At 71.2% G+C, this 57671-nt stretch carries 45 protein-coding genes (2 of these 45 running past the window's edge); 23 read left to right on the top strand and 22 right to left on the bottom strand.

What is annotated here, in order from left to right; translation table 11 throughout:
* Together ACZ6ZQ_RS11185 and ACZ6ZQ_RS11180 are read left to right on the top strand one after the other, a co-directional pair.
* Positions 1 to 863 carry the 3' portion of an endonuclease/exonuclease/phosphatase family protein gene (locus ACZ6ZQ_RS11185; RefSeq protein WP_469768281.1) on the top strand. The gene continues 175 nt to the left of window position 1, outside the view, so the window shows 863 of its 1038 coding nt (coding positions 176-1038); the start codon falls outside the window, past its left edge; it ends in the stop codon at positions 861 to 863.
* Positions 864 to 865: 2 nt separating this feature from the next.
* Positions 866 to 2797 carry an FUSC family protein gene (locus ACZ6ZQ_RS11180; protein ID WP_469768247.1) on the top strand — a complete coding sequence of 644 codons (1932 nt, stop codon included), beginning with the start codon at positions 866 to 868 and terminating at the stop codon, positions 2795 to 2797.
* 321 nt (positions 2798 to 3118) lie between these two features.
* Here the strand turns inward: ACZ6ZQ_RS11180 and ACZ6ZQ_RS11175 are convergent, their stop codons facing one another.
* The gene (locus ACZ6ZQ_RS11175) at positions 3119 to 3520 is read right to left on the bottom strand and encodes an RNA-binding S4 domain-containing protein (protein ID WP_469768246.1); all 402 of its coding nucleotides are present in this window, start codon (positions 3518 to 3520) and stop codon (positions 3119 to 3121) included.
* A gap of 121 nt (positions 3521 to 3641) precedes the next feature.
* On the opposite strand from ACZ6ZQ_RS11175, the gene ACZ6ZQ_RS11170 reads away from it, so the two are divergent.
* Positions 3642 to 5117 (top strand): APC family permease, encoded by a 1476-nt coding sequence (locus tag ACZ6ZQ_RS11170; RefSeq protein ID WP_469768245.1) that lies wholly within the window; start codon positions 3642 to 3644, stop codon positions 5115 to 5117.
* A gap of 113 nt (positions 5118 to 5230) precedes the next feature.
* Positions 5231 to 6190, top strand: coding sequence for a hypothetical protein (locus ACZ6ZQ_RS11165; protein WP_469768244.1), 960 nt, complete (start codon positions 5231 to 5233; stop codon positions 6188 to 6190).
* A 123-nt stretch (positions 6191 to 6313) separates the two neighbouring features.
* Here ACZ6ZQ_RS11165 and ACZ6ZQ_RS11160 read toward each other — a convergent pair whose 3' ends face one another.
* Positions 6314 to 8368 carry a PhoX family protein gene (locus tag ACZ6ZQ_RS11160; RefSeq protein ID WP_469768280.1) on the bottom strand — a complete coding sequence of 685 codons (2055 nt, stop codon included), beginning with the start codon at positions 8366 to 8368 and terminating at the stop codon, positions 6314 to 6316.
* A 286-nt stretch (positions 8369 to 8654) separates the two neighbouring features.
* Here ACZ6ZQ_RS11160 and ACZ6ZQ_RS11155 point away from each other — a divergent pair, with 286 nt between their 5' ends.
* On the top strand, positions 8655 to 10472 hold the full coding sequence (locus ACZ6ZQ_RS11155) for a VWA domain-containing protein (protein WP_469768243.1): 1818 nt from the start codon (positions 8655 to 8657) through the stop codon (positions 10470 to 10472).
* Positions 10473 to 10632: 160 nt separating this feature from the next.
* Here the strand turns inward: ACZ6ZQ_RS11155 and ACZ6ZQ_RS11150 are convergent, their stop codons facing one another.
* Together ACZ6ZQ_RS11150 and ACZ6ZQ_RS11145 are read right to left on the bottom strand one after the other, a co-directional pair.
* Positions 10633 to 11745, bottom strand: coding sequence for a sensor histidine kinase (locus ACZ6ZQ_RS11150; RefSeq protein WP_469768279.1), 1113 nt, complete (start codon positions 11743 to 11745; stop codon positions 10633 to 10635).
* Between the two features lie 62 nt (positions 11746 to 11807).
* Positions 11808 to 12464 carry a response regulator transcription factor gene (locus ACZ6ZQ_RS11145; RefSeq protein ID WP_469768242.1) on the bottom strand — a complete coding sequence of 219 codons (657 nt, stop codon included), beginning with the start codon at positions 12462 to 12464 and terminating at the stop codon, positions 11808 to 11810.
* Positions 12465 to 12565: 101 nt separating this feature from the next.
* Here ACZ6ZQ_RS11145 and metG point away from each other — a divergent pair, with 101 nt between their 5' ends.
* Positions 12566 to 14182 (top strand): methionine--tRNA ligase, encoded by a 1617-nt coding sequence (gene metG, locus ACZ6ZQ_RS11140; RefSeq protein WP_469768241.1) that lies wholly within the window; start codon positions 12566 to 12568, stop codon positions 14180 to 14182.
* Positions 14183 to 14461: 279 nt separating this feature from the next.
* Here metG and ACZ6ZQ_RS11135 read toward each other — a convergent pair whose 3' ends face one another.
* Both ACZ6ZQ_RS11135 and aspS read right to left on the bottom strand, forming a co-directional pair.
* Complete coding sequence (locus ACZ6ZQ_RS11135; RefSeq protein WP_469768240.1) at positions 14462 to 15253, bottom strand: hypothetical protein; 792 nt, start codon at positions 15251 to 15253, stop codon at positions 14462 to 14464.
* Between the two features lie 287 nt (positions 15254 to 15540).
* On the bottom strand, positions 15541 to 17328 hold the full coding sequence (gene aspS / locus ACZ6ZQ_RS11130; RefSeq protein WP_469768239.1) for an aspartate--tRNA ligase: 1788 nt from the start codon (positions 17326 to 17328) through the stop codon (positions 15541 to 15543).
* A 193-nt stretch (positions 17329 to 17521) separates the two neighbouring features.
* On the opposite strand from aspS, the gene ACZ6ZQ_RS11125 reads away from it, so the two are divergent.
* Positions 17522 to 19717 carry an ATP-binding SpoIIE family protein phosphatase gene (locus ACZ6ZQ_RS11125; RefSeq protein ID WP_469768238.1) on the top strand — a complete coding sequence of 732 codons (2196 nt, stop codon included), beginning with the start codon at positions 17522 to 17524 and terminating at the stop codon, positions 19715 to 19717.
* On the opposite strand, the gene ACZ6ZQ_RS11120 is transcribed toward ACZ6ZQ_RS11125, so the two are convergent.
* From ACZ6ZQ_RS11120 to ACZ6ZQ_RS11110, 3 genes are all read right to left on the bottom strand, one after another.
* Positions 19621 to 20763: an AI-2E family transporter gene (locus ACZ6ZQ_RS11120; protein WP_469768237.1), complete on the bottom strand. Its 1143-nt coding sequence runs from the start codon at positions 20761 to 20763 to the stop codon at positions 19621 to 19623. The two genes, ACZ6ZQ_RS11125 and ACZ6ZQ_RS11120, sit on opposite strands and share 97 nt — an antisense overlap.
* Before the next feature lie 179 nt (positions 20764 to 20942).
* A complete protein-coding gene (locus ACZ6ZQ_RS11115) occupies positions 20943 to 21899 on the bottom strand; it encodes a pirin family protein (RefSeq protein WP_469768236.1) in 957 nt (318 codons plus the stop codon).
* 123 nt (positions 21900 to 22022) lie between these two features.
* On the bottom strand, positions 22023 to 22511 hold the full coding sequence (locus ACZ6ZQ_RS11110) for an SseB family protein (RefSeq protein ID WP_469768235.1): 489 nt from the start codon (positions 22509 to 22511) through the stop codon (positions 22023 to 22025).
* A gap of 201 nt (positions 22512 to 22712) precedes the next feature.
* Between ACZ6ZQ_RS11110 and ACZ6ZQ_RS11105 the strand changes: the two genes are divergently transcribed.
* The 4 genes from ACZ6ZQ_RS11105 to ACZ6ZQ_RS11090 all read left to right on the top strand — a co-directional run bounded on the left by ACZ6ZQ_RS11105 (position 22713) and on the right by ACZ6ZQ_RS11090 (position 26760).
* Positions 22713 to 24539 carry an acyl-CoA dehydrogenase gene (locus ACZ6ZQ_RS11105; protein ID WP_469768234.1) on the top strand — a complete coding sequence of 609 codons (1827 nt, stop codon included), beginning with the start codon at positions 22713 to 22715 and terminating at the stop codon, positions 24537 to 24539.
* Positions 24540 to 24676: 137 nt separating this feature from the next.
* Positions 24677 to 26032 (top strand): M18 family aminopeptidase, encoded by a 1356-nt coding sequence (locus tag ACZ6ZQ_RS11100; protein WP_469768233.1) that lies wholly within the window; start codon positions 24677 to 24679, stop codon positions 26030 to 26032.
* Positions 26033 to 26105: 73 nt separating this feature from the next.
* Entirely contained in the window at positions 26106 to 26336 is a 231-nt protein-coding gene (locus ACZ6ZQ_RS11095) for a DUF6458 family protein (protein WP_469768232.1), read from the top strand.
* A 121-nt stretch (positions 26337 to 26457) separates the two neighbouring features.
* Positions 26458 to 26760 (top strand): hypothetical protein, encoded by a 303-nt coding sequence (locus ACZ6ZQ_RS11090; RefSeq protein WP_469768278.1) that lies wholly within the window; start codon positions 26458 to 26460, stop codon positions 26758 to 26760.
* A 48-nt stretch (positions 26761 to 26808) separates the two neighbouring features.
* On the opposite strand, the gene ACZ6ZQ_RS11085 is transcribed toward ACZ6ZQ_RS11090, so the two are convergent.
* Positions 26809 to 28617: an NHL domain-containing thioredoxin family protein gene (locus ACZ6ZQ_RS11085; protein WP_469768231.1), complete on the bottom strand. Its 1809-nt coding sequence runs from the start codon at positions 28615 to 28617 to the stop codon at positions 26809 to 26811.
* 74 nt (positions 28618 to 28691) lie between these two features.
* Between ACZ6ZQ_RS11085 and ACZ6ZQ_RS11080 the strand changes: the two genes are divergently transcribed.
* Together ACZ6ZQ_RS11080 and ACZ6ZQ_RS11075 are read left to right on the top strand one after the other, a co-directional pair.
* The gene (locus tag ACZ6ZQ_RS11080; RefSeq protein ID WP_469768230.1) at positions 28692 to 29408 is read left to right on the top strand and encodes a hypothetical protein; all 717 of its coding nucleotides are present in this window, start codon (positions 28692 to 28694) and stop codon (positions 29406 to 29408) included.
* A 179-nt stretch (positions 29409 to 29587) separates the two neighbouring features.
* The gene (locus ACZ6ZQ_RS11075; RefSeq protein ID WP_469768229.1) at positions 29588 to 30535 is read left to right on the top strand and encodes a CAP domain-containing protein; all 948 of its coding nucleotides are present in this window, start codon (positions 29588 to 29590) and stop codon (positions 30533 to 30535) included.
* Positions 30536 to 30664: 129 nt separating this feature from the next.
* On the opposite strand, the gene ACZ6ZQ_RS11070 is transcribed toward ACZ6ZQ_RS11075, so the two are convergent.
* Positions 30665 to 31480 carry a carbon-nitrogen family hydrolase gene (locus ACZ6ZQ_RS11070; protein WP_469768228.1) on the bottom strand — a complete coding sequence of 272 codons (816 nt, stop codon included), beginning with the start codon at positions 31478 to 31480 and terminating at the stop codon, positions 30665 to 30667.
* A 134-nt stretch (positions 31481 to 31614) separates the two neighbouring features.
* Here ACZ6ZQ_RS11070 and ACZ6ZQ_RS11065 point away from each other — a divergent pair, with 134 nt between their 5' ends.
* Positions 31615 to 32439, top strand: a complete 825-nt coding sequence (locus ACZ6ZQ_RS11065; RefSeq protein ID WP_469768227.1) for a maleylpyruvate isomerase family mycothiol-dependent enzyme — start codon at positions 31615 to 31617, stop codon at positions 32437 to 32439.
* Positions 32440 to 32530: 91 nt separating this feature from the next.
* Here ACZ6ZQ_RS11065 and ACZ6ZQ_RS11060 read toward each other — a convergent pair whose 3' ends face one another.
* Together ACZ6ZQ_RS11060 and ACZ6ZQ_RS11055 are read right to left on the bottom strand one after the other, a co-directional pair.
* Positions 32531 to 33844, bottom strand: coding sequence for an MFS transporter (locus tag ACZ6ZQ_RS11060; RefSeq protein ID WP_469768226.1), 1314 nt, complete (start codon positions 33842 to 33844; stop codon positions 32531 to 32533).
* A complete protein-coding gene (locus ACZ6ZQ_RS11055; RefSeq protein WP_469768225.1) occupies positions 33841 to 34494 on the bottom strand; it encodes a GntR family transcriptional regulator in 654 nt (217 codons plus the stop codon). The genes ACZ6ZQ_RS11060 and ACZ6ZQ_RS11055 overlap by 4 nt, the downstream gene beginning before the upstream one ends.
* 333 nt (positions 34495 to 34827) lie before the next feature.
* Here ACZ6ZQ_RS11055 and ACZ6ZQ_RS11050 point away from each other — a divergent pair, with 333 nt between their 5' ends.
* The gene (locus ACZ6ZQ_RS11050; protein ID WP_469768224.1) at positions 34828 to 35772 is read left to right on the top strand and encodes a D-alanyl-D-alanine carboxypeptidase family protein; all 945 of its coding nucleotides are present in this window, start codon (positions 34828 to 34830) and stop codon (positions 35770 to 35772) included.
* Positions 35773 to 35862: 90 nt separating this feature from the next.
* On the opposite strand, the gene ACZ6ZQ_RS11045 is transcribed toward ACZ6ZQ_RS11050, so the two are convergent.
* From ACZ6ZQ_RS11045 to pdhA, 3 genes are read right to left on the bottom strand one after another with little or no spacing between them, the layout of a single operon-like run.
* Complete coding sequence (locus ACZ6ZQ_RS11045) at positions 35863 to 37287, bottom strand: dihydrolipoamide acetyltransferase family protein (protein ID WP_469768223.1); 1425 nt, start codon at positions 37285 to 37287, stop codon at positions 35863 to 35865.
* 10 nt (positions 37288 to 37297) lie between these two features.
* Positions 37298 to 38278, bottom strand: coding sequence for an alpha-ketoacid dehydrogenase subunit beta (locus ACZ6ZQ_RS11040; RefSeq protein ID WP_469768222.1), 981 nt, complete (start codon positions 38276 to 38278; stop codon positions 37298 to 37300).
* A 3-nt stretch (positions 38279 to 38281) separates the two neighbouring features.
* The gene (gene pdhA, locus ACZ6ZQ_RS11035) at positions 38282 to 39451 is read right to left on the bottom strand and encodes a pyruvate dehydrogenase (acetyl-transferring) E1 component subunit alpha (protein WP_469768221.1); all 1170 of its coding nucleotides are present in this window, start codon (positions 39449 to 39451) and stop codon (positions 38282 to 38284) included.
* Between the two features lie 323 nt (positions 39452 to 39774).
* Between pdhA and ACZ6ZQ_RS11030 the strand changes: the two genes are divergently transcribed.
* Together ACZ6ZQ_RS11030 and ACZ6ZQ_RS11025 are read left to right on the top strand one after the other, a co-directional pair.
* Positions 39775 to 40434, top strand: coding sequence for a response regulator (locus ACZ6ZQ_RS11030; protein ID WP_469768220.1), 660 nt, complete (start codon positions 39775 to 39777; stop codon positions 40432 to 40434).
* Positions 40435 to 40660: 226 nt separating this feature from the next.
* Positions 40661 to 41710: a phosphotransferase gene (locus ACZ6ZQ_RS11025; protein ID WP_469768219.1), complete on the top strand. Its 1050-nt coding sequence runs from the start codon at positions 40661 to 40663 to the stop codon at positions 41708 to 41710.
* A 19-nt stretch (positions 41711 to 41729) separates the two neighbouring features.
* On the opposite strand, the gene ACZ6ZQ_RS11020 is transcribed toward ACZ6ZQ_RS11025, so the two are convergent.
* Entirely contained in the window at positions 41730 to 43379 is a 1650-nt protein-coding gene (locus ACZ6ZQ_RS11020; protein ID WP_469768218.1) for a protein kinase domain-containing protein, read from the bottom strand.
* A gap of 303 nt (positions 43380 to 43682) precedes the next feature.
* On the opposite strand from ACZ6ZQ_RS11020, the gene ACZ6ZQ_RS11015 reads away from it, so the two are divergent.
* The 6 genes from ACZ6ZQ_RS11015 (at position 43683) to ACZ6ZQ_RS10990 (ending at position 51504) form a co-directional block, all read left to right on the top strand.
* Entirely contained in the window at positions 43683 to 45365 is a 1683-nt protein-coding gene (locus tag ACZ6ZQ_RS11015; RefSeq protein ID WP_469768217.1) for a protein kinase domain-containing protein, read from the top strand.
* A gap of 248 nt (positions 45366 to 45613) precedes the next feature.
* A complete protein-coding gene (locus ACZ6ZQ_RS11010; RefSeq protein ID WP_469768216.1) occupies positions 45614 to 46402 on the top strand; it encodes a hypothetical protein in 789 nt (262 codons plus the stop codon).
* A gap of 130 nt (positions 46403 to 46532) precedes the next feature.
* Positions 46533 to 47147, top strand: a complete 615-nt coding sequence (locus ACZ6ZQ_RS11005; RefSeq protein ID WP_469768215.1) for a PadR family transcriptional regulator — start codon at positions 46533 to 46535, stop codon at positions 47145 to 47147.
* Between the two features lie 117 nt (positions 47148 to 47264).
* On the top strand, positions 47265 to 48014 hold the full coding sequence (locus ACZ6ZQ_RS11000; protein WP_469768214.1) for an ABC transporter ATP-binding protein: 750 nt from the start codon (positions 47265 to 47267) through the stop codon (positions 48012 to 48014).
* Positions 48011 to 50869: an ABC transporter permease gene (locus ACZ6ZQ_RS10995; protein ID WP_469768213.1), complete on the top strand. Its 2859-nt coding sequence runs from the start codon at positions 48011 to 48013 to the stop codon at positions 50867 to 50869. The genes ACZ6ZQ_RS11000 and ACZ6ZQ_RS10995 overlap by 4 nt, the downstream gene beginning before the upstream one ends.
* 98 nt (positions 50870 to 50967) lie before the next feature.
* Positions 50968 to 51504 carry a bacterial proteasome activator family protein gene (locus ACZ6ZQ_RS10990; protein ID WP_469768212.1) on the top strand — a complete coding sequence of 179 codons (537 nt, stop codon included), beginning with the start codon at positions 50968 to 50970 and terminating at the stop codon, positions 51502 to 51504.
* Positions 51505 to 51658: 154 nt separating this feature from the next.
* Here ACZ6ZQ_RS10990 and ACZ6ZQ_RS10985 read toward each other — a convergent pair whose 3' ends face one another.
* From ACZ6ZQ_RS10985 to ACZ6ZQ_RS10965, 5 genes are all read right to left on the bottom strand, one after another.
* A complete protein-coding gene (locus ACZ6ZQ_RS10985; protein ID WP_469768211.1) occupies positions 51659 to 52651 on the bottom strand; it encodes an NAD(P)H-quinone oxidoreductase in 993 nt (330 codons plus the stop codon).
* 206 nt (positions 52652 to 52857) lie between these two features.
* A complete protein-coding gene (locus tag ACZ6ZQ_RS10980) occupies positions 52858 to 53913 on the bottom strand; it encodes a potassium channel family protein (protein WP_469768210.1) in 1056 nt (351 codons plus the stop codon).
* Between the two features lie 20 nt (positions 53914 to 53933).
* Positions 53934 to 55601, bottom strand: a complete 1668-nt coding sequence (locus ACZ6ZQ_RS10975; protein WP_469768209.1) for a molybdopterin molybdotransferase MoeA — start codon at positions 55599 to 55601, stop codon at positions 53934 to 53936.
* Entirely contained in the window at positions 55601 to 56518 is a 918-nt protein-coding gene (locus ACZ6ZQ_RS10970; protein ID WP_469768208.1) for an NTP transferase domain-containing protein, read from the bottom strand. Before ACZ6ZQ_RS10970 ends, ACZ6ZQ_RS10975 begins: the two co-directional genes overlap by 1 nt.
* Before the next feature lie 55 nt (positions 56519 to 56573).
* On the bottom strand, positions 56574 to 57671 hold the 3' portion of the coding sequence (locus ACZ6ZQ_RS10965; protein ID WP_469768207.1) for a dihydrolipoamide acetyltransferase family protein. The gene runs 441 nt beyond the window's last position; 1098 of the gene's 1539 nt are visible here — the last part of the coding sequence; its start codon lies off the right edge, out of view; its stop codon occupies positions 56574 to 56576.

Below are 57671 nucleotides of genomic sequence, written 5' to 3'. Positions count from 1 at the left end.
GGTACACGCCTGTGCCGCAGTTGCTCGCGTTCCTGCCGTGGCTGCTCGTGCCCGCCGGACCGGGGCTTCTGCTCGCCGCTGCCGCCCGGCGCCGGGTGCTCCTCGTCTGGGCCCTGGTCCTCCTCGCCGTGACCGGCTGGTACGCGCGGCCGTACGGGCCCGAGCCAGAACCGCCGCGTGGACCGGCCGTCGCCCGGCTCGAAGTGCTCACCGCCAACGTGGAGTTCGGGCACGCCACGCCCGACCTGATCGCGGCGGTCCGGCGCGAGAAACCGGACCTGGTCTTCGTCCAGGAGTGCGACCGGACGTGCAGCGACGCCCTCGCGGCCGGGATCCCGCGGGCCGACTACCCGTACCGGCAGGTCGTGGCGGGCGACTTCGCGTCCGGCTCCGCGATCCTCTCCGTACACCCGCTCGAAGCAACCGCCGGGATCCCGAGCGAGCTGGCGATGCCGGGCGCCGAGGCGCGGATCGGCGGCCGGAAGGTCCGGGTGCAGCTCGCCCACCCGCTGCCGCCCGTCCCCGGCGGGCTGGGGCCCTGGCGCGAGGAGCTCGGCCGGGTGCGGGCGTGGGCCGCCGATGGCGAGGGAGCACCGACGATCCTCGCAGGGGACTTCAACGCCTCCCAGGACCACGCCGCCTTCCGCCGCGTCCTCGATGCCGGCGGTCTGTACGACAGCGCCCGCCTCGCCGGGGCGTTCCGGACCCCGTCCTGGCCCGCCACCGTGCCCCGACCGCTGGGCGCCCAGATCGACCATGTGCTGGTGAGCGATGATTTCGAGGTACGTGATGCTCGGTTCCTCGACTTCTCCGGCACCGACCACCGTGCCCTGATCGTCGAACTCGCACTGCACAGTGGGTGACCATGGCGGACCGTATACGGCTGGCACCGCCGGCCTGGCTGGTGGCGGGGCTGCGTCCGCAGCCCGCGCCCATCCCCTGGGCCGCGGTCGTCCGCGCCTCCATCGCCCTCGCCGCCCCGCTCGCCGTCGGGTTCGCCGTCGACCAGCCGGTGTACGGGGCGCTGGTGTCGATGGGTGCCCTGTCCGGCGTCATCAGCGACACCGCCGACGCCTACCGGATGCGGATCTTCAACATCGCCGTCCCGCAGGTCTTCGGCGCCCTCGGCGTCACGCTCGGCACGCTCGTGTACGGCGAGGGCTGGGTCGCGGTCGGTGTTCTCACCCTCGTCGCGCTCGTCTCCGGGATGATCTCGTCGATCGGCGCGGTCGCCTCCGTGTCCGGGCTGCTGCTTCTGCTCAACGCGGTCGTCGGGGCCGGGCTGCCGATGCCCAGCCCCTGGTGGAAGGCCCCGCTCCTGCTCGGCCTCGGCGGCGTCTTCGTCCTCGTCCTGTCGCTGCTCGGCTGGCCGCTGCGCGGCGGCGTGCCCGAGCGGTCGGCGGTGGCCGGCACGTACCGTGCGGTCGCCGATCTCCTCGCGGCGGCGGGCAGCGACGCGTACGACGAGCGCCGGCAGGCCGTCACCCAGTCCCTGAACACCTCCTACGACCTGGTCCTGGCCCGCCGTGCCCACGACCACGGCCGCAATCCGTCCCTCGTACGGCTGCTGGCCCAGCTCAACGTCGTCATTCCGCTCGTCGAGGCCGCCCCCGCCGCCCATCAGCAGGGCCGCCCGCTGCCCGACGCGATCCCGGCGGCGGTGCGGGCACTCGCGGACGCCGTCGAGGAGGGCCGCACGGGCACGCCCCAACTCGAACTGCCGCACCCGGACACCCCTGCCGGGCTGGCCGTCGACCAAGCCCTGCGGCATGCGGCGACGGTCGTCCACAAGGCCGACGCCGATCCCTACAACGTGGACGACCGCCTCGGCCGCCCCGCCGCCCTGCGCATCCGGACCCGCCGCACGGCCCGCGATGTGCTGCTCTCCGAGGCGTCCTGGCGGTACGGGCTGCGGCTCGCGCTCTGCATCGGCATCGCGCAGGCGCTGGTCTCACTGGTCGCCGTGGACCGTTCGTACTGGGTCGCGCTCACCGTCACCTTCGTCCTCAAGCCGGACTTCGGCTCGGTCTTCTCACGGGCCGTGCTGCGTGCGCTGGGCACGGCGGCGGGGCTGGTGGTCGCCATGGCGGTGCTGGCGGAGGTGCCGCGCGGCTGGTGGTACGTGCCGGTGATGGTGGTGCTGGCGGCGCTGATCCCGGCGTTCTCGGTGAAGGGATACGCGTTCCAGACGGCGGCGATCACTCCCGTCATCCTGCTCCTGTCCGACCTGCTCAACCGCCAGGGCATCGGGCTGATCAGACCGCGCCTGGTCGACAGCCTGATCGGCTGCGCGATCGCGCTGATCGCGGGCTATCTGCTGTGGCCGGAGAGCTGGCGAAGCAGGATCGGGGACCGGCTCGCGGACTCCGTCGAGCACGCGGCGCACTATGTGGAGCTGGCCTTCGGCGCGGACGCCGACCAGGGCGAGCGGGTACGGTCCCGGCGCCGGCTGTACCGGGACCTGTCGACCGTGCGTTCGGAGTTCCAGCGGGCCCTCACCGAGCCGCCGCCGACGGGCACGCGGGCCGCCGCGTGGTGGCCGCTCGTCGTCGCCGTCGAGCGGATCGCGGACGCGACGACCGCGGCCCGGGTCCGCGTCGACCACGGCGCGGCGCCGCCCGCGCCGGACGAGGTCGCCGCGGTCGTGGGCCAGCTGCACGGGCTCGCGGACGGCATCCGCTCCAGCGAAGAGCTCGTCGAGGTCCGCGCGCATCTGAAGGGCGACGAGCAGAGCGTCCTCGCACCGCTGCGCCACGAAGTCACGGCGGCCCGCGCGATCACGTCGCCCCGTCGCTGACCCCCACCGGGGCCGCACCCGGCCGAGAACCGCCGACGGGGACTTCTCGCCGAACGGCTGCCCACTGCCGTCGGAATCGCCGAATCAGACCACCAACAGCCACCTGGGTGATCCCCGTGTCAGGGAGTCATGACCCGGGTCAAGTGATCATTCGAACTGCGGTCCGACAGGACCGACTCCGGACAGACGAACCTGCGGTAATCGTGCGCTCGAGTGCCCTTCCGGCTCGGCAGCGTACCGGAGCCCGTTGGGGGCGGCCCGGAGTCCGGGGCCCGGGCTCCGGGCGCTGCGGACGCTCCGGGCGCTGCGGACTCCCGGGGTTCAGGCGCCCCGCCCGTGCAGCCGGTCCAGATCCCGCCGCTCACGCTTCGTCGGGCGGCCCGTACCGCGGTCGCGTACACCCATCGGGGCCAGGAACTCGCGCGGCGGGGGCGGCGGGCTGTTGTCCACGTAGCACTGCACGGCCGCGGGCGCGCCTACGCGCTTGCGGATGATGCGGGAGACGACCACGAGCCGCTCCCGGCCCGCGTGGAACAGCCGCACCTCGTCGCCGGCCTTCAGCGCATGGGCCGGCTTGACGCGCTCCCCGTTCACCCGGACATGCCCGCCCCGGCAGGCCGTCGCCGCCTGCGAGCGGGTCTTGGTGAGCCGCACGGACCAGATCCAGCTGTCGACCCGTACGGTCCCTTCCGCCGTCCCCACGGTCCCTTCGCCATCCGTCATACCACCGAGGGTACGGGGGGCGACTACGATGCGCTCCGTCCCGCCGTTGCGGAGTCATCCATTCAGCGCGGCCGACGATCACTGATCCATCGCCACATGCCCTGCCACACAAGGACATTCGATGAGCAGCAACTCCGGCAGAGGGCTTCAGCCCAATGTCCTCGGTACGTTCGACACGATCGTGATGGCGGTTGCCGGCAGCGCCCCCGCGTACTCGCTCGCCGCGACCACCGCCGTCCTGGTCGGCGCCGTCGGCCTGGGCAGCCCCGCCGCGCTGCTGTACTGCGCGATACCCATGCTCGGCATCGTCCTGGCCTTCAGCCGCCTCGGCCGGATCGACGTCAACGCCGGGGCGAGCTACTCCTGGGTGGGCCGCACCCTCCACCCCTTTCTGGGCTTCCTCTCCGGCTGGGCCCTGGTCGTCTCCGCGACGATCTTCATGGTGGCGGGTTCCCTGCCGGCCGGGGCCATGACCCTCGCCCTCTTCGACGCGGATCTCGCCACGAACACCGCGCTCGCCACGACCGTCGGCGCCTGCTGGTTCGTGGTGATGCTGCTGGTGGTCCTCGGCGGCGCGCGGCTGACCGTACGGGCACAGCTGTTGATGTCCGGGGTCGAGGTGCTGGTCCTCGTGCTCTTCCTGCTCGCCGCCCTTCTGCACAAGGGCTCCGCAGTCGCCTTCGACTGGTCGTGGCTGGGCTTCTCGCACTTCGACGGGGCGTCCGGATTCGCCTCGGGCGCGCTGATCGCCGCCTTCTACTACTGGGGCTGGGACGTCACCAGCAATCTCAGCGAGGAGACCCGTAACAGCCGCAGGACCGCCGGCCTCGCCGCCCTCGTCGGCGTCGGCGTCGTCTTCCTCCTCTTCGAGGCGTTCACGATCGCCGTCAACGTCATCCTCACCTCCGAGCAGATCCAGGCGGGCAGCGGAAACGTCCTCGGCGTGCTCGGCGACGCGATCTGGCCCGGCGTCGGCGGAAAGCTGCTGATCATCGCGGTGATGCTGTCGACCGTCGCCACCCTGGAGACCACCCTCATCCAGGTCACGCGCTCGCTCTTCGCCATGGGCCGGGACCGTACGATGCCGGCCGCGCTCGGCACGGTGCACCGGCGCTGGAACACGCCGTGGGTGGCGATCGCCGTGGTCGGCGCGGTCGCCCTCGTGATGTTCGTGGCGGCGACCGCCCTCGGCACGGTAGGCGACATCCTCTCCGACGCGGTCAGCGCGATCTCGCTGCAGATCGCGGTCTACTACGGACTGGCGGGGATCGCGGCGGTCGTCGCGTACCGCAAGATGCTGCTGACGTCCGTACAGAACTTCCTGCTCGGCGGGCTGTGGCCGTCCCTCGGCGCCGTCTTCATGTTCTGGATCTTCTTCGAGTCGCTCGGCGAGCTGAGCACGGCCTCGATCGCGATCGGCCTCGGCGGGCTGGCCGTCGGCGTGGTGCCGATGCTCTGGTACTGGCGGCGGGGAAGTGCGTACTACCGGCCCGCGAAGCTCGACGCGGCCCGGGCGATCGAGGCGGAGGAGCCGTACGACGGTTCCTCCTCCGCACGGCGGGACAGTGCCCGCGATGCCATGGCCACCGACTTCTGACGTGTGACTCCGACGTGTGACTCCGATGCGTGAACTGACATGTGACTCTGCCGTGTGAACTGACGTGTGACTTCTGACTGACTCTGACTTGTGACCGCAGAAAGCAGGCAGACATGGCCGCTCGCCGCCGCTTCGAGCTGGACTTCGACCCGGACTTCGGCGACCGCGCGCTCACGGAGACCCGCCACGACATCGTGATCGGGCGCTGGCAGGGCGTACGGGATCTGCTGCACGCCACCGGCCAGGACTGGCCGCGCCGCACCCACCGGCTGCGGCAGCTCTCGCACGCCGCGGCGGGTTCGTCGGTGGTCGAGGCGTGGCGGGCGGCCGAACCCGACAACCCGGACGCGGCCGTGCTGCGCGCCGCGACCGAGGTGGTCCGGGTCTTCGACCGGGCCATCGCCGCGGGCCGGGGAGCCGTCGTCGACCGCGACCGGATCGACGTGGCGGTGATGGCCTGCATCGGCGCGGCGGAGGCGGCGCCCGCCGACCCGATGCCGTGGGTGTCGCTGCTGACGGTGGCCCGGCTGTACGAGGGCGGCGTCGCGCGGCGCAAACTGCGCGGGTGGTGGGACGAGTTGCGGCGCCGTGACCCGGGCAACATCGAGGGCCATGTGCAGCTGCTGCGCTACTGGTCGGCGCGATGGCACGGCACGCACGGCGCGATGTACGACTTCGCGCGCGACGCGGCGGGTGCGGCGCCGCCCGGCTCCCCCCTGCCGGTGCTCGTACAGATCGCGCGGGTGGAGGAGTTCCGGTACGTCGCCGAGGGCTCCCGGGGCCGGGCCCCGGTCCGCGACTTCGGCCAGCACTGGAAGCACGAGCTGGCGGTGACGGAGGTGCGGCGTACCTGGGAGCGGTGGATCGGCGGACGGGAGAACGGTCCTGTCCTCCCGGAGGAGATCGCCGAGCTCAACTATCTTGCCCACGCGGCCTGTTACGCGGGGGAAACGGAGATCGCCCGCAGGCTGTTCACGATGCTGGGGGCGCGGGCGGCGCGTGTGCCCTGGTCGTACACGGGAGACCCGGCGGAGCAGTTCATACGTTTCCGCAAGGCGGCGGGCCTGGGGTGAACGCCTGACTGCGGGCCCCTGCCTGCGGGACCGGGCTCTCCCTGCGGGGCTGGGCCTTGCCTGCGGGCCGACCCCTCCCTGCGGGTCCGGCGGGAGCTGCCGGACCCGCAGGGGTCACCGGAGTCAGACGCCGATGTCGCGGCCGTCCGTGCGGTAGACGGCGACGACGGACGGGCGCACGATCTTGCCCGGGCCGTCGGGCCACACGGACGCGGGCTTCTCGACAGTGGCGCCGTCGATCTCACCCGGGTGCTGGACGGCGACGATCACCCGGCGGTCCTGGATGATCGGACCGCAGGTCTCGGCGCCCTTGGGGACGGTGAGGAACTGCTTCAGCTCACCGCGCCGCTCGCCCTGCGTGGCGACACCGAACAGGCCGTCGTGCGAGCCGAGCTGGTTGCCGTCGGTGGAGATCCACAGGTTGCCGTGCGGGTCGAAGGCCACGTTGTCCGGGCAGGAGATAGGACTGACCTTGTCCTTCGGGTAGCCCGCGAAGTACGTCGCCGAGTCGGCCGGGTCGCCCGCGACGAGGAACAGCCGCCAGGCGAAGCCGTCGCTCGTCGGGTCGTCCCAGTGCTCGGCGAGCTCCAGGATGTGGCCGTGCTTGTTGAGGTTGCGCGGGTTGGCCTCGTCGGCGGGAGCCTTGCCGGCAGCGCCACGGTCCTTGTTGTTCGTCAGCGCGACGTAGACACGACCGGTGCGGGGGCTCGGCTCGACGTCCTCGGGGCGGTCCATCTTGGTGGCGCCGACCTTGTCACCGGCGAGGCGGGTGAAGACGTACACCTCCTCGGCGGTCATGCCCGGGACGTGCGAGACATCGCCGGTGGCCAGCGGGATCCACACGCCGGTGCCGTCGAACTCGCCGTCGTTCGGGAGCTTGCCGGTGCCGTCGATCTCGCCGGGGGAGTCGCCGGTGAGCTTGGCGACGTAGAGGGTGCCCTCGTCGAGGAGGGTGAGGTTGTGCTCGTGGGCGGCCCGCGAATTGCCCTTCTTCATCCGCTTCGACGAGACGAACTTGTAGAAGTAGTCGAAGCGCTCGTCGTCGCCCATGTAGACGACCGGGCGGCCGTCGCGGGTCAGACGCGGCTGCGCGGCCTCGTGCTTGAAGCGGCCCAGCGCGGTGCGCTTGCGGGGCGTGGAGTCGGGGTCGTACGGGTCGAGCTCGACGACCCAGCCGAAGCGGTGCGACTCGTTGGGCTCCTGCGCCACGTCGAAGCGCTTGTCGAAACGCTCCCACTTGCGCTCGGAGGCGCCGCTGCCGATGCCGTAGCGCTTGTCGGTGGCGCTGGAGCCGTTGGCGAAGTACTGGTTGAAGTTCTCCTCGCCGTGGAGCGTGGTGCCCCAGGGGGTGGTGCCGCCGGCGCAGTTGTTGAGCGTGCCGAGGACCTTGGTGCCGGTCGGGTCGGCGGAGGTCTTCAGCAGGGCGCTGCCCGCGGCCGGGCCGGTGAGCCGGAACTCGCTCGTGGCCGTCAGGCGGCGGTTGAGGTGGTGCCGGGTGACGGGCGTGAGCTTGCCGCTCTTGCGCTCCTCCTGCACCACGACGACGGAGAGGCCGTGCGCGGCCCAGGCGATCTCGGCCTGCTCGCGGGTCGGGTTGGCCGCGTCGTAACCCGTGAACATCAGGACTTCGTCCGTGTACTCGTGGTTGGCCACGAGGACCTGGCGGCCGTGCTCACGCAGGGGCAGCAGGGAGAGGAAGTCGTTGTTGTAGCCGAACTGGCCGGCCTGCGCCTTGGCGGTCTGGTTGTCGGCGTCGAAGGCGGGGGCGCCGCGGAGGATGGGCTCGCCCCAGCGGATCACGACGTTCTGGGTGTAGCCGGTGGGAACGGTCACCTGGTCGGCGGTGTTGGGGGCGACCGGGGTGAAGCGGAGGCCGCGGGCACCGCTGCCGGTGCTGCCGTGGCGAGTGCCGGTCGCGGCGGCGGCCGTCGCGGCCTGCGCGGACGGGGCGCTCTGCGTGACGACGGCGCCGCCGGCGGCGGTGGCGACGGTCACGACGGCGGCGGCGCGCATCATCGAACGCCGGGAGAGGGCACCGGCGATGATGTCGCCGGCGTACTCGTTGTCGCTGGTGTTCGGCACTTCATGGAAACAGGCGTCACCACAGCGGTAACGGCACGTGAGAGCGGACCGGCCGCCCGCGTGGTTCGAGCTCAGGAGCGGCAGCAGTTTGCGCACTTCTTCCCCCATCTCCCCTTCGGCGCACCCCGCGCCGACATCGTGTCGGAATATGTCCGGCCGTGACGCTAGGGGCACACGTGTGCAGTGCGGAGGCGGTGAAGTGAACGGGGGATGAATGCCCGGCGACCGAGGTGGTCCTTACGCCGGAGGGCCTTGCGATGGTGCGGAACGGGCGGCGGCTAACCTTACGTGTCCGCCCTGGCCCACGGTTGCGGCGTTGCCGCCCTTGGACCGGACATTGTTGGACAATGAGCGCACCCAATTCACGCGAAAGGCCTCGCCCATGGGCATTCGGAGCTTGCTGCGCAAGGTGTTTGGACGCGAGCGTACGGAGTCGTCGTCGGCCCCGACCACTACGACTACGGCCCCCGCCTCCGTCCCGCCCCAGGCCGAGGCACCCACCACAACACCCTCTTCCTCGGAGGCGGCTCACGCGGCCGAGCTGGTGGCGGCGGCCTTCGACAACCCCAAGCCGTCCCGCCCGACGATCCCGTCGGCCCGCACGACGGACGACGCGCCACAGGAGCCCACGGCCTCGGTACCGGCGCCGCAGACCGACAGCGAGCCGGCGTCCGCGCCCGCCGTTGCCGACGCGCCGGACGCTGCCGAGGCCGCGGCGGCCGCCGACCTGCCGTCCACGGACGAGACCACCGCCGAGGCGCCCGCCGAGCCGGAGCCCGCACAGGCGGAAGCCGACGCTGTTGAGGACACCGTCCAGCCGACGGAGGCACCGTCGAGCGACGACGCTCCGCAGCCCGAGACCACCATGTCCGACGAGGCGCCCGCCGCGAGCGACACCGCCGAGGACGCGGTCGAGGCGGTCGAGCCCGCCGCGGAGGAAGAAACCCCCGCCGCGCAGACGGTCGCCACGAGCGACACCACCGACGAAGGGGTCGAGCCCGCCGCAGACGACACCGCAGGCGACACCGCCGACCGGCCGGCCGCTGAAGCCACCATCCCCGCCCAGGCAAAGCCCGCCGACACCACCGCGACGCCGGAGCAGGTGGCCGCCGCGGAGGAAGAAGCCCCCGCCGCGCAGGTGCCCGCCGCGAGCGACACCGACGATGAGGCGGGCGAGGTGGTCGAGGCGGTCGAGCCCGCCGCAGAGGAAGAAACCCCTGCCGCGCAGGTGCCCGCCGCCGTGGAGGAGGCGCCCGCCACGAGCGCCGAGACCGACGAGGCCCCGACCGTGCCCGCCGACGAGCCGGCGGAGCCGGTCGCCGCAGCGGCCACAGACACCGCCACGGCGACGCCGGACGACACCACCGTCCCCGGCCCCGCAGAAACCACGCCCGCCGCGAGCGACACCGCCGACGCCCCCCAGGCGGAGGCCGAGGCCGTACCCACCGCACCCACCGCACCCGCCGCACCCGCCGCACCCGCCGCACCCGCGGTGAGCGACACCGCAGGCGACACCGCCGGAAAGCCCGCCCACTCCCTCGCCCGCGTCAAGGCTCGCGCCGCCGGGCTGGTCGGGGCGTACAAGGCGGCCGGGACCGCGCTGAAGGGCGCGGGTGCGGCCGGGGCCCGGGCACGGGTGTATCTCGTGCTGGACCGGTCCGGGTCGATGCGGCCCTACTACAAGGACGGCAGCGCCCAGCAGCTCGGTGAGCAGACGCTCGCACTCGCCGCGCACCTCGACGAGGCCGCGTCCGTGCACGTCGTGTTCTTCTCGACCGACATCGACGGGACCGGGGACCTCGGCCTCGACGACTACGAGGGCCGCGTGGACGAGCTGCACGCCGGGCTCGGACACATGGGGCGGACCAGCTACCACCGGGCCGTCGAGGAGGTCGTCGAGCACTTCGAGAAGTCCGGCTCCGAAGGCCCCGCCCTGGTCGTCTTCCAGACCGACGGCGCGCCGGATGCCAAGCAGCCGGCCAAGCAGGCCCTCGCCGACACCGCCGGAAAGCCGGTCTTCTGGCAGTTCGTGGCATTCGGCGAGTACGACGCCAAGGGCTTCGACTTCCTCCGGAAGCTCCAGGCCGACAACGCCGCCTTCTTCCACGCCGGCCCCGACCCCCGTGAGCTCACCGACGACGAGCTGTACGCGGGGCTTCTCGGCGCCTTCCCGGAGTGGCTGAACAGCCGCAACGGCTAGTGCCGCGACCGGCAATGTCTGCCCGTCGAGGAGCGACGTCCGGTGCGTGCCATCGCAAGGCGGCCGGAAGTCCTTGTAGCGGAGCTACCAGGGCTTTTGGCCAACGCAGCATGGCTGCGTGCCGGGCGGCGCGACAGGGCAAAGCTTGCCGGGAGGGGCACTAGACCCAACCAGGGTTCCCGCCAGGATCACTGTCAGGATCCCCGCCAGGGACGGCGGAGGGCAGGCTCACGCGCACCACGAGCCCGCCCTCCGCACCCGGCTCCGCCTCCACCGTCCCGCCGTGCGCCACGGCGATGGATCGCACGATGGACAGACCGAGCCCCGCCCCCGGCCCCATCCGGTCCCGCCCCTCCCCCCGCCGGAACGGCTCGAAAAGAGCGGGGACGTCCGCTGCGGCGATCACCGGCCCGGTGTTCGCGACCACGAGGTCACCCCCGCCCACCCGCACCTCCACGGCCCCGCCCGGCACGTTGTACGTCACCGCGTTCGCCACGAGGTTCCGCACCAGCTGGGCCAGCAGCAGCCGGTTCCCGCGGACCACGTCACCCCGCGAGGCCAGGACGGCGACCCCGTACCGCTCGCACTCCTCCCCGGCGACCTCCGCGAGGTCGACGTCCTCCTTCTTCTCCAGACCCCGCTCGCTGCGCGCCAGCACCAGCAGCCCCTCGATCAGCCGCTCACTGCGCCGGTTGCTGTCCAGCAGCACCCGCTTCACCGCGGCCAGTTCCTCCGCCGACGCGGACTCGTCCAGACCCACCTGGATCGCCGCGCGCTGCGTCGCGAGCGGTGTCCGCAGCTCGTGCGACGCGTTCGCGACGAACCTCCGCTGGCTGTCGAACGCCGTCTCCAGCCGCGCCAGCAGCGCGTCGATCGTGTCGCCGAGCTCCTTCAGCTCGTCGTCGGGACCACGCACCGCGATCCTCCCCCAGGCTCCGCCCGGGGGGACCCCCACCAGCGTGTGCTCCGACAGCCGCCGCGCCTTCGCGGTCATCTCGTGTACGGGACGCAGGACGCGCCCCGCCATCCACCACCCGACGAACACCGCGCACGCCGCCGTCGCCAGCAGCGCGAACGACGACCACATCAGCATCTGCTGCGAGGCCGCGTCGGACACGTTGTCGGTCAGCCGGTACACGGTGACCGGTTCCAGCACCCGTGTCTCCCGCAGGGCGATCGCCGCCGCCTCGTCCCGCGTACCGGCCCGCGACAGCAGGTTCACGATCGCGAGCAGGCACGCTCCGAGGACCAGGAAGACCGCGCCGTAGACCATCGCGATCCGCGTCCGGATCGTGGAGCCGGGCCCCAGATACGAACCGGCGCCGGGGTACGAGGTCACAGCACGTACCCCACACCCTGCACCGTGCGGATCAACCTGGGCTCCCCCAGCTTCCCCCGCAGCTTGCTCATGCACACCCGCACCGCCCCCGTGAACGGGTCCGTGTGCGCGTCCCACGCCCGCTCCAGCAGTTCCTCCGCCGACACCGTCGCCCCGTCCGCCTCCAGGAGGATCTGCAGCACGGAGAACTCCTTCGGGGAGAGGTCCAGCTCCCGCCCGTCGCGCTCCGCCGTCCTGCGCACACTGTCGAGCCGCACCCCGCACCGCTCCAGCAGCGGCGGCACCGGCGGCCGGGCGCTGCGCCGCCGCAGCGCCCGCACCCGCGACACCAGCTCGGGGAACTCGAACGGCTTGGCCAGATAGTCGTCGGCCCCGAGATCGAGCCCCTCGACCCGGTCCTCCGTCGACGCGGCCGCCGTCAGCATCAGGATCCGGGTCCGGGACGCGCCGGCGACCAGTGAACGCGCCACCTCGTCCCCGTGCACCCGCGGCAGATCGCGGTCGAGGACGACGACGTCGTAGTCGTGCAGCCCCAGATACGCGAGCGCGGCGTCGCCGCTGTACACGGTGTCGACGGCGAAGCCGGCCCGCCGCAGCCCGGTGGCGACCAGTTCCGCCAGTGTCTCTTCGTCCTCGGCGACCAGTACCCGCATGCCGTGTTTCTACAGCAGCGGACGTTTCGGAAACGTCTCCGCCGGGTGGGCGCCCGTTATAGGTGTGAGTCGATCTTCCGGCGGCCGTTAGGATTTCGACCATGGCGGCCACTGGATCCGAGAAGCAGGGGACGAAGGCGTTTTACGTCTCGACCCCCATTTACTACGTCAACGACGCTCCTCACCTGGGCCACGCCTACACGACCGTCGCAGGCGACGTGCTCACGCGCTGGCACCGTCAGCGCGGCGAGAAGGTGTGGTACCTCACCGGCACGGACGAGCACGGTCAGAAGGTCATGCGCACCGCGGAGGCGAACGGCGTCACCCCGCAGGAGTGGTGCGACAAGCTCGTGGAGGAGGCCTGGAAGCCCCTCTGGGAGCACCTGGAGATCGCGAACGACGACTTCATCCGTACGACGGAGAAGCGGCACACCGACCGCGTCCAGGAGTTCGTGCAGGACCTGTACGACAAGGGCGAGATCTACAAGGGCGGGTACGAGGGCCCGTACTGCGTGGGCTGTGAGGAGTACAAGCTCCCCGGCGACCTGCTGGACGGCGAGGGCGAGTACGCCGGGCAGAAGCTGTGCCCCGTGCACAAGAAGCCGGTGGAGATCCTCAAGGAGGAGAACTACTTCTTCAAGCTCAGCGAGTACGGCCCGAAGCTGGTGGAGTTCTACGAGTCGAACCCCGGCTTCATCCAGCCCGAGTCCGCCCGCAACGAGGTCGTGAACTTCGTGAAGCAGGGCCTGCAGGACCTGTCGATCTCCCGGTCGACCTTCGACTGGGGCATCAAGGTGCCGTGGGACGAGAAGCACATCATCTACGTGTGGATCGACGCCCTGCTGAACTACGCGACGGCGGTCGGCTACAACGAGAACCCGGCGAAGTTCGAGGAGACCTTCCCGGCGAACGTGCACCTGATCGGCAAGGACATCCTCCGCTTCCACGCGATCATCTGGCCCGCCATGCTGATGGCGCAGGGCCTGCCGGTGCCCGGCAGGGTCGCGGCCAACGGCTGGCTGATGGTCGGCGGCGAGAAGATGTCGAAGTCGAACCTGACGGGCATCAAGCCGCAGGACCTGACCTCGCACTTCGGCGTGGACGCGTACCGCTGGTACTTCCTGCGCGCGATCGCGTTCGGCCAGGACGGCTCGTTCTCGTGGGAGGACTTCACCGCCCGCTACACGAGCGAGCTCGCCAACGACTACGGCAACCTGGCGTCGCGCGTCGCCGCGATGGTCGGCAAGTACTTCGGCGGTGCGCTGCCGGAGGCGACGGCGGCCGGCGAGGCGGAGAAGGCGGTCCAGGAGGGCCTGGCGAAGGCCGTGGCCGAGGCGGACCGGAGGATCGGCGAGGAGCTGGACTTCCAGGGCGGCATCCTGGCGATCTTCGACTTCGTGAAGCAGGTCAACGGCTACATCACGGAGCAGGAGCCGTGGAAGGTCGCCAAGGACGAATCGGAGGAGGGCAGGGCCCGCCTCGCGACCATCCTGTACACGGCGGCCGAGTCCCTGCGGGCCGTGGCGGTCCTGCTGAACCCGGTCATGCCGGACACCTCGCAGCAGCTGTGGGACTCGCTGGGTGCACAGGCGACGCTGGGCGCCCTGGCGGACCAGCGCGTCCAGGACGCGGCGGACTGGGGCCGGCTCCCGGCCGGCTCGACGGTGACAAAGGGCGCGGTGCTGTTCCCGCGCCTGGAGGAGCCGAAGAAGGACTGAGGCTCCGGCGCAGGAACATGCGGGGGTTCGGGGGTCGCCCCCCGAAAGATGCAGCCCGCGCCTGGAGGAGCCGAAGAAGGACCGAGGCTCCGGCGCAGGAACATGCGGGGGTTCGGGGGTCGCCCCCGGAAAGATGCAGCCCGCGCCTGGAGGAGCCGAAGAAGGACCGAGGCTTCGGCGGAGCCGAAGAAGGACCGAGGCCGCGTGACGCGCCCGCGGACGTGGCCGGAGGGGCCCGGAACCGTACGGTTCCGGGCCCCTCGTCGTCGCTGTCGTCGCTCACCGCGACAGCGACGCCGCGTCCCCCATCACCACCACCGGCTGCTTGTCCGGGTCCAGCCACAGCAGCAGATCCCGCATCCGCTCCCGCGCGAGCGACACGCACGCCTGCGTGGGGCCCTTGTGGTCGACGTGGAGCCAGACCCCGCCACCCCGGTCCCAGCCCAGGGGACGCGGGTCGTCGTCGTAGAGCGGGGACGTACCCACCGTGCGGTTGTAGTTGATGGCGACGACGTAGTCGAAGGAGCCCTCCAGCGGCTCCCCCATGAAACCCGTGCCCTGGGCGTTGAACAGGGAGGTCTCGTGGTACGGGAGCCTCGTGCCCGGATCGGGCAGCCGGCCGCCCGCGTCGGTGAGCCCGAAGACCCCGATGGGCGAGCGGTTGTCCCCGGCCCAGTGCTCGTCGGTCCAGCCCTTGACGCCGTTGTGGGCCGGCCAGGAACCGGAGGCGGGCTTCCAGCCCTTCACCGGGTCGCGCTCGTACAGGACGGCCGCCGAGCGGCTGGAGTCCGCTGCTGCCCCGGTCACGACGACGGCCTGGTCGGTGTCGTCCGGGATGCGGTCGCGCGTCTTCGGGCCGAGGCCCGGGATCCGCGCGGGCGGCGCGTACTCCCGCACGGCCTTCCCCTTGGCGGTCTGCCCGCGGGGCGGGCCGGGGGCGGGAGCGGGGGGCGACGTCGCGGCGGGCGACGGCGCGGTGGGCTTCGCGCAGCCTCCCAGCAGCAGTCCGGCGGCCAGCAGTCCGACGGCCGTCCGTGCCGCCACTGCTCTGGTCAGTACGGTGCTCAGCACTCCGCGGTCCTCTCGTCGTCCGACACCGGCAGTACGTCACCGGTCCCTGCCCTCTCTTCCCGTTCGGGCGGACGGCCGACGGCGGACGCGGCGCGAACGACTCGTAAGGAGCACGAATTACGCGAGAACGCGCCCTGACAACGCGCCAGACGGCGCGTCGGACGACGCGCGGCACAGGAGAACCTGTCGGGGAACGCGCGCGGGGCCCGGAACCTCATCGGTTTCCGGGCCCCGCGCGTACGGCCGTGGGCTCTATGGCCTCACTTGGTGGGCTTGTACGGATGGCCTCACTTGGTGGGCTTGTAGGGCGTCGGCTTCGCCTGCCCCTTGTAGACGCTGATGTGGAGCTCCTTGAGGCGGGCCTCCTCGACCTCCGCGGGCGCGCCCATCAGCAGGTCCTGCGCGTTCTGGTTCAGCGGGAAGGCGATCGTCTCGCGGATGTTCGGCTCGTCGGCCAGCAGCATCACGATGCGGTCGACGCCCGGGGCGATGCCACCGTGCGGCGGGGCGCCGAACTGGAAGGCGCGGAGCATTCCGGAGAACTCCTGCTCCACGGTCTCGCGGTCGTAGCCCGCGATCTCGAACGCCTTGAACATGATCTCGGGCTCGTGGTTCCGGATCGCACCGGAGGACAGCTCGACGCCGTTGCAGACGATGTCGTACTGCCAGCCGAGGATGTCCAGCGGGTCCTGGGTCTCCAGGGCCTCCAGCCCGCCCTGCGGCATGGAGAACGGGTTGTGCGAGAAGTCGATCTTGCCGGTCTCCGCGTCCCGCTCGTACATCGGGAAGTCGACGATCCAGCAGAACCGGAAGACGTTCTCCTCGAAGTGGCCCGCACGACGCGCGGCCTCGACCCGCACCGCACCCATGATCTTGGAGACCTCTTCGAAGTCGCCCGCGCCGAAGAACACCGCGTGGCCGGGGGCCAGGCCGAGGCGCTCGGTGAGGACCTTGACGTTCTCCTCGGTGAGGAACTTGGCGATCGGGCCGGACAGCGCGCCGTCGTCGCCCACGCGCACCCAGGCGAGGCCCTTGGCGCCCTGCTCGATCGCGTACTCGCCGAGCTGGTCGAAGAACTTCCGCGGCTGGTCCTGGACGGCCGGCACCGGAAGGGCGCGGACGTGCTTGCCCGCGAAGGCCTTGAACTCGGAGCCCTCGAAGACATCGGTGATGTCGACGAGCTCCAGCTGGGCGCGCAGGTCCGGCTTGTCGGAGCCGTACTTCAGCATCGCCTCGCGGAACGGGATCCGCGGGAACGGGGAGGTGACGTGGCGGCCGTTGCCGAACTCCTCGAACAGCTCGGTCATCAGCTTCTCGACCGGCTGGAAGACGTCCTCCTGCTCGACGAAGCTCATCTCGATGTCGAGCTGGTAGAACTCGCCCGGCGAGCGGTCGGCGCGGGCGTCCTCGTCACGGAAGCAGGGAGCGATCTGGAAGTAGCGGTCGAAGCCCGCGATCATCAGCAGCTGCTTGAACTGCTGCGGGGCCTGCGGCAGCGCGTAGAACTTGCCCGGGTTGAGGCGGGACGGCACCAGGAAGTCACGGGCGCCCTCGGGGGAGCTCGCGGTGAGGATCGGGGTCGCCATCTCGTTGAAGCCGAGCGCGGTCATCTTGTGCCGGATGGCGGAGATGACGGCGGTGCGCAGCATGATGTTGCGGTGCATGCGCTCGCGGCGCAGGTCCAGGAAGCGGTACTCGAGGCGCCGCTCCTCGTTGACACCGTCGTCCGTGTTGATCGTGAAGGGCACCTGGGCGGAGGCGCCGAGCACCTCGACCGCGGTGACCTCGATCTCGATCTCGCCGGTCGGCAGGTCCGGGTTGATGTTCTCGGAGCCACGGGCGGAGACCTTGCCGTCGACACGGACGACGGTCTCCTTGCTCAGGTGGCTGAGCGCCTCGTTGGCGGGGGTGCCGGGACGGGCGACGAGCTGGACCAGACCGTAGTGGTCGCGGAGATCGATGAAGAGGATGCCGCCCAGGTCTCGGCGATTGTGCAGCCAGCCGCTCAGCCGCACGTCGGTGCCGACGTCAGAGGCGCGGAGCTCGCCGCAGGTGTGGGACCTGTACCGATGCATCGTCGTTCATCCAGTCTTCGCGATGGGGGATGTGGGCAGACCCACCCAGGTTACCGTCCGGCCCAGGATCCCCTTTCCGTATTACGCGGCGCCATCGCGCGGCGGCCCGCGCGGTGGCGGCCCTTTCGGCGCGGGCGGGAGCCGCGGGATACCCAGCGGGTGAACGTGGGCGCATCGTGAATACAGTAGGAAAATGCGCACCGAGGACGTCCTGGCCGCGATCGCGACCGGCCTGTGGCGCTGGGACAACGTATCCGGGACCGTCACCCTCGACGCGGAAGCCGCCCGGCTGCTCGGGCTGCCCGCCGGACCCGGCACCTTCAGCGTGTCCGCCGTGCGCGCCCGCTTCCACCCGGTCGACTGGAACGAGGTCAGCGGCACCGTCCGGCTCGCCGTCGCCGAGGGGACCCTCGCCGAGACACGGATGCGGATCGTCGACGCGGAGGGCCGGGTGCTGCGTACCGTACGCAGCCGCTCCAGGCCCATCGGCGAGGGCGACGACTACTACTTGATCGGCACGCTCCAGGAGGTCGTGGAGCCGCAGCCGGGCACCAGCGCCCGCACCCCCATCACCGGCGACTGGCGCCGCTCCCGCGAGGCGTTCCTGCTGGACGCCGGACGGGCGCTGGCCGAGGCCCGGTCCACGGCGGAGGTGCTGCGGGTCGCGGCTTCGCTGTCGATGCCCGGCTTCTCGCCGGACGGTCTCGTCGTCTTCGGGGCCGAGGGCGGCCGGCTGAAGGTCCTCGGCCAGCACGGGTACGACCCTGTCGACGGCGGCCCGTTCGCCGACATGCCGCTGGACACCGAGTATCCGGCCGCCGAGGTCATCCGTACCGGCCGGGCCCTCTACATCCCGTCCCCCGAGGAGTACCGCAGCCGCTACCCCGTCGTCTGGCCGGTCATCAAGCGCTTCGGCCGCCACTCCTGGGCCTTCCTCCCACTGATCGTCGCGGGCCGCACCATGGGCGCCTGGATGGCGGCCTTCCGTCATCCGGTGACCTTCACACCCGACGAGCGGTCGGTGCTCACCACGGTCGCGCGGATGCTGGCGCAGGCCCTCGCCCGGGCCGGGGCCGCCGAGAGCGAGCGGGAGCTGTCGCGCGGTCTGCAGCGCTCGATGATGCCGAACCTGGGGCCGGGCATCCCGGGGATGTCGGTGGCCGCGCGGTACGTCCCGACCGGCGGCGGGCTGCAGGTGGGCGGCGACTGGTACGACCTGATCCCGCTGCCGACCGGGCGCATCGCGCTGATCATCGGTGACGTGCAGGGCCATGACGTACGGGCGGCCGGACTGATGGGGCAGCTGCGGATCGCCCTGCGGGCGTACGCCTCCGAGGGGCACCGCCCCGACGCCGTGCTCTCGCGGGCATCGCGCTTCCTGGTCGGGCTGCACGACTACGCGGAGAGCGAGGCGTACGACGACGGCGACGTGGTCGGACGCATCGGCCCGTACAGCGGACCGCGCTTCGCGACCTGCCTCTATCTGGAGTGCGACCCGGCGACCGGCACCCTCGACATCGCGCGAGCCGGGCACCCGGACCCGGCGATCCGGATGGCCGACGGCACGGTCATCCTGCGGCCCACGGCCGGTGGGCTGCCGCTCGGCATCGACCCGGACTCGGACTATCCGACCACGCGGATCTCGCTCGAACCCGGCGAGACGATCATGATGTGCACGGACGGCCTGCTGGAGACCGGCGGCCACGACCTGCAGAGCGGCTGGGAGCGGATCCGGGCCGTGCTGGAGGAGCACCGCGGCGAGGGCGACTCGCTGGAGCTGGAGAAGCTCGCCGACGCCCTCGTCCAGGCCGTTCACGGCCCGGCTTCGCACTACACGACCGGGCCGCTCGCCGACCGGCGCGAGGACGACATCGCGGTGCTGCTGCTGTCCCGGCACGGCAGGCCGCCCCGCCGGGCCCCGCGCCGTACCGTCCTCACCGTCGCCCAGGCGGAGCCGGAGCGGCTCGCGATCGCCCGGCAGCAGATGCGCGACCTGCTGCACGACTGGACGGACGGGGAGCAGGTCGACTCGGCGGTGCTGATGGTCTCCGAGATGGTCACCAACGTACTCATACACACCGACGACGACGCGCTGATGGTGGCGGAGGCGGCGGGCGAGCACGGCGGCCGGCGCCTCCGGGTGGAGGTCTCCGACGCGAGCGACGAGCTGCCGCACAAGCGGCAGCCCGGCGAATGGGCGTCCTCCGGGCGGGGGCTGCTGCTGATGGAGATGCTCGCGGACGTGTGGGGCGTGGATCCGCGGGGCGAGGGCAAGTCGATCTGGTTCGAGCTCTACGAGCCGGGTGCCGCGGAGGGCGCTCCCGGCGAGCCGCCACCACCCGCCGGGCCTTCGGCCGGTCCCTCCGTGGGCTCGCCGACCGGTTCGTAGCGGCCCCGCAGCACGCCGATCACGCCGAACGCGGCGGCGGTCAGGGGCACGGCCAGCAGCATCCCGAGGATCCCGGCGATCCCGGCGCCTGCCGTGATCGCCAGCATGACGACCGCCGGATGCATCTGGACGGTACGGCTCTGGATCATCGGCTGCAGGACGTGCCCCTCCATCACCTGTACGGCGAGGACCACCCCGAGCGCCCAGAGCGCGATCACGAACCCCCGGTCGGCGAGCGCGACGAGAACGGCGAGCGTGCCGGAGATGAAGGCCCCCAGGTACGGGATGTACGCGAAGACGAAGACAAGGGCGCCGAGCCCGACCGCGCCGGGCACGCGGAGGATCAGCAGACCGATCGTGATGCAGATGGCGTCGATCAGCGCGATGAACGTCGTCCCTCGCATGAAGCCCTCGACGGCCTCGAAGGCCCGTCGCCCCATCGCCTCCACGATGTCTCCGGTGGAGCGGGGAGCGAGGGAGCGCAGGGCGCCGACCGCGCGGTCGGAGTCCCGGAGGAAGAAGAAGATCAGCAGCAGGGCGAGGACGGCGATCGCGACCAACTCGCCGACGACGCTGAGCCCTGAGATCACCCCCGTGGCGGCCGTCCCGCCGAACTTGGTGAGCAGGTCCTTGGAGTTGGCCGCCAGATCGTCCAGCGAGGTCCCGGCGGCGCCGAAGTGCTTGGTGAGATCCCGGGCGGCCTGTCGGAGCGAGGCGATGATCTGGTCACCGCTCTCGATCAGCGCGCTGACCACGATGTACATGGCCCCGCCGACGACGGCGACCACGGCGGCGCAGGTCAGCCCGGCGGCCAGGGACCGCTGCACCTTCATCTTGACGAGCCGCCGGTACAGCGGCCGGAGCAGGGCCGTACCGAGCAGGGCGAGCAGTACGGGCGTGACGGCGGTCTTGAAGACGATGATCAGCCATACGCCGACCGCGGCGACGCCGGCCACGAGGAGCGCGACGACACACCAGGCCGCGACCCGCTTCACGGGTTCGGGGAGGAGCGGCGGGCGCGTGGGCGTGGGCTGCGACGGGGGCACGGCCCCCAGTCGATCATGCGTGGTGCGCCGCGGCGCGCCCGTCCGGGCCGGACGGGTGACGCCCCATCAGGTGAGTTGCTGCGCCCGGCAGTGCGGGCCGGGCGCGGCATCGACCGTGCGTCGAGCGCGGCATCGGGTCGTCGCTTCGCCGAGCCGTCGAGTCGCAGGCTTACGCGGGCTTACATCCCGTGCACGGCGGGGATGGTGCCCAGCCGGCCCTTCTGGAAGTCGTCGAAGGCCTGCTGCAGCTCCTCGCGGGTGTTCATCACGAACGGCCCGTAGTGCGCCATGGGCTCGCGGATCGGCTGCCCGCCGAGCAGCACGACCTCCAGTTCCGGCGTGTTCGAGTCCTGCTTCTCGTCCGCACGGACGGTCAGCGAGGAGCCCGCGCCGAAGACGGCGGTCTGGCCGCTGTGGACCGGACGGCGGTCCGTGCCGACGCTGCCACGGCCGGCGAGGACGTACACCAGACCGTTGAAGTCCTCGCGCCACGGCAGGTTGATCTCGGCGCCGGGGCGCAGGGTCGCGTGGACCATGGTGATCGGCGTGTGGGTGATGCCGGGTCCCTCGTGGCCGTCCAGCTCACCGGCGATGACCCGGAGCAGCGCGCCGCCGTCGGGGCTGGTCAGCAGCTGGACCTGGCCGCCGCGGATGTCCTGGTAGCGCGGAGGCATCATCTTGTCCTTCGCCGGCAGGTTCACCCACAGCTGCAGACCGTGGAAGAGACCGCCGGACATGACGAGCGACTCCGGCGGCGCCTCGATGTGCAGAAGGCCCGAGCCCGCGGTCATCCACTGGGTGTCCCCGTTGGTGATGGTGCCGCCACCGCCGTTGGAGTCCTGGTGGTCGAAGACGCCGTCGATGATGTACGTGACGGTCTCGAATCCGCGGTGCGGGTGCCACGGGGTGCCCTTGGGCTCGCCCGGCGCGTACTCCACCTCGCCCATCTGGTCCATCATGATGAACGGGTCGAGGTACTTGTAGTTGATCCCGGCGAACGCACGTCGCACCGGGAAGCCCTCCCCCTCGAATCCGCTGGGCGCCGTGGTCACGGCGAGCACGGGACGCGCCTGGGCATCGGCGGGCGCGACGACGCGCGGCAGGGTGAGCGGATTCTCGACAGTCACTGCAGGCATGGCGGGACCTCCTTGTGCGTCCGAGTTTAGTTGAACGCTGAACTTCTTGCCACCCTGAACGCGAAAACGCCCGGGATCAATTCCCGGGCGCACGTCATGTCGGCCATGATCGGCCGCACCGGCTCATCCGTACATACGGCGCATCGCGAAGTCGACCATCTGCTCCACGGCCTTCGCGTCGAACACCATCCGGTGGTCCCCCTCCATGTCGAGGACGAACCCGTATCCGGTCGGCAGCAGGTCGATCACCTCCGCGCCCGTGATCACGAAGTACTTCGACTCCTTGCCCGCGTACCGCCGCAGCTCCTTGAGCGACGTGAACATAGGGATCACCGGCTGCTGGGTGTTGTGCAGCGCGAGGAAACCGGGGTTGTCGCCGCGCGGGCAGTACACCTTCGACGTCGCGAAGATCTGCTGGAAGTCCTCCGCGGACAGAGACCCGGTCGTGAACGCCCGCACCGCGTCCGCGAGCGACGGCGGCGACGGCTCGGGATACAGCGGCTGCTCGCCGTACCCGGCACCAGCGCCGTGCATGCCGGCACCGGACATCGGCTGCTGCGGCGGGGCGGCGTAGTGCTGCTGAGCGCCGGGGTTCTGGTCGTAGCCGTACATGCCCGCAAGCGTACCGACCGGCAGTCGCCTCGCGTCAGGCCCTAGGAACGACCGAGGGGAACCGGCCCGCGGCAGCGAGCCGTGTCACAGATGACCGATAGGGGTTGCACGTTATTACCGGCGGGTAGCATCATCGTAGCTACTTGCTGGTAGATGTACGAGGAACCCTGCCTCCTCCCCGATCCTTACGGAGCCGTCGCCATGGGGCACTACAAGTCGAATCTCCGCGACATCGAGTTCAACCTCTTCGAGGTCCTCGGGCGCGACAAGCTGTACGGCACCGGCCCGTTCGCGGAGATGGACGTCGAGACCGCCAAGAGCATCCTCGACGAGATCGCCCGCCTCGCGGAGAACGACCTCGCCGAGTCCTTCGAGGACGCCGACCGCAACCCGCCGGTCTTCGACCCGGCGACCAACACCGCGCCGGTCCCGGCGTCGTTCAAGAAGAGCTACAAGGCCTTCATGGACTCCGAGTACTGGCGGCTCGGCCTGCCCGAGGAGATCGGCGGGACGACCGCGCCGCGCTCCCTGGTCTGGTCCTACGCCGAGCTGCTCCTGGGCTCGAACCCCGCGATATGGATGTACTCCTCGGGTCCGGCCTTCGCCGGGATCCTCTTCGAGGAGGGCAACGAGGCACAGAAGAAGGTCGCCCAGATCGCGGTCGAGAAGCAGTGGGGCTCCACGATGGTCCTCACCGAGCCGGACGCCGGCTCGGACGTCGGCGCAGGCCGCACCAAGGCGATCCAGCAGGAGGACGGCTCCTGGCACATCGAGGGCGTGAAGCGCTTCATCACCTCCGGTGAGCACGACATGGAGGAGAACATCCTCCACTACGTGCTGGCGCGCCCCGAGGGCCACGGCCCCGGCACCAAGGGCCTGTCCCTCTTCCTCGTGCCGAAGTTCCACTTCGACTGGGAGACCGGCGAGCTCGGCGAGCGCAACGGTGTCTACGCGACGAACGTCGAGCACAAGATGGGCCTCAAGGCCTCCAACACCTGCGAGATGACGTTCGGCGACCAGCACCCCGCCAAGGGCTGGCTGATCGGCGACAAGCACGACGGCATCCGCCAGATGTTCATGATCATCGAGTTCGCCCGCATGATGGTCGGCACGAAGGCGATCTCCACCCTGTCGACGGGCTACCTGAACGCGCTTGAGTACGCCAAGGAGCGCGTCCAGGGCTCCGACCTGTCGCAGTTCATGGACAAGACCGCGCCCAAGGTCACCATCACGAACCACCCGGACGTGCGCCGCTCGCTGATGACGCAGAAGGCGTACGCGGAGGGCATGCGCTCCCTCGTTCTCTACACCGCCTCCGTCCAGGACGAGATCGCCTTCAAGGAGGCCGCCGGCGAGGACGCGAAGACGCTGCACGGCCTGAACGACCTGCTGCTGCCGATCGTGAAGGGCTACGGCTCCGAGAAGGCGTACGAGCAGCTCGCCCAGTCGCTGCAGATCTTCGGCGGCTCCGGGTACCTGCAGGAGTACCCGATCGAGCAGTACATCCGCGACGCCAAGATCGACACCCTCTACGAGGGCACCACCGCGATCCAGGGTCAGGACTTCTTCTTCCGGAAGATCGTCCGCGACCAGGGCGCCTCGCTGAACCTGCTGGCCGAGGAGATCAAGAAGTTCCTCGCGGTCGGCACCGGCGGCGACGAGCTGGCCGGCGCCCGTGACGCGCTCGCCAAGGCCGCCGTCGACCTGGAGGCGATCGTCGGCCGCATGCTGACCGACCTCACCGCCACCGGCGAGGACGTCAAGAACATCTACAAGGTCGGCCTCAACACCACCCGCCTGCTGCTGGCCTCCGGCGACGTCGTTGTCGGCTACCTGCTGCTGCGCGGCGCGGCCGTCGCCGCCGAGGCGCTGGAGACCGCCTCCGCAAAGGAGAAGGCCTTCTACCAGGGCAAGATCGCGGCCGCGAAGTTCTTCGCCGCCAACGTCCTGCCGGGTGTCTCGCTCGCCCGCGAGATCGCCGAGGGCGTCGACAACGAGCTGATGGAGCTGGACGAGGCCGCGTTCTAGTGCCGCGACCGGCAATGTCTGCGCGACAGGGCAGAGCTTGCCGGGAGGGACACTAGGTCCGGCCCCGGCCGACCTCGTCAACGGGGGCTCGCTTCCTTTCCGGGAGCGGGCCCCCGTACCTCGTTAAGGTGAACACCATGAGCAGCAGTGACGCACCGGCCCGCTTCGACCGCGGACACACCGATGACCTGATGTCCTTCCTCGCGGCGAGCCCGTCGCCGTACCACGCCGTGGCGAATGCCGCCGAGCGGCTGGAGAAGGCCGGTTTCCGGCAGGTCGAGGAGACCGACGCCTGGGACGCCGTGACATCAACGGCTTCCGCCGCGGGCACCGGCGGGAAGTACGTGCTGCGCGGCGGGGCGATCGTCGCCTGGTACGTGCCTGAGGGGGCGGAGGCCCACACGCCGTTCCGGATCGTCGGCGCGCACACCGACTCGCCGAACCTGCGGGTGAAGCCCCAGCCCGACATGGGCGCGCACGGCTGGCGGCAGATCGCCGTCGAGATCTACGGCGGCCCGCTGCTCAACTCCTGGCTCGACCGCGACCTGGGCCTGGCCGGCCGGCTCTGCCTGCGGGACGGGACGACGCGGCTGGTGAACATCGACCGGCCGCTGCTGCGCGTGCCGCAGCTCGCCATCCACATGGACCGTTCGATCCACGAGAAGGGTCTGCAGCTCGACAAGCAGAAGCACATGCAGCCCATCTGGGGTCTGGGCGACTCCGTCGGCGAGGGCGACCTCATCTCCTTCCTGGAGGCGGAGACCGGGCTCTCCGCCGGGGAGATCACCGGCTGGGACCTGATGACGCACGCACTGGAGGCGCCCGCGTATCTCGGCCGGGACCGGGAGCTGCTGGCCGGTCCGCGGATGGACAACCTGCTGTCCGTGCACGCGGGGACGGCTGCGCTGGCCGCGGTCTCCGCGCGCGACGACCTGACGTACATCCCGGTGCTCGCCGCCTTCGACCACGAGGAGAACGGCTCCCAGGCGGACACCGGCGCGGACGGGCCGCTGCTCGGGTCGGTGCTGGAGCGCTCGGTGTTCGCGCGCGGCGGTACGTACGAGGACAAGGCACGCGCCTTCGCCGGTACGGTCTGCCTCTCGTCCGACACCGGGCACGCCGTGCACCCCAACTACGCGGAGCGGCACGACCCGACGCACCACCCGCGCGCGAACGGCGGCCCCATCCTCAAGGTCAACGTCAACCAGCGGTACGCGACGGACGGCAGCGGACGGGCCGTGTTCGCCGCGGCATGCGAGCGCGCCGGGGTGCCGTGGCAGACGTTCGTCTCCAACAACGCCATGCCGTGCGGCACGACGATCGGCCCGATCACCGCCGCCCGGCACGGGATCAGGACCGTCGACATCGGTGTGGCGATCCTGTCCATGCACAGCGCGCGCGAACTGTGCGGCGCGGAGGACCCGTATCTGCTGGCCAACGCCCTGGTGGCCTTCCTGGAGGGGCGAACGCGCGAGGTGAGCCCCCCGGGGTGAACCCGCCGTCACGGCATGGCTGTTCCGGAAGCGGGTACCCGGAACAGCACACTGCTTTCAGGAGGCGGACATCATGGGCCTGGGAGGCTGCATTCTGCTGATCGGGGCGGGGGCCATCCTCACCTTCGCGACCGACTGGCAGACCGAGAGCGTCAACCTCGATCTGGTCGGGCTGATTCTGATGGCGGTGGGCATCATCGGCGTCGCCACCTTCACGAGTATCGCGAGGCGGCGGCGCGCGGTCGTCCCGCCGGTCGCGCCGACGTACGTGGACGAGGACGGCACGCCCGGACGCCGCCGCTGACCAACACGGACCGCAACATCCGCGAAACACCCTGCCTGACACGGTGTTTCACATGGTTCTGCTGGGACAGCGGACGAGCCTCGTGCGTCACCGGGGCCCATCGCCAAGGAAGTTGACCACCGTGCTCGCCGCGGCCGTCGTGCTGATCGCCGCGCTCGCCGCCGTACTCGTCCACGAGTACAACGACCGCCCGCCGTGGGGTGACGACATCGCGTACGAGGCCGGGTACGTGCAGGCCACGCGCATCAGGAAGGCCGATGTGTCGGGCGAACTGACGAAGGAGCTGCTGAGCGGGGGCTGCGCGCGGATGGAGTCCGAGGGACTCGGCGGCCGCAGGGCCACCCACAACCCGGGGTTGTGGGTGGCCGGTTGCCTCGACGGCGCGGCGGGACGCCTCTCGGCCAAGCAGGGCCTGTTCCACTGAGGCCGGTGCGGCCCTGGTCCCGGTGGCGGCCCTGGGCCGTGTGCGGGCCTAGGCGTCCATACCCGCCAGCACCAGCGGAAGGCGCGCCGCACCGTCCTGCGTCACACGGACCGGAACGCCCCAGTCCTGCTGGTGCACATGGCAGGCCGGGTACTCGTTGTCAGGGTCGTCGTCGCAGGACGCGGCCATCGCCGAGACGTGCAGCACGCCCTCCGTCACGGCCGGGTCGAGCTCCAGCTCACGGAACAGGTCCGTGCCCGCGCCCTCGCCGGCCGTGAGCAGCTCCGGCGGGGTGGAGGAGACGAGGAGCCGGGTCGAAGGACCGTAGCGGTTGTCGAGCTTCTGGCCGGCCGGGGCCTGGAACACGACGTCCAGCCGCAGCGTGCCCGGGGCGACCTCCGTCGCGGCCCGCTGCGTACGGTGCGCGACGGCCTCGACCCGTACGGCCTCCTCGGGCAGCCGAAGCCGGGTCAGCCGGTGCCGGGCCGACTCCACGACGACGATGTCGTCTCCCACGAGGACTGCGGCGGACGGCTCCCGCAGATCGGTGGCGAGGGTCGTCACCTCACCGGTCGCCGGGTCGTAGCGGCGCAGCGCGTGGTTGTACGTGTCGGACACGGCAACCGAACCGTCGGGCAGCGCGGTGACGCCCAACGGGTGCTGGAGCAGCGCCTGTCCGGCGTCCCCGTCGCGGTGTCCGAAGTCGAAGAGGCCGGTGCCGACGGCGGTGTGGACGACTCCGTCGGTGTCGACCCAGCGCAGCGCGGAGGTCTCCGAGTCGGCGATCCACAGCCGGTCCTCGGTGGCGGCGAGACCGGACGGCTGAGCGAACCAGGCCTCCGGTGCCGGCCCGTCGACCAGGCCCTCGTTGGTCGTCCCGGCGGCGGCCTCGACGGTGTCCGTGGCCGGGTCGTACGTCCACAACTGGTGGACGCCGGCCATGGCGATCCACACCTTGCCCTGCCACCAGGCCACGTCCCACGGTGACGACAGATCCACCTCACGGGCCGGCCCGGACGTCGGCGACCCCTGCCACCACTGCCGCCCGGTGCCGGCGACGAGCTCGATCGCGCCGCTCGCGGGGTCGTACGTCCGCAGCGCGTGGTTCACGGTGTCGGCGACGACGACGCGCCCGTCCGGGAGCAGCGCGAGCCCCTGCGGCTCCCGGAAGTCCCCGTCGCCGATGCGCCGGACGGCCGTCTCGCCGTCCGGCTCCAGCTCGACCAGTTGGTGCCGGGTCGAGTCGGACACCAGGAAGTTCCCGGACGGCAGCAGCACGGCCTTCCCGGGGAAGCGCAGATCGCCGGCCTCGGGCTCCGGCGGTACGTACGGCCCGTCCCCGCGCCGCAGCGTCCCCTTCGCGCCGTGCTCGGCCTCCAGCTCCTCCACCAGCCGCTCGATGGCATGGGCATGCCCTTCACCGGCGTGCTGCGCGACGACGTACCCCTCGGGGTCGATCACGACGAGCGTCGGCCACGCCCGCACGGCGTACTGCTTCCAGGTCGCGAGCTCCGGGTCGTCGAGGACGGGGTGGTGCACCTCGTACCGCTCGACGGCGTCGACGACGGCCTGGTGCTCGGCCTCGTGCACGAACTTCGGCGAGTGCACACCGACGATCACCAGGGTGTCCCGGTGCTTCTCCTCCAGCTCGCGCAGCTCGTCCAGGACATGCAGGCAGTTGATGCAGCAGAACGTCCAAAAATCCAAGATCAATGTGCGACCTCGGAAGTCGGCGAGCTTCAGATCCTTGCCGCCGGTGTTGATCCACCCCCCTTTGCCGATCAGCTCGGGGGCACGGACACGGGCACGTCGGCGGGGCGCAGGCGCGGGGGTGGGCGCCGGGGCGGCATCGTTCATGGTTCAAGCTTGCCATCCTGGTATGAACGTCGGATCACACGCGTACGGCAACGCCTGCGACAGGGGAGCGAAGGTTGGCTGCGGACGGGAACGAGACGGCTGCTGGTGAGACGGCCGGGACGGTACGGGCGTTCATGGCGCTGCCGGGGCGTACGGAGGACCGTCGGGAGCCGTTCTACAGGTGCCTGGCGGACGTCGTCGGGATCCTCGGGCTCGATGTCCCTCCGGAGCCGGACCCCGCTGATCGACGAACTTGGGAGCACCGCGCTCGGGCGGCACTGCGTGAGGCCTGCCGCCGGGACGTGAGCCTTTCCGAGGAGTCCTTCGACGCGCTCGTCAGGGCGGCCGTCCACGACCCCGATCCGAGCTTCAACCGTCAGTTCGTCGAGCCTGCTCTGAACGCTTTCGGGTACAGACGCGTCCAATCCGCGCTGCTCGGTTACCTGCGGACGGGCACGGACGTGGTGCGGGCGGGCGCCGCGCGGGCCTGGTACTGGTCGGCCATGCCCCTGCGGATGCCCCTCGTACGGGCGGAGAATCCCGGTGTCGCCGACCCGGCGGAACCCGATGACGGCTCGGTCGTGTCGGTCGAGTGGCGAGAGGCCGCGCTGCGCGAGTTCGTGACCAACGAGCACGTGGACGTCCGGCGCTGCATCCTCCCCGGACTGCCGCTCCGGAAGTCGGTCTACCCGCCGGAGTTGCACGACCTGGTGGACGCGGCGGTAGCGATAGCCCGGTCCCATCCGGACGAGTACATCCGCCACCGCGTGGAACACCAGGTCGGCGACTGACGCACCACCACGACGACCGGTGGGCCGTGGCCATCGGCTGTTTCCGCGCGGGGGCTCGGTGCTGTCCCACCGAGTAGGGGCGACTTCCGGCCCCGAGGCGAAAAACCGTTATCCCGTATGCCGCACGCCCCTCTCCTCTGTGCCGGACGGACCGGCCTTCCGATGAGAGCGGGGCCCCGATGCAGCGCACGAACAGGCCGACCTGGTTTCCCGAGACCGTGGCGACGTTTCCCGAGACCGTGGCGACGTTTCCCGAGACCGTGGCGACCCAGTCGGTCCGGATTGCGCCAGAGGTACGCGGCGGGCGCCGGCGGGCCGCGGGGAAGGGCCGGCACAGCCGCCGACCGCGGCCGGGGTTCCGGCCGGACGTGCCGGGGCCCGTGGTCGTGGGTGTGGCCGCGGCTGCCGTCCTCGCGGGCGGGATCTTCGCGCTGAGCGGTTCGGACGGGGACGCTGCGAACGATGAGGCCGTGGCTGCGTCCGTGCGGGAGGTGCCCGGGGACCCGGGCGTTGCGCTGGCCCCGGGCGGCGAACTCTCCGGCTTCATACCCCCGGCGTCGCCCTCGGCCTCCCCGTCGGCGGCACCTTCGACGTCTCCCGGGACGACGGACGGCGCGCCCACCGGCACCCGGAACAGCACGGCCGCCGCGTCCACCCCCACGTCCCGGCACCAGGAGCGCACCGCGCAGCCTGCCGCGGAACGGACGAAGGACGGGGGAGGCGGCAAGGCGACGGGCCAGGCGGCCCGGTTCGCCGAGCAGATCGCCGAACTGGTCAACGTCGAGCGGGCGAAGGCCGGCTGCGCCCCGCTCCGGGTGAGCGTCCAGGTGCAGGCCGCGGCCCAGGCGCACGCCGACGACATGGCGGCCCGCGACTACTACGAGCACGCGAGCCCGGAGGGCCGGCACGCCGACGACCGGATGCGCGCCGCGGGCTATCCGGCCGGCAAGTGGGGCGAGAACATCCACCGGGGGCCGGACGACCCGGCGACGGCGATGATCGACTGGATGAACAGCCCCGGCCACCGTGACAACATCCTGGACTGCGGATTCACGGACTTCGGGGTCGGTGTGAACCTCAGCGCCAACGGGCCGTGGTGGGTGCAGAACTTCGGCACCCGGAACTGACCGTGCCGGGCCGGGCCTGGCCGGGTGGAGGCCCAGGGCGCAGTACGGACCTCCGGGGCACAGTGCGGACCCCGGGGCGCAGCACCGCCCCGGCCGTGCGGCCCGCGCGGCACCGTCAGCGCGGCACCGTCACCGCGGCGGCGTCAGCCCCAGGACGCGGTCCTTGAGCGCCGGGAACTGCTCCCGGGTCTGCGCCACCTTCGCCGGGTCGATGTCGACGGTGAGGATCTCCTCCGCCGCGCCCGCCTCGGCGAGGACCTCGCCCCAGGGGTCGACGACGATGCTGTGGCCCGCCTGCTCGACGCCCGCGTGGGTGCCTGCGCTGCCGACGGCGAGGACGTACGACTGGTTCTCGACGGCGCGGGCCTGGGCGAGCAGGGTCCAGTGGGCGCGGCGGCGTTCGGGCCAGCCGGCGGCGATGACGAGGAGGTCCGCGCCGGCGTCGACGAGGCCGCGGAAGAGTTCGGGGAAGCGGAGGTCGTAGCAGGTGGCGAGGCCGAGGGTGGCCTCGGGGAGCCGTACGGTGGCGAGTTCGTCGCCCGCGGCCATCATCACCGCCTCGCCCTTGTCGAAGCCGAAGCGGTGGATCTTGCGGTAGACCCGGGCGAGTTCCCCGGTGGGGGAGAAGACCAGGGACGTGTTGTAGAGGGGGCCGGAACCCGCGGCGGAGCCACTGCCGGACGGGGCCCGCTCGACGATGGAGCCCGCGTGCAGCCAGACGCCCGCGTCACTCGCCGCCTTCGCCATCGCCTCGTACGAGGGACCTTCGAGCGGCTCCGCCTCCGTCTCGAAGAGCTCGTAGGCGAAGGCTCCGACCGGCCACAGTTCGGGGAGGACGACAAGATCGGCACCGGCCTGCTCACGTACCAGAGCCGCGGCTCGCTGCCTGCGGGAATCTACGGGTTCGTCCGGGTCTACTGCGATCTGGATGAGTGAGGCGCGCACACTACCACCGTCCTGGCATTCGAGCCGTCAACACGGGCCTACGATCGTCACACGAAAGCACTGCCGGGGTGCCCGAGGGCAGCGTAACTTGTCCACCACAGCACCCAGCCCGCGCACAACCGCCGAGGGGTTCCGTGACCGTCCATCCCAGTCTCCAGACCTACGCCGACGCCTGGACCCACTCCATCGAAGCGATATCCGAGCTGGTGCAGCCCCTTGTCGAAGGGGAGTGGAACCGCCCGACGCCGTGCCCCGCGTGGTCGGTGCGCGACATCGTGTCGCATGTCATCGGCATGGAGTGCGAAATGCTCGGTGACCCCCGGCCGATCCACACCCTGCCGCGCGATCTCTACCACGTACGCAGTGAGTTCTCGCGCTACATGGAGATGCAGGTCGATGTGCGCCGGCACCACACGGCACCCGAGATGACCTCCGAGCTGGAGTACACGATCATCCGGCGGAACAGGCAGCTGCGGAACGAGAACCGCGCGCCCGACACGATGGTCCGTGCCCCTCTCGGGGCCGAGCAGACCCTGGAACTGGCCTACCGGATGCGGGCGTTCGACGTCTGGCTGCACGAGCAGGACCTCCGCACCGCGCTGGGCAAGCCGGGCAACCTCGACTCCCCCGGCGCCCTGGTCGCACGGGACACGTTCCTGGCCGTCCTGCCGAAGGTCGTCGCCAAGGACGCGGGCGCCCCGCCGAACTCGGCGGTCGTCTTCGACGTGAGCGGGCCCGTGGAGTTCCTGCGGACCGTCCGCGTGGACGCGGAGGGCCACGGCACGATAGACGGCGCGCCGTCGCTGGGGCCCGCGGCGACGCTGGCGCTGGACTGGGAGACGTACGTACGGCTCGCCGCCGGCCGGGTCAGGCCCGCGGCGGTCGGCGACCGGATCAAGGTCGAGGGCGACCCGGACCTGGCGGCGGCGATCCTGGACTCGTTCGCGGTGACGCCGTAGCGCGGCGGGGCGTACTCGCCCCGCCGCCTGCGGGCAGCCGGGCGCCGTGCGCCCGGCCGGGGCCGTCCGCGGCCTCCCCCGCGCCCGCGCGTCACGCCGGGACGTGGACCGCCTCCACCCGGCTCGCCACCAGCCGTTCCCGCTCCAGCCGCACCGTGCGTGCCCGCAGCCGCAGGATCTGGAGCACGCCCAGGGCCTCCAGGACGAACACCGACGAGAACGCGATCCGGTAGTTGTCGCCGGTCGCGTCCAGCAGCACGCCCACCGCCAGCAGTGTGGTCATGGACGCGACGAACCCTCCCATGTTGACGATGCCGGAGGCCGTGCCCTGGCGCTCCGGCAGGTTCGCGGGGCGGGCGAAATCGAAGCCGATCATCGAGGCGGGGCCGCAGGCGCCGAGGACCGTGCAGAGTGTGAGCAGCAGCCATATCGGGGACCGGTCGCCCGGGTAGGCAATGGTGGCGCCCCATACCGCGGCCGTCACCGCGACCGTGCCGAGCGCGAGCGGCGCCCTCGCGGCATGGTGCCGGGCAATGATCTGCCCGTACACCAGACCCACCACCATGTTGGAGACCACCACCAGGGTGAGCAGTTCGCCCGCGGTCTCCCGGGACAGCCCCTGCGCCTCGACGAGGAAGGGCAGACCCCACAGCAGCAGGAAGACCATGGCGGGGAACTGGGTCGTGAAGTGCACCCACATACCGAGGCGGGTGCCGGGCTCACGCCAGGACAGGGCGATCTGCTTGCGGACGAAGGCGGCTCCGGCGTGCTCGGCGGGGGCCGGTTCGCATCCCTCGGGATGGTCCTTGAGGAAGAGCAGGAGCAGCACCATGACGAGCCCTCCGGCCGCCGCGCTGCCGGCGAACGTCGCGGTCCAGCCGAGGCCGTGCAGCAGCCGGGAGATGAAGATGGTCGAGACGAGATTGCCGGCCATGCCGAACAGCGCGGCGATCTGCGCGATGAGCGGTCCGCGCCGGGCCGGGAACCAGCGTGAGCCGAGCCGCAGCACGCTGATGAAGGTCATCGCGTCGCCGCAGCCGAGCAGCGCGCGCGAGGCGAGGGCCGTGCCGTACGAGGGGGAGAGCGCGAAGCCGAGCTGTCCCGCGGTGAAGAGGACGACGCCGAGGGTCAGCACCTTCTTGGTGCCGAGCCGGTCGACCATCAGGCCGACGGGTATCTGCATGCCGGCGTAGACCAGCAGCTGGAGTATGGAGAAGGCCGAGAGCGCGGAGGCGTTGACGTCGAAGCGGTCGGCGGCGTCGAGTCCGGCGACACCCAGGGACGTACGGAAGATGACGGCGACGAAGTAGACGGCGACGCCGATGCCCCAGACGACGAGGGCCCGGCGTCCGCCCGGCGGATCACCGGGCAGTGAGACGGCGCCTCCCGGTCCTGCCGAGCTCATCGCTCCTCACCCCGGACGAGCACCTTGACCCAGCTCAGGTGCTGGCGCACACAGTGCGCGGCCAGCTCGGTGTCGCCGGCCCTGATGGCCTCCAGCATCTCGGCGTGCTCCGCGATGTTCTTGGCGATCCGGTCGGGGTGCGAATGCATCACGGCGACACCCATCCGCAGCTGACGGTCGCGGAGCTGGTCGTAGAGGCGGGAGAGGATCTCGTTCCCGGCGTGACGGACGATCTCCGCGTGGAAACAGCGGTCGGTGACGGCGACCTCGGCGAGGTCGCCGGACTCGGCGCGCTGCTTGTGCTCCTCCAGCAGCTCCTCGAGGCGCTCGATCAGCCGCGGCGGAGCCGGTACGGCCTTGCGGACGGCGAACTCCTCGACCAGCAGCCGGGTTTCGACGACATCGGCGATCTCCTGGGCGGAGACGGCGAGAACCAGGGCGCCCTTCTTCGGGTAGAGCCTCAGCAGTCCTTCCATCTCCAGCTTGAGGAGCGCTTCGCGCACGGGGGTGCGGGAGACTCCGACGGCCTCGGCCAGCTCGCCCTCGGTGAGCAGCGTGCCGCCCTCGTAGCGACGGTCGAGTACGGCCTGCTTGATGTGGGCGTAGACGCGCTCGGCGGCAGGGGGCTGTCTGGTGGAGGCGGCGGACATGTGCACAGCTTAGATACAACAGGGGTGCAACAGGAGTACCCGTCCAGCATGCAGGACTCATCCAGGGCACCTGCGGGGCGTGTCAGGGCGCATCCAGGACGCCTGCGGGGCGCATGCGGAACGGTCCCGGGGCGTGTCCGGGCGCGGGGGCGTGTCCGTGACACGGGGCGGCGCCGGAAGCCCCGATGATGTTCGCGCGAGATCTGCGCAACATCCGTACATCCATCTGCCCCACTCGCGAGTCTCGTATCGGGACCCTCCTTTCTCCTGGGTCCCAAATCGACTTTGGAAGTTGCGACTTCCGACGCATTCGCGACCATCGGAGCGTTTCCTTTGATACTCAGCCACAAGGGCCTGCGCCGCGCCGCCACCGTCGCTCTCGCGGGCGGTCTGCTGCTGACGGCCTCGCCCCTGGCCGCGCCCGCGCAGGCGGCGGTGCCGATCCCGTCCATCACCGCCAAGGGCGGCTTCCTCCTCGACCAGGCGGACGGCAAGGCCATCTACGGCAAGGCGAACAACACGCGCCGCCAGATGGCGAGCACCACGAAGCTGGTGACGGCCATCACGGTCCTCACCACTCCGGGCGTGGACCTCAACAAGAAGGTCACCATCAAGCAGGAGTACCGCGACTACGTCGTCCGCAACGGCGCGAGCACCGCGGACCTGCGCACCGGTGACAAGCTGACGGTCCGCCAGCTGCTGTCCGGGCTGATGCTGCCGTCCGGCTGCGACGCCGCGTACGCCCTTGCCGACGCCTACGGCACCGGGACGACGACCGCCGCCCGCACGAAGTCGTTCATCGGCAAGATGAACAAGAAGGCCACGCAGCTCGGCCTGGTGAACACCAAGTTCGACTCGTTCGACGGCATCTCCACGACGGGGAACAACTACACCACCCCGTGGGACCTGGCGAAGCTCGCCCGCCACGCGATGAGCAGCGCCACCTTCCGTGACGTCGTCAAGGTGACGTCGTACAAGACCACCGCGACGACGAGCACCGGCGGCACCCGTACGTACACCTGGTACAACACCAACAAGCTGCTGGGCTCGTACAGCGGCGCCATCGGTGTGAAGACCGGGACCGGCACGGCCGCGGGCCCTTGCCTCGTCTTCGCCGCGACCCGCAACGGCAAGACCTACACCGGTGTCGTCCTGGCCTCGACGACCGGCGACGCGCGCTTCACGGACGCCGCGAAGCTGCTCGACTTCGGCTTCGCCTCCACCAGCGCCCGGACGATGGAGCTGCGCTCACTCCCGGCCGGCGCGCAGCGTGACTGATCACGCCTGAACGAACGGAAGAGGTCCCGGGACGCGGCGCACGTCCCGGGACCTCTTTCATGAGCCGGTCGGGCCCAGGTGATGACCGGGTCAGGCCCAGGTGATGAGCCTCTTCGGCTGTTCCAGGATCGCGGCGACGTCCGCCAGGACCTTGGAGCCCAGTTCGCCGTCGACCAGGCGGTGGTCGAAGGAGAGCGCCAGAGTGGTGACCTGGCGGGGCTTCACCTTGCCCTTGTGGACCCAGGGCTGCAGCTTGATCGCGCCGACCGCGAGGATCGCGGACTCGCCCGGGTTGAGGATCGGTGTACCGGTGTCGACACCGAAGACGCCGACGTTGGTGATGGTCACCGTGCCGCCCTGCATGGCCGCCGGGGTCGTCTTGCCCTCACGGGCCGTCGCCACCAGCTCGCCCAGGGACTCCGCCAGCTGCGGCAGGGTCTTGTCGTGCGCGTCCTTGATGTTCGGCACGATCAGACCGCGCGGGGTGGCCGCGGCGATGCCCAGGTTGACGTAGTGCTTGAGCACGATCTCCTGGTTCACCTCGTCCCAGGCGGCGTTGACCTCCGGGTTGCGCTTGATCGCGACCAGCAGCGCCTTGGCGATGAGCAGCAGCGGGTTCACGCGGAGCCCCGCCATGTCCTTGTCGGACTTGAGCTCCTCGACCAGCCTCATCGTGCGCGTGACGTCGACCGTGACGAACTCGGTGACGTGCGGCGCGGTGAAGGCGGACCCGACCATCGCCTGCGCGGTGGCCTTCCGTACGCCCTTGATGGGGACACGGGTCTCGCGGGCGCCGGCCACGGCAACGGGCTCCGCGGCCGGGGCGGGCGCCTGCACCGGCTGCACCGGCGCCGGGGCGGCGGCGGGGGCCGCGGGAGCCACCGCCGCGTGGACGTCCTCGCGGGTGATGATCCCGTCGGGCCCGCTCGGTACGACCGTCGCGAGGTCCACGCCGAGGTCCTTGGCCAGCTTGCGGACCGGCGGCTTGGCGAGCGGCCGCGCCGCGGCGGGGGCGGCGGTCCCCTGTCCGTTCAGCTCGGCCTGCACGGCCGCCTGGACCTGTGCGGCCTGCGCCTGCTCGGGCACCGAGGTGCCCTTGCGCGGGCGGCGCTTGGTGGAGGACTCGGCCACGCCGTAGCCGACCAGCACCGGCTGGCGGCCCGCGGGCTTCGCCTCGGCCTCCGGTTCGGCGGCCGCGAGCGTGGGCTCGGTGGCCGCCGGCGGCGGCTCCTCGGCCGGGCCCGACCCCGGCGCCACGTCCACCGTGATGATCGCGGTGCCGACATCCACCGTGGTGCCCTCGTCGAAGCGCAGCTCGTGCACGACGCCGTCGTACGGAATCGGCAGCTCGACGGCCGCCTTCGCCGTCTCGACCTCGCACACCACCTGGCCGTCGGTCACGGTGTCGCCGGGCTGTACGTACCACTTGAGGATCTCGGCCTCGGTGAGTCCCTCGCCCACGTCGGGCATCTTGAACTCACGGAAGCGAGCCGCGTTCTCAGTCATCGTCGTCACGACCCTCTCCTCAGTACGCCAGCGAGCGGTCGACGGCGTCGAGCACCCGGTCCAGACCCGGAAGGTACTCCTCCTCCAGCCGGGCCGGCGGGTAAGGGGCGTGGAATCCGCCGACCCTCAGCACCGGCGCCTCCAGGTGGTAGAAGCACCGCTCCGTGATGCGGGCGGCGATCTCCGCGCCGGAGCCGTAGAAGACCGGGGCCTCGTGGACGACGACGAGCCGGCCGGTCTTCTCGACGGACTTCTGGACGGCGTCGAAGTCGATCGGGGACATCGAGCGAAGGTCCAGGACCTCGACCGACTTGCCCTCCTCCTGGGCGGCCGCGGCGGCCTCCAGGCAGACCTTCACCATCGGCCCGTACGCGGCGAGCGTGAGGTCGGTGCCGGGACGCGCGACACGGGCGGTGTGCAGCGGGCCGGGGATGGCCTCGGTGTCGACCTCGCCCTTGTCCCAGTAGCGCCGCTTCGGCTCGAAGAAGATCACCGGGTCGTCGCTCTGGATGGCCTGCTGGAGCATCCAGTAGCCGTCCGACGCGTTCGACGGGGAGATCACCTTGAGGCCCGCGACATGCGCGAAGAGGGCTTCCGGGGACTCGGAGTGGTGCTCGACCGCGCCGATGCCACCGCCGTAGGGGATACGGACGACGACCGGCATCTTGATCTTGCCGAGCGCGCGGGCGTGCATCTTCGCGAGCTGGGTGACGATCTGGTCGTACGCGGGGAAGACGAAACCGTCGAACTGGATCTCGACGACCGGGCGGTAGCCGCGCAGCGCGAGACCGATCGCGGTGCCGACGATGCCGGACTCGGCGAGCGGGGTGTCGATGACCCGCTCCTCGCCGAAGTCCTTCTGGAGCCCGTCGGTGATACGGAAGACTCCGCCGAGCTTGCCGACGTCCTCACCCATGATGAGGACCTTGGGGTCGGTGTCGAGGGCCTTGCGCAGCGACTCGTTGAGCGCCTTCGCGAGGGACATCTTCTCTACGGCCATGGCTTACTTGCCCTCCTGCGCCGGAGCGTCCGCGAACGACGCCTGGTAGGCGGCGAACTGCGCGCGCTCCTCGTCGACGAGGGCGTGCCCGTCGGCGTAGACATTGTCGAAGATCGCCATGTGGTCCGGGTCGGGCATGGCGCGGACGGCCTCGCGGACGCGCTTGGCGAGCGTGTCGCTCTCCTCGTCGAGGGCGGTGAAGAACGCCTCGGCCTCGCTCTTGTCGAGGACGGCGTTCTCCAGGTACGTGCGCAGGCGCAGGATCGGGTCCTTGGCCTCCCATGCCTGCCGCTCGTCGTCGTGCCGGTACTTGGTGGGGTCGTCGGAGGTGGTGTGGGCACCCATCCGGTACGTGAACGCCTCGACCAGCGTCGGGCCCTCACCGCGGCGGGCGCGCTCCAGCGCGGACCGGGTCACGGCGAGGCAGGCCAGCACGTCGTTGCCGTCGACGCGGACGCCGGGGAAGCCGAAGCCCTGCGCGCGCTGGTAGAGCGGCACGCGGGTCTGGCGCTCGGTGGGCTCGGAGATCGCCCACTGGTTGTTCTGGCAGAAGAACACGACCGGGGCGTTGTAGACCGCGGAGAAGGTGAACGACTCGGCGACGTCGCCCTGGCTGGAGGCGCCGTCACCGAAGTACGCGATCACCGCGGAGTCGGCGCCGTCCTTGGCGACTCCCATCGCGTAGCCGGTCGCGTGCAGCGTCTGCGAGCCGATCACGATGGTGTACAGGTGGAAATTGTTGCTGTTCGGGTCCCAGCCGCCGTGGTTCACGCCACGGAACATCCCCAGCAGGTTCGTCGGGTCGACCCCGCGGCACCAGGCGACGCCGTGCTCGCGGTAGGTCGGGAAGACGTAGTCGTCGTCGCGCAGCGCACGGCCGGAGCCGATCTGGGCGGCCTCCTGGCCGAGCAGCGAGGCCCACAGGCCCAGCTCGCCCTGGCGCTGGAGTGCGGTCGCCTCGGCATCGAAGCGGCGGGTGAGGACCATGTCCCGATAGAGCCCGCGGAGCTCTTCGGGGCTGAGGTCGATGTCGTAGTCCGGGTGCTCGACCCGCTCACCTTCGGGCGTCAGCAGCTGTACGAGCTGGGGCTCGGAACTCGTTGGCTTCTTCGCTGCGCTGACGCGCTTACTGCTGCGGCGCGGTTTGCGCGCGGCAGTGCTCTCCACGGTCACGTGCGTGCTCCTCCGTCTGTCCGGCCCCCGGGGTCCGCCGGGGTCCAGTGCGGCTCGCCTGTACCCGTCGGTGCACGGGGTGGGTGCGGCTCGGCCGGGAACAGGCGTGACAGGTGCCCCGGCGAGCGCCCTGCCAAAGGCACGTTACCCAGTGGGGTGCATTACTGCGAAACCCCATTTGACCTGCGATTTTGCTTGGATTTCCAAGTAAATCGAGAAATGCGGGAACAACCACTGGTCACAGCCCTGCAGGCTGCCGGAACACCGGCACGTTATCCCGGGCACCCCGGGCATTGGAAGAGTGAATATGTGAGACTGCTTTCGTGCATGAAGAGGGACAAATCACCGTATTTCTGGTCGATGACCACGAGGTGATGCGGCGTGGCGTCTACGAGTTGCTGTCCGTGGAGGAGGACATCGAGGTCGTCGGCGAGGCCGGTACCGCCGCGGACGCACTGATCAGGATTCCCGCGACCCGCCCGGATGTGGCCGTGCTCGACGTGCACCTTCCGGACGGCAGCGGGGTCGAGGTGTGCCGTGAGGTCCGTTCCCAGAACGACGGCATCAAATGCCTGATGCTCACCTCGCACGCGGACGACGAAGCCCTTTTCGACGCGATCATGGCCGGGGCCTCGGGATACCTCCTCAAGGCGGTCCGCGGGGCCGAGCTGCTGACCGCCGTACGGGACGTGGCGGCGGGCAAGTCGCTCCTCGACCCGGCCGCCACCGCGCGCGTCCTCGAGCGGCTGCGCGACGCCAACAGCCCCAAGGCCGACGACAAGCTGGCGAGCCTCACCGACCAGGAGCGCAGGATCCTGGATCTGATCGGCGAGGGTCTGACCAACCGGGCCATCGGCGAGCGGCTGAACCTGGCCGAGAAGACCATCAAGAACTACGTCTCCAGCCTGCTCGCCAAGCTGGGCATGGAGCGGCGCTCGCAGGCCGCGGCGTATGTGGCGAGGATGAAGGCGGAGCGGCGCTGAGGTCCGTGCGGCGCTGAATGCGGGCGGCAGCGGAAGGACCACCCGGACGGACCGGCTCCGTCCGGGTGACGCGTCCGGGACCGGCTGACGCGTTCGGGACCGGCCGAGGAACTCCGCGCCGTCGAGCTGCCCACCCCGGGTCCCGTACGTACGGCCGGCCGGCGACCAGCATGGACATTTCGGGGGGCGACCTCATCGACACGCTGAGTGATCTAACATCTGGCGAGTGCCGCGCTCATCTGCTACTGCCCCGCCTCCGCTCGGCGCGCTCCTGCGCCGGTACGAGGATGCCGGCGAGCCCCTCTCCTGCGAGCCCGTCACCCAGGGCCTCCTGAACCGCGGCTACCGCCTCGCCACCACCCGCGGCGCCTACTTCCTCAAACACCATCTCGACGCGCCGACCGCCGACCGCGACACCATCGCCCGCCAGCACCGCGCCACCCAGCGGCTGCAGTCGCTGGGCGTCCCCGTCGCCCCGCCCGTCGCGGACACGGCCGGCGACACCGTCGCGGTCATCGGCGGCCGCTGCTACGCCCTGCACCCCTGGATCGACGGCCGGCACCGGGACGGTGCCCAGCTCACCACCCTCGAATCGCGCCGGCTCGGAGCGCTGCTGGGCCTGGTGCACACCGGTCTGGAGCGGGTGATGGAGGAGTCGGGCCCGCCCGCCCCGGAGCACGGCCACGACCACAGCCACAGCCGGGAGCACGACAGCGCCGACCCCGACGAGACCTTCGCCCTCATCGACCGACTGCTGGACCTGGCTCGCGGCCACAGCCCCCGGGACACCTTCGACGCGCTCGCCGAGCACCGGCTGCTGGAGCGCCGCGCCCTGCTGGAGCGGCACGCGCACCGACGGCCGCCGCCGGGCGCCGCCAGCGGCTGGGTGCACGGCGACTTCCACCCGCTGAACCTGCTGTACCAGGGCGCCGAACCCGCCGCGATCGTCGACTGGGACCGGCTGGGGGTGCAGCCGCGCGCCGAGGAGGCCGTACGGGCCGCGGCGATCTTCTTCGTACAGCCCGCGGGAGCGCTGGAGCTGGCGAAGGTACGGGCGTACGCGCGCGCCTACCGGCGGGCGGCGGGGGCGGACTGCGCGGAGCTGGCGGCCGCCGTGCACCGGGTGTGGTGGGAGCGGCTCAACGACTTCTGGATACTGCGCTGGCGCTACCAGCTGCACGACCGAAGGGCCGACCCGCAGTTTCCTGCGGTGTCGGCCCTGGCGGTGTGGTGGACGCGGGAGTACGAGGCCGTGTGCGAGGCCTTCGCGGGGTGAGAGCGAAGGCAGGGGGCGGTCAGCCGGCGGTCGTGCCCGCGTCCGCGCCGACGGTCGTCCCGGCGTCCGCGCCGGTGGTCGTACCCGCGTCCGCGCCCGTGCTCGTACCGGAATCCGTGCCGGTGCTCGTACCGGAATCCGTGCCGGTGCTCGTACCGGAATCCGTGCCCTCGGTCGAACCCGCGTCCGTGCCCGTGCTCGTACCGGAATCCGTGCCGGTGCTCGTACCGGAATCCGTGCCCTCGGTCGTGGACGGCGTACCGGACGGGCCGCCGTCGGTCGGGGTCTCCGGCGTGGACGGCTGGTTGTCCGTAGGGGAGTTGGACGGCCTCCAGGGCTCCTCGTTGCCGCCCGTCGACGACTCCGGCTCCTCGCTCTCCTCGCTCTCCGTCTCCGACGGCGTGGGCGAGACACTGGACTTGGTCGGGGTGGTGTCGGAGACGTTGGTGTCGTCCTTCTCCTTGTTCCCGGTGTTGGCCGCCTTGTCCAGCGCGAAGGCCACACCCGCCACGATCGCGATCACCGCGAGCGCGACGAACAGCCACACCTTGCCGCGGCCGCCGCCCTTGCCGCCGCCCTGTCCGAGCCCACCGCCGTGGTACGCCCCGTCGTCCGGGTTGCGCGGCGGCAGTATCGGCCCCTGGGAGGTGTCCCCGTGCATCGGGTGGCCCATCGCGGCCGTGGCTCCCATGCCGATCACCGCGGTGTGGCCGCTCTCGTGCAGATCGACCGGGCCGGTGTTCCACGCGCCCGTGTGGCTGCCCTGCTGCTGGATCATCTGCAGCCCGTACTGCACCAGTCCGCGCATCTCCTCGGCGCTCTGGAACCGGTCGTCCGGGTCCTTGGCGAGCGCGCGCATCGACAGGCCGTCCAGCTCCGGCGGGGCCACGTCCGAGACCTCGGACGGCGGCACCGGCATGTCCTGGACGTGCTGGTAGACGACGGAGAGCGGGGTCTCGCCGGTGAACGGCGGACGCAGCGCCAGCAGTTCGTACAGCAGACAGCCGGTCGCGTACAGGTCGGAGCGGTGGTCGACGGCCTTGCCGAGCGCCTGCTCCGGGGAGAGGTACTGCGGCGTGCCCATGACCATGCCGGTCTGGGTCATCGTCGACTGCGCGCCGTGCAGGGCGCGCGCGATGCCGAAGTCCATCACCTTCACCGCACCGCCGTTGGTGATGATGACGTTCGCGGGCTTGATGTCGCGGTGCACGATGCCGTGCTGATGCGAGTACGCGAGCGCTTCCAGCACACCGGAGACGATGATGAGCGCCTGCTCGGGCGGCGGCGCGTCGGCGCTGATGAGCAGATCGCGGATGGTGCGGCCCTCGACCAGCTCCATCACGATGTAAGGGACGGACTGGCCGCCCACGACGTCCTCGCCGGAGTCGTACACGGCCACGATGGCGTGGTGGTTGAGGCCGGCGACCGACTGCGCCTCACGCGTGAAGCGCGCCTTGGAGACGGGGTCCTCGGCGAGGTCGGCCCGGAGCAGCTTCACGGCGACGGTACGGCCGAGCCGTACGTCCTCGGCCGCGAACACCTCGGCCATGCCGCCGCGGCCCAGACGGTGGGTCAGCCGGTAGCGGCCGTCGCCGACCAGTCCGCCGACGCCCCAGGAGTCCGCAGCATCCGACACTCCTCCGCCACTTGCTTCGGGTTCGGGTGCCATCAGTCCTCGCCGTCGTATCTTGCCGCGCTGCGCATGCGCGAGCGTCCCTCGGGTGCCTTTCCACGTCACGCTACAGGCTTCTCGTGACATGCCGGTTCGAGATGGACCGGCCATAGAACCCGTTGCCGGTACGCCCATGCAAATCGCGTGCCGTTCCTGTAACGCTTACGGGACGCTTCTTGTGCGTACGGTCACGGAACGGGCACCTGGCTTGACGTGTCCGTGCCCTCGGGCAGACTTGGCCCGTAATCCGGATCACCGCTGTCACCGCTCGACGGTGCGCGTCTAGGGGGAAGCACAGTCATGAGCCAGGACGGCGCACAGAGCGGCCGCTATGCGGGCGGTTCGGTAGCGGGCGGCCGTTACCAGCTTCGCGACCTGCTCGGCGAGGGCGGTATGGCCTCCGTGTATCTCGCGTACGACAGCGCGCTGGACCGGCAGGTCGCCATCAAGACGCTACACACGGAACTCGGCCGCGAACAGTCCTTCCGTGAGCGGTTCCGTCGCGAGGCGCAGGCCGTCGCCAAGCTGTCCCACACCAATATCGTGTCGGTCTTCGACACCGGTGAGGACACGGTCACGTTCAGCGGCTCCGACGCCGGTGACGGCGGTGTGATGCCGTACATCGTCATGGAGTACGTGGAGGGCCAGCCTCTCGGATCGGTACTGCAGACCGACATCCGGCAGTTCGGCGCGATGCCCGCGGACAAGGCGCTCAAGGTGACCGCGGATGTGCTGGCGGCCCTGGAGACCAGCCATGAGGTCGGCCTGGTCCACCGGGACATCAAGCCGGGCAATGTGATGGTGACGAAGCGTGGCGTCGTCAAGGTCATGGACTTCGGTATCGCGCGCGCCATGCAGTCGGGCGTCACGTCGATGACGCAGACCGGCATGGTCGTCGGTACTCCGCAGTATCTGTCGCCGGAGCAGGCGCTGGGGCGCGGGGTCGACGCGCGCTCCGACCTGTACTCGGTCGGCATCATGCTCTTCCAGCTGCTGACGGGCCGGCTGCCGTTCGACGCGGACTCGCCGCTCGCGATCGCGTACGCGCATGTGCAGGAGGAGCCGGTCGCTCCGTCCTCCATCAACCGCGCGGTGACCCCGGCGATGGACGCGCTGGTCGGGCGGGCGCTGAAGAAGAACCCGAACGAGCGTTTCCCGAGCGCTGCCGCGATGCGCGACGAGTGCATGCGGGTCGCGAGCGCCGGCCAGCCGGGCGCGCCGGTGATCGTGCAGGGTGCGCCGACGAACAGCGGCGCGGGTGTGGGGTCCGCGGTGTTCCCGCCGGTGGACCAGTCGACTCCGGCGCCGCCCCCGCACAGCGTGCAGCAGCCGTACCAGCCGGGGCCCTACGGCCCGCCGACCACGGCCCCGAGCCCGGGTCCGGGTCCGGTTCAAGGGGCCTCGACACCTCCTCCGACCTACGGCTACCCGCAGCAGGCGCCGACCCCGGCGCCCGCCCCCGCGTACGGGACCCCGGCTCCTTCACCGGCGCCGTACAACATCTCGCCCCAGCAGCCGGTCGGTTCGGCCCGCCGCTCGGGCAACTCGCGGATGCCGCTGATCCTCGGCTCGGTCGTGGTGGCGGTCGTGGTCATCGCCAGCCTGATCGCCATCAAGGTGATCACGGGTGGCAACGACGGCGGGGGCGGCGGCACCCCGTCGCCGAGCGACTCGGCGGTGGCGGGGCACAAGGGACCCGACCTGAGCAAGACGATCGACACGGAGGCGTGCACCTCCCCCGACGAGGGCCAGGACCCGGAAAAGATCCTCGTGCCCGACTTCACGTACAAGAACGTCGCCTCGGTCAAGGAGTGCATCCAGGCCGCGGGCTGGTCGGTGAAGTCGGAGCGCCCGGTCAACGAGGCCGTGTACGGCGAGGGCTCGATCATCACGCAGTACCCGGCGGCCGACACCGAGGTCTCGGCGGACGATGTCGAGTTCACCCTGGAGGTCTCCACGGGTGACCCGGCCGAGTCTCAGTAGCTCGGCGCGTTCTTCGGAGTTCCTTCGGAGTTCCTTCGGAGTTCCTTCTGACGGCCCGGTACACGCGTGTGTGCCGGGCCGCTCGCTTGCGGGCCGCTCGCTTGCCGGGCCCTTCGCCGGGGTCGGGGGTTCGCCGGGGCCGGGTTCGCCGGGGCCGAGTGGGGCTTTTGCCCGAGATGCCGGAAATGCCCCTGCATGTGACGCTGAGTCCGACATCTCGGCGACCTGGCTCGGGAGGGGGTCATCCGGTGGCTCCGAAGCTCCGCATGCACTGCGCGACGACCATCGCGGCGTTCGCGCTGGCCGTACCCGTCGCGACGTACGCGTACGCCGGCACCCCCGCGACCTGGACCGAGGACTCCCGGGACGCCCGCGAGACGGGCCACGCCCCGGGGGCGCATGCCGAGGACTCCGGTGAGGACGACCCCGGAGACGATTCCGGACCCGCCCCGACGGGGCATGCGCCGAGGCAGACCTCACCCCCGTCACACCCGGGGAAGAGTGGCGACAGGCACGACAAACCCGGTTCGGCACAGAACGGCGACATGAAGTGGCGGCCCGGGGCCGACCGCGACGCCCCCGAGGCCGCCCCGAACGCCGCCGACAAGCCTGCCAAGAGGCCCGCCGGGAAGCCGACCCCGGAGACCTCCGCGTCCGCTTCACCGTCACTCGCCGGGCGCCAGGCGGGAGAGGGCCGCAAGCGCCCCGGCCGTACGGCCGCCCCCTCCCACAGCACGACCAGGTCGCCCGATCGGCGGCATGAGCGTGAACACCCTGACGAGCATCAGCACGATCATGAGTACGAGGCGGAGCCGACGGCGCAGCACACGGACGACGTGGACGCCGCCATGCCGCCCACCGCCCCGCCGCCCCCGGCACCCACCCCGGCCCTCACCGCCCCCGCCGCCGGCCAGGGGGCCGTGCATGCTGTCGCCGAGCCGCTCGGGCGACAGATCCCGGTACTGACACTGGGTGCCGGATGCGCCCTGATGGGACTCGGCCTCGGATACATGGGACTACGACTGCGCCGCAGCTGAGACCCCATAGGCCACACCAGGCACACCCCTCGAGGCCGTCCACCGACCCATCCGTCCCTCGTACGGCCTACACACGAAGTCCGCCTCAGGATGGTTGCCGCCCTCGGCATACCCGGTATACATACTGAGTATGTCGATTCGCCACGGCCTCCTCGCCCTCCTCGAACGCGGCCCCCGCTACGGGTCCCAGCTCCGCACGGAGTTCGAGTCCCGCACAGGAGCCACCTGGCCGCTCAACGTCGGCCAGGTCTATACGACCCTCAGCCGGCTGGAGCGCGACGGCATGGTCGTTCAGGACGGCGAGGACGGGGCCGGCCACGCGCTCTACGTCATCACGGACGCCGGGCGCGAGGAACTCAACGCCTGGTTCGAGCGGCCGGTCGACCGGACCAGCCCGGCCCGCGACGAGCTGGCGATCAAGCTCGCCATGGCGGTCGGGGCACCCACGGTCGACATCCGCAACGTCATCCAGTCCCAGCGCCGCCACACCGTGAAGGCGATGCAGGACTACACCCGGCTCAAAGCTCAGGCGCTGGAGTCCGCCCCTTCAGGACGGGACGAGATTGCCTGGCTGCTCGTACTGGAACAGCTGATCTTCCAGACCGAGGCGGAGGCCCGCTGGCTCGACCACTGCGAGGTCCGGCTCATCCGGCTCTCCACGGCGGCGGCCCGCAATCCGGAGCCTGCACCCCCACCCACCCAGGCTCCGGCTCCGGCCCACGACCGCCGGGGGCGGCGGGGCTGAGCCCCGGCTCCCCGTCCCGCCTTCCCATCCGCTCTGCGCACGTCCGCTGTGCGCACGTCCGCTCTCCGCACATCCGCTCGCGTGCGTCTTCCGCGCACGCCCAAGGGGGGACCCTCCATGTCCGACCACTCCCAGAAGTCCCGGCAGCCGGTGCTGCAACTGCAGAACCTGACCCGGGTTCACGGCAGCGGCGCCACCGAAGTACACGCCCTGCGCGGTATCGACCTCGATGTGTTCCCCGGTGAACTCGTCGCCGTCATGGGCCCGTCCGGCTCCGGCAAGTCCACGCTCCTCACGATCGCCGGCGGCCTCGACGCCCCGACCTCGGGCCGAGTGATCGTCGAGAACACCGACATCACCACCGCCGGCCGCAAGGCCCTCGCCGCCCTGCGCCGCCGCAGCATCGGATACGTCTTCCAGGACTACAACCTCATCCCGGCGCTCACTGCCGCCGAGAACGTCGCCCTGCCGCGGGAACTCGACGGCACCTCCGCCCGCAAGGCCCGCGCCGAAGCCGTCGCCGCCCTCGCCGAGATGGACCTCGGCCATCTCGCCGACCGGTTCCCGGACGAGATGTCCGGCGGCCAGCAGCAGCGGGTGGCGATCGCCCGTGCTCTCGTCGGCGACCGCCGCCTCGTCCTCGCCGACGAACCGACCGGGGCCCTGGACTCCGAGACCGGCGAGTCCGTCCTCGCCCTGCTGCGCGCCCGCTGCGACGCGGGCGCGGCGGGCATCCTCGTCACCCATGAGCCGCGCTTCGCGGCCTGGGCCGACCGGGTCGTCTTCCTGCGCGACGGCGCGGTCGTCGACCAGACCGTCCGTACCGAAGCGGACTCCCTGCTGACCGGGCAGGCGGCCGAGCGGTGAAGAACTGGTACCACTCCTGGCGTGCCGCGGTCCGCATAGCCCGCCGCGACGCCATCCGTTCCAAGGGGCGCAGCTTCCTCGTTCTGTCGATGATCGCCCTGCCGATCCTCGGGGTGAGCGCGGCCGATCTGACACTGCGCAGCGCCGAGCTCTCCACCGAGCAGACCATGGAGCGCAAGCTCGGTGCCGCAGACGCCAGCTTCACCGACCCCGGTGTGGGCGGTGCACCGATCTATCAGGACCCCAACGGCAACAACTACGCCCCGGTGGGGAACTTCGACGACAAGCCGTGGCCGACGGGCGACCAGGACGTCAAGAAGGCCTTCCCGGCAGGCACCGAGTGGCTGGAGGACTCGAACGGCGTCGGCAGGCTCCGCACGGCGCACGGCCTGCTGAACACCGAGATCCGTGAGCTCAAGGCCGCGGACCCGATGGCCGCGGGAATCATGACGCTCGTCAACGGCCGGTTCCCCAAGGGGACGGACGAGGTCGCCGCGACGACCCACTTCCTGGAGTCCAGCGGGCTGAGCGTGGGCTCGAAGCTCTCGGCGCGCGGCCTCGACCGGGAGTACACGATCGTCGGCTCGTACGAGCTGCCCAACTCGCTCGAGACCGATCAGGTCAATGCGGTCCCCGGCGCCCTGCTCACCCCGCTCGACAAGGCGCTCGCGGCGGACAAGCTGCCCGGCACCGAGAAGAGCACGAGCTATCTGGTGAGCGTTCCGGGCAGTTTCACGTGGAACATGGTCAAGGAGGCCAACGCCAAGGGTGCGACGGTGATGTCGCGGGCCGTTCAGCTCGCCCCGCCCGCCGACTCGGACGTACCGCTCTACGACCAGGACGGCTGGGGCGGCGGATACGAGGAGAGCACGGCCGCTCAGGCGGCGGCGCTCGCCGCGGTCGGCACCGTCGTCGGCCTCGCCATGCTGGAGATCTGTCTGCTGGCCGGCCCCGCCTTCGCCGTGGGCGCCCGGCGCTCGCGCCGCCAGCTCGGACTGGTCGGCGCCAATGGCGGCGACCGCCACCACATCCGTGCCATCGTCCTGGCCGGCGGTCTGGTGATCGGCTTCGCGGCGGCGGTCGTGGGCACGGTCCTCGGCCTTGTCCTGACCTTTGCCCTGCGTCCCCTGCTCGAGGATCAGATGGGTGCGCGCTTCGGCAGCTTCGACATCCGGCCACTGGAGCTGCTCGGCATCGGGCTGCTCGCGGTGATCACCGGTCTGCTGGCCGCGATCGTCCCGGCGATCACCGCCTCCCGGCAGACCGTTCTGGCCTCCCTCACGGGGCGTCGGGGCGTCCGCCGCAGCAGCAGGGTGCTTCCCGTGATCGGCCTGGTCGCGGCACTGCTCGGAGCGGCGATCGCGCTGTACGGGTCCGCCTTCTCGGACCAGTTCGTCGTCGTCGCCGGCGGAAGCGCGCTCGCCGAGCTGGGCATCGTGGCCCTCACCCCCGCGCTGGTCGGCCTCTTCGGTCGGACGGGCCGCTGGCTGCCGCTCTCGCCGCGGCTCGCGCTGCGCGACGCCGTACGCAACCGGGGCCGCACGGCTCCGGCGGTGGCCGCGGTGCTGGCCGCGGTGGCCGGAACCGTCGCCGTGGCCACGTACGCCGCGAGCACGGACGCCCAGGACGAAGCCTCCTACGAGGCGCGGCTGCCGCACGGCGCGGTCTACCTGGGACTCGACGAGGCCGGCGGCCGGGACGTCCCGGCGGCCCGGGCGGCGGTGCAGAAGTACCTGCCGGTCGATGTGCAGGCCGATGTGGACCGCATCGTCGTCGGGAACGTCAACTGCGCGCAGTACAGCGGCGGTACCGAGGACTGCGGCCGGTACGAGGTCGTCGTACCCAAGGCGCACCAGTGTCCGCTGTGGAGTTCGACCGGGAACGAGGACCCGGCCGAGAAATTCACCAAGGCCCAGCGTCGCGCGCTCGCCAAGGACTGGCGCTGCAAGGAGAACCAGGGGATGAGCACCCTGGTGGGTGGCGTGATCGTCGGTGACGCGAAGCTGCTGAAGGTGCTCGCGATCGACGACCCCGCGGCCGCGAAGGCCCTGGCGGACGGCAAGATCGTCTCCTTCGACAAGCGCAACGTCGACAAGAGCGGCTCGATCGGCATCCGTCTGATCACCGACAACGAAGCCGCCGACAAGGCGATGGAGGAGGGCAAGGATGCTCCGGGACCGGTCAAGACCTTCCCCGCTCACCAGGTCGCCGGAGACGTGAAGGCGTACGGGCTGTCGATGATCCTTCCGCCGGCCGCAGCCAAGGCCTCCGGCATCACCACCGTCCCCTTCGGGGCGTACTACTCGACCGACCGGATGCCGAGCAGCGAGCAGCGGCAGAAGCTGGACGGTGAGCTCGACAAGACCGGTGCCAATGTCGACCTCCACATCGAGGAGGGCTACACCAGTGACAGCAACATCGTGCTGCTGGCGCTCACCGTCTTCGCCGGACTGATCACCATCGGTGCGGCCGGTATCGCGACCGGGCTCGCCCAGGCCGACGCCGAGGCGGACCTGAAGACGCTGGCTGCCGTCGGCGCCCCGCCGCGGGTCCGTCGCACGCTGAGCGGCTTCCAGTGCGGTGTGGTCGCGGCGATGGGTGTGGTGCTCGGCTCGGCGGCGGGTGTGCTGCCGGCGGTCGGACTGCGACTGACCGAGCAGCGCCAGGAGATGAAGTGGTACGAGGAGGCCCTCGACTCGGGCTTCGGCGGGACCGACAGCCCGCCGAACATCCCGATCATCCTCCCCTGGGAGACCCTCGCCGCCCTGCTGATCGTCGTCCCGCTCGGCGCGGCCGTCCTGGCGGCCCTGGTCACCCGCTCCCGCGGGGCCCTGGCCCGCCGCGCGGCGACCTGAGCCCATCCGTGACGGACCTGTGCCCCCGTACCAGGGTGGATCACCCCGGTACGGGGGCACACCGTGTGGTGAACCACTTGTGCGAGAGAATGGGCGGCATGGAGATGCCGAGGAATGAACGGTCGCAGGAGAGCCCCCATGTCCTCATCGTGGGGCAGGACGGAATGGCGCTCGGCGGCGGTGACGGTGACGACGAGTCGCGCGAGGTCCCGGTGACGGAGATGGTCGAACAGCCTGCGAAGGTCATGCGCATCGGCAGCATGATCAAGCAGCTGCTGGAGGAAGTGCGGGCGGCACCTCTGGACGAGGCGAGCCGCGTCAGGCTCAAGGAGATCCACGCGAGCTCGGTGAAGGAGCTCGAGGACGGCCTCGCTCCGGAGCTCGTCGAGGAGCTGGAGCGCCTGTCGCTCCCGTTCACCGACGAGGCGGTGCCCTCGGAGGCGGAACTGCGCATCGCCCAGGCCCAGCTGGTCGGCTGGCTGGAGGGCCTGTTCCACGGTATCCAGACGGCGCTGTTCGCCCAGCAGATGGCGGCCCGCGCCCAGCTCGAACAGATGCGCCGCGCCCTCCCTGCGGGTGCCCCTCACGACGACGACAACCCCCACGGCGCGATCCGCTCGGGCCCCTACCTCTAAGGCCTGATCCAAAAGACAGGCCCTAGCGACGCCCGTACCTCCAGCGATGCAAGCGGCCGGGCCCCACTCCCCTCAGGGGAACGGGGCCCGAGGCGTTGCAGGGGGCCGTTCCCCGTTGCCCAGCGCTCAGCGATGGGTCACCCCCAGCCGTAGGTCACCCCTCAGCCGTGGGCGCGACCAGCACCACCTTGCCCACATGGGCACCCGAATCCAGCGCCCGGTGCCCCTCGGACGCCTCCGGCATCGGCACGGTGCGATCAACCACCGCCCGAACCGTCCCTGCCTCGACCAGGGGCCACACATGCTCGCGCACCGCCGCCACGATCACCGCCTTCTCGGTCAGCGGCCGCCCCCGCAACGACGTCGCCGTCACCGCCGCCCGCTTCCCCAGCAGCGCCCCGAGGTTCAGCTCGGCCTTCACGCCACCCTGCAGCCCGATCACGGCGAGACGGCCGTTGACGGCCAGCGCCCGCACATTCCGGTCCAGATACTTCGCGCCGATGATGTCGAGAATGACGTCCGCCCCGGCCCCGTCCGTCGCCTTCCGAAGCTCCTCGACGAAGTCCTGCTCGCGGTAGTCGATCAGAACGTCCGCACCCAGCTCCGCGCACCGCGCCAGCTTCTCCGCGCCGCCCGCCGTGACCGCGACCCGCGCCCCGACCGCCTTCGCCAGCTGGATCGCCATCGTGCCGATCCCGCTCGCTCCGCCGTGCACCAGCAGCGTCTCACCGGGCCGCAGATGCGCCACCATGAACACGTTGGACCAGACCGTGCAGGTCACCTCCGGCAGCGCCGCCGCCGTGACCAGGTCGACACCCTCCGGCACCGGCAACAGCTGTCCCACCGGAACGGCCACCTTCTCCGCGTATCCGCCGCCGGCCAGCAGCGCACACACCTCGTCGCCGACACGCCACCCGGAGACTCCGGGGCCGAGCGCCGCGATCCGGCCGGAGCACTCCAGCCCGGGGTACGGGGACGCGCCGGGCGGCGGTTCGTAGAAGCCTTGGCGCTGCAACAGATCCGCGCGGTTGACCGCGCTCGCGACAACGTCGACGAGGACTTCCCCCTCGCCGGGCACAGCGTCGGGCACCTCCGCCCAGACCAGCGCCTCGGGACCACCTGGTTCGGGAATCGTGATCGCATGCATGGCCGCGAGGCTACTCCGGCCGCCCTGCACACGCCGGGTGATCTTTGCCGCGCCCGCGAAGACCACGCCGCTCAGGCGCAGTTCGTACCGGGCGCGACTCGGTCCCTACGCGGCGCGTTGTCACTCCATGCGGGGCGCGACTCGGTCCCTACGCGGCGCGTTGTCACTCCATGCGGGGCGCGACTCGGTCCGTACGGGGCGCGTTGTCAGTCCGTGCCGGGCACCGGATGGCTGTTCTCCGCCCGCACGATGGTGATCAGGCGGTCCGTGAGCTGCAACGGGCTGGCCTTGGGGTCGTCGTAACCCAGCAGCCGGTGCCCGCGTAGCACGCTCACCACCAGGTCGTCCGTCTCCCGGACGCTTCTGCCGACCTCGCTCTTTATCACTGGCCGTTCGACCAGATCGAGCCCGCTGCCCTGCTGGATCAGGTCCTCCATCACAGTGCCCGCGTACGGGCTCAGCACGGACAGCCCGAGCAGCCTGCCCGCCGCGCTGGCGCTGGTGATCACCGCGTCGGCACCGGACTGGCGCAGCAGAGGCGCGTTCTCCTCCTCGCGCACCGCTGCGACGATCTTCGCTCCCCGGTTGAGCTGCCGCGCGGTCAGCGCGACCAGGACCGCCGTGTCATCGCGCTGGGTGGCGATGACGATCTGGCGCGCCTTCTGCAGCTCGGCACGGATCAGCACATCACTGCGGGTCGCATCGCCGACGACCCCCGCGAACCCATCCGCGTTGGCCGCCTCGATGACCTTTGAACTCGGATCCACTACGACGACCTGCTCCTTCTTCAGACCCGTCGCGCACAGGGTCTGAAGCGCGGAACGTCCCTTCGTACCGAAGCCGATGACTACGGTGTGGTCACGCAAAGTGGCCCTCCAGCGGCTCAGCCGCCACTCCTCCCGGGTCCGCTCGGTGAGGACCTCGAGAGTGGTGCCGACCAGGATGATCAGGAACAGCACACGCAGCGGCGTCACCAGCAGCACATTGGCCAGCCGGGCGCTGTCGCTGTGCGGGACGATGTCGCCGTAACCCGTGGTGGAGAGAGTGACGGTCGCGTAGTAGAGGGAGTCGAGGAAGTCGACTCGCCCGTCGGCGTTGTCGTGGTAGCCGCCGCGGTCGAGCCAGACGATGAACACCGTGAGCACCAGCACGAACAGCGCCATCAGCAGGCGCTTGCCCACCTGACGCAGGGGGCGCTCGACGACGCGGCGCGGCATATTGACGCGCGCAGCGGCCAGCTGTTCGTCGGCATTCCGGGCCATGACGTCATGACCGGGAAGTTTCACGTGAAACGCCCTTCGGTGGTCGGCGACCAGGGCAGATCGAGGACCTCCAGCTCGTCTCCGGTGCGCGCCCCACCAGGCGGAACGACGGCGAGGGCGTGCGCGGCCGCGATGCCCCGAAGCATGGCCGGACCGTTGTAGTGCAGCGGTACGAGCCTGTCGCCACGACGCACCACGGGCACCAGCCGGGTGTCACACGGATGACCATGCACCTCGTCCCGTAGGGACGCGTGATACGGGGCCGGGGTTGCCCGCCCGGACCTCTCGCGCAGCAGTGGCTCGGCGAGTGTGAGCAGCCCCGAGACGGCAGCGAGCGGATTCCCCGGCAGTCCCACCAGATGCCGGCCGGGCGCGAGCCTGGCCAGCAGCATCGGATGCCCGGGGCGCACGGCGACACCGTCGACCAGTAGCTCGGCGCCCGCCTTGCGGAGCACCGGATGGACATGATCGACGGGCCCGGCCGCCGTGCCGCCCGTGGTGACGACGAGGTCGGCCTCGGAGTTCGTGACGGCCCGGTGCAGCGCGTCGGCATCGTCACCGATCCGTCGGGTGGCGACAACGTCGGCGCCGAGCACCCTCAGCCAGGGACCGATCATCGGCCCGAGGGCATCTCGGATCAGACCGTCTTGAGGCAGCCCTTCCGTGAGCAGTTCATCGCCCAGTACGAGCACTTCGACGCTCGGTCGCACGACCGTGTGCAACGCGTCGTAGCCGGCGGCCGCGGCGAGTCCGAGCACGGCGGGGGTCACCAGCGTTCCGGCGGGGAGGAGTTGGTCGCCGGAGCGGCACTCCTGGCCGCGCGGTCTGATGTCCTGACCGTGGGTCACTTGGCGCTGCGCGTGGAGGTGGCCGCTGTCGTCGGTGCGGGAGTGCTCACTGCGGATGACGGCGGTGGCGCCGGGCGGGATCCGGGCGCCGGTGGCAATCCGTACGGCCGTGCCGTCGGCGAGCGGCTCCGGCTCGCCGTGTCCGGCGAGGATGCCGCTGTCGCTGCTCTCCACGGTCCAGGGGCCGGGTCCGGCGACCGCCCAGCCGTCCATGGCGGAGGTGTCGAAGGACGGCAGATCGGTGAGCGCGGCGAGCGGCGCGGCAAGCACACCTCCGAGCGCACGGTCGAGGGGATCGCGGCGAGTACGGAGCGCGGTGGCACGGCCGGCACGCGCGGCGAGCGCACGGGCCTCGCCCCAGGGCGCGGCACGGTGCCGTTCGGCGGGCGGGCGTCCCTGACCGGCTGCCGACGGGTTGTCTCCGCGGCCGCCGGCCCTGGGGCCCGATGACCGTCCCGGCTGCCGCCCCACCAGGGCGAGCGCGTCCTCGACGCCGTCGTCAGCGTCAGCGGCAGCGGCACCTGAGGGCGTCGCGGCGGCTGCTGCGCGACCGTTGTCCACCGGACCCGTACCGGCCTCTGCGCGACCGTTGTCTGCCGGACCCGTACCGGCTTCTGCGCGACCGTTGTCTGCCGGACCCGTACCGGCTTCTGCGGCACCGCCCGGCACGTCGAGTCCGCCGCCGTGCCCGGCAGGGCCCGAACGGTCGAGTGTGTCGCCGTGTCCGGCAGCACCCGAAGCGTCCGGTCCGTGGCCCCGCACGGCAGCACCCGAAGCGTCCGGTCCGTGGCCCCGCACGGCAGCACCCGGAGCGTCGAGTCCACGGTCCCACGTTGACATCAGGTGTCGGCCTCGTCGTTCGGGCCCGGGTCGGCGGGCCCTTCGGCCTTCCCCTGCCCACCGCCGGCGGTCTCGTCGGCCTCTGCGGCCCACCGCGCGGCGAGTGCCGCGGCCTTGCGGGCCGCCTCGGCCACGGCCTGGGCACCGTCGCCGCCCGCCTTGGCCGCCGCATAGCCGACCAGGAAGGTGGTGAGCGGCGCGGCGGGCCGGGCTACACCGTGGGCGGCGTCCCGGGCCAGGTCGAGCAGCACGCCGGTGTCGACGTCGAGCTCGATGCCGAGTTCGTCCTTGACTGCGGTGATCCATTCGTCCAGCACGTTTCCATGCTCCCTGATACGCGCCCGGGCTGCGGCGATGTCCTCCCAGGTGTCGCAGTCGAAGGCGGCCAAGGGCTCCGCGGGGATCCGGTCGAGGTCGAGCTCCTGCGTGAGCAGCCGCAGCGGCAGCCCCGCGAGGCTGCCGTACTCGGCGGCGATCAGGGCCATCTCCCGACGCAGCGGCTCGGCCCGGTAGGCCGCGACGAGCGGCTGGTCGCGGCCCTCGGCATCGGTGAGCAGCGCAGCCTCCTGCCCGCCCGCGCCCAGCGTGTCGAGCAGCTGTCGCACCGTCCCCTCGCCGAGAAAGGGAAGGTCGGCGGAGAGTACGAGAACGGTGGGCGCCGACGTCTGCCGCAGCCCGGCGTCCAGCGCGGCGAGCGGCCCACCGCCGGACGGGGTCTCCCGCGCCCAGAGGACCGGGCGCGCGGTGGCCCGCCGGCCGCCGACCACAACGGTGCGGCCGGCGCCGCGGCACACCGTGAGCACCCGGTCGAGCAGCGCCCGGCCGCCGACGCTCACCCCAGGCTTGTCCGCCCCGCCGAGGCGCTTGGCAGCACCTCCGGCGAGCACGATCGCGTCGTACTCCGCATCCGCAGTCACTCCAGAAGTATGGGCCGCGATCACCCGTACGGAACCGGTGGGGAACCGGCAGGAGCTACAGCGTGCGCAACAGCACAGCGGGACTCTCGACGCAGTCGGCCACGTACCGGAGGAAACCGCCCGCCGTGCCGCCGTCGCACACCCGGTGGTCGAAGGTGAGCGAGAGCTGCACGACCTGCCGGACCGCCAGCTCGCCCTCATGCACCCAGGGCTTCGGCACGATACGGCCGACCCCGAGCATCGCCGCCTCCGGGTGGTTGATGATCGGCGTGGACCCGTCGACGCCGAACACCCCGTAGTTGTTCAGGGTGAACGTGCCGCCGGTGAGGTCCGCGGGTGTGAGGCTGCCCTGCCGGGCCTTGTCGGTCAGCCGCGCGAACTCCTCGGTGAGCGACTCGGCCGTGCGGCTGTGGGCGTCCCGGACCACGGGAACGACCAGGCCGCGGTCGGTCTGGGCCGCGAAGCCGAGATGCACCTCCGGCAGGCGCACGATCTCCTTGGCGTCCAGGTCCACCGTGGAGTTGAGCTCGGGATAGCGGGCGAGCGCGGCCGTGCAGATACGGGCCAGCAGCGCGAGGAGCGAGATCTTCGGCCCGCCGGCGGCGTTCATCGCCCGGCGCGCGGTCATGAGCTCGGTCGCGTCGGCGTCCACCCAGCAGGTCGCGTCCGGTATCTCGCGCCGGCTGCGGGACAGCTTCTCGGCGACGGCCCCGCGCACCCCGCGCAGCGGGATCCGCTCGGCGCCTGCCGTAACGGGCACTGCGGCGGGCGCCGAAGCGGACACGACCGGCTGCGGCGCGACCGGCTGCGGCCCGGCGGCGGAGGCAAGGGCCCGGACCGCGTGCTCCACATCGGCCCGCAGGATCAGTCCGTCGGGCCCCGACCCCTTCAGCTCGCGAAGATCGACGCCGTTCTCCCTGGCCAGCCGCCGCACCAGTGGCGAAATCACCGCCACGGGCCCTTCGGCGGCACGCCCGGTCGGCTGAGCGACGGAAGCACTCCACACCGCACCACCGCGCGGCGCATCAGGCGCCGGGCTCTCCACAGCGCTGTCCCAGGCGGGCTCATGGCCCGCGAAGGCGGCCGTGTCCGACGACGTCGCCCCGGGCCGCGGGTCCGCGCCGGCCGCGCCGGGTGACGGGGCGGTCGCCCC

The organism is Streptomyces sp. NPDC053673, from assembly GCF_055585225.1.
The sequence above is the reverse complement of the archived record's forward strand: the minus strand, read 5'-3'. Positions and strand labels throughout refer to the sequence as shown.

Bases quoted from the DNA above. Each gene is read 5' to 3' on its own strand.
- ACZ6ZQ_RS11150 (WP_469768279.1), bottom strand. From the start codon at position 11,745: ATGGTCTACGGCGCGGTCTTCCTGGTCCTCGGAGCGTGCCTGCTCGCG.
- metG (WP_469768241.1), top strand. From the start codon at position 12,566: ATGGCGGCCACTGGATCCGAGAAGCAGGGGACGAAGGCGTTTTACGTC.
- ACZ6ZQ_RS11075 (WP_469768229.1), top strand. From the start codon at position 29,588: ATGCAGCGCACGAACAGGCCGACCTGGTTTCCCGAGACCGTGGCGACG.
- ACZ6ZQ_RS10990 (WP_469768212.1), top strand. From the start codon at position 50,968: ATGGAGATGCCGAGGAATGAACGGTCGCAGGAGAGCCCCCATGTCCTC.
- ACZ6ZQ_RS11055 (WP_469768225.1), bottom strand. From the start codon at position 34,494: ATGTCCGCCGCCTCCACCAGACAGCCCCCTGCCGCCGAGCGCGTCTAC.
- ACZ6ZQ_RS10985 (WP_469768211.1), bottom strand. From the start codon at position 52,651: ATGCATGCGATCACGATTCCCGAACCAGGTGGTCCCGAGGCGCTGGTC.
- ACZ6ZQ_RS10975 (WP_469768209.1), bottom strand. From the start codon at position 55,601: ATGTCAACGTGGGACCGTGGACTCGACGCTCCGGGTGCTGCCGTGCGG.
- ACZ6ZQ_RS10980 (WP_469768210.1), bottom strand. From the start codon at position 53,913: ATGGCCCGGAATGCCGACGAACAGCTGGCCGCTGCGCGCGTCAATATG.
- ACZ6ZQ_RS11165 (WP_469768244.1), top strand. From the start codon at position 5,231: ATGGCCGCTCGCCGCCGCTTCGAGCTGGACTTCGACCCGGACTTCGGC.
- aspS (WP_469768239.1), bottom strand. From the start codon at position 17,328: ATGCATCGGTACAGGTCCCACACCTGCGGCGAGCTCCGCGCCTCTGAC.
- ACZ6ZQ_RS11180 (WP_469768247.1), top strand. From the start codon at position 866: ATGGCGGACCGTATACGGCTGGCACCGCCGGCCTGGCTGGTGGCGGGG.
- ACZ6ZQ_RS11095 (WP_469768232.1), top strand. From the start codon at position 26,106: ATGGGCCTGGGAGGCTGCATTCTGCTGATCGGGGCGGGGGCCATCCTC.
- ACZ6ZQ_RS11170 (WP_469768245.1), top strand. From the start codon at position 3,642: ATGAGCAGCAACTCCGGCAGAGGGCTTCAGCCCAATGTCCTCGGTACG.
- ACZ6ZQ_RS11060 (WP_469768226.1), bottom strand. From the start codon at position 33,844: ATGAGCTCGGCAGGACCGGGAGGCGCCGTCTCACTGCCCGGTGATCCG.
- ACZ6ZQ_RS11145 (WP_469768242.1), bottom strand. From the start codon at position 12,464: ATGCGGGTACTGGTCGCCGAGGACGAAGAGACACTGGCGGAACTGGTC.
- ACZ6ZQ_RS11085 (WP_469768231.1), bottom strand. From the start codon at position 28,617: ATGAACGATGCCGCCCCGGCGCCCACCCCCGCGCCTGCGCCCCGCCGA.
- ACZ6ZQ_RS11040 (WP_469768222.1), bottom strand. From the start codon at position 38,278: ATGGCCGTAGAGAAGATGTCCCTCGCGAAGGCGCTCAACGAGTCGCTG.
- ACZ6ZQ_RS11020 (WP_469768218.1), bottom strand. From the start codon at position 43,379: ATGGCACCCGAACCCGAAGCAAGTGGCGGAGGAGTGTCGGATGCTGCG.
- ACZ6ZQ_RS11005 (WP_469768215.1), top strand. From the start codon at position 46,533: ATGTCGATTCGCCACGGCCTCCTCGCCCTCCTCGAACGCGGCCCCCGC.
- ACZ6ZQ_RS11155 (WP_469768243.1), top strand. From the start codon at position 8,655: ATGGGCATTCGGAGCTTGCTGCGCAAGGTGTTTGGACGCGAGCGTACG.
- ACZ6ZQ_RS11015 (WP_469768217.1), top strand. From the start codon at position 43,683: ATGAGCCAGGACGGCGCACAGAGCGGCCGCTATGCGGGCGGTTCGGTA.
- ACZ6ZQ_RS11110 (WP_469768235.1), bottom strand. From the start codon at position 22,511: ATGTACGGCTACGACCAGAACCCCGGCGCTCAGCAGCACTACGCCGCC.
- ACZ6ZQ_RS11115 (WP_469768236.1), bottom strand. From the start codon at position 21,899: ATGCCTGCAGTGACTGTCGAGAATCCGCTCACCCTGCCGCGCGTCGTC.
- ACZ6ZQ_RS11175 (WP_469768246.1), bottom strand. From the start codon at position 3,520: ATGACGGATGGCGAAGGGACCGTGGGGACGGCGGAAGGGACCGTACGG.
- ACZ6ZQ_RS11100 (WP_469768233.1), top strand. From the start codon at position 24,677: ATGAGCAGCAGTGACGCACCGGCCCGCTTCGACCGCGGACACACCGAT.
- ACZ6ZQ_RS11105 (WP_469768234.1), top strand. From the start codon at position 22,713: ATGGGGCACTACAAGTCGAATCTCCGCGACATCGAGTTCAACCTCTTC.
- ACZ6ZQ_RS11125 (WP_469768238.1), top strand. From the start codon at position 17,522: ATGCGCACCGAGGACGTCCTGGCCGCGATCGCGACCGGCCTGTGGCGC.
- ACZ6ZQ_RS11000 (WP_469768214.1), top strand. From the start codon at position 47,265: ATGTCCGACCACTCCCAGAAGTCCCGGCAGCCGGTGCTGCAACTGCAG.